This window comes from Gibbsiella dentisursi, from assembly GCF_039539505.1.
GTDB classification, from domain to species: domain Bacteria; phylum Pseudomonadota; class Gammaproteobacteria; order Enterobacterales; family Enterobacteriaceae; genus Gibbsiella; species Gibbsiella quercinecans.
In genome coordinates this window covers 115,343-173,013 of sequence record NZ_BAABDG010000009.1, presented here as the reverse complement: position 1 = coordinate 173,013, position 57,671 = coordinate 115,343, and the positions used below count along the sequence as shown (strand labels likewise).

Sequence of the window (57,671 nt, the reverse complement as noted above, 5' to 3'; positions counted from 1 at the left end):
GCTGTGGGCCAAAATGGACGTCATCTTCGACAACTTCAATTCGGCGACCTCCTACAGCAACCCGGCCTCCATCCGGCTGCTGCGCGCCAGCTGCGGGCAACCTTCGCATACCGATCTGTACCGGCCGGCCGATCCGCAGTGTTATCTGTTCAGCAACCTTGCCAAGCTGGGTTTCAAGGAACAGCTGATGCTGGATCACTCCGGCGAATTCGGCCACTACCTGAAAGAGATCCGCGAACAGGGGGATATGCAGGCGCCGCTGATGTCGCAGGCCGGCATCGGCCACGAGATGACCTCGTTTGACGGCGAGCCGATCCTCAACGATTTGGCGCTGTTAAGAAACTGGCTGGCCCAGCAGAACAAGAACAATGCGCCGCGCAGCGCCACCTTCTTTAACATTATTCCGCTGCATGACGGCAACCGGCTGGTTGGCAGCAATAAAAGCGCCGACTACCAGCCGCGCGCCCAGCAACTGCTGGATCAGTTGAACACCTTCCTTGACGAGTTGGAAAAATCCGGCCGCAAAGTGGTGGTGGTGATCATACCGGAACACGGCGCGGCGTTGGCCGGCGACAAGATTCAGATGTCGGGCCTGCGCGATATTCCCAGCCCGAGCATTACCCATATTCCGGTGGGCATCAAGGTTATCGGTTTGCAGGCCGCGCACGCCGGCAGCCCGTGGCATGTGAAGACGCAGAGCAGTTTCCTGGCGCTGTCGGAGCTGGTTTCACGATTGGTGGACGGCAAGATATTTTCCGCACCGAGCGTTGACTGGCAAACCCTGACGCAGGGGCTGCCGCAAACCGCGGTGGTGTCTGAAAACGAAAACGCGATCATGATGCAGTATCAAGATAAAAATTATATTCGCCTGAAGGGCGGCGACTGGGTGCCGTATCCGTTGTAATCCTCTGGTTCCGGCAGAACGCTATCGGCCACGGGTGGCCGATAGCGGCGAGACCAACAGGGCGGCTTGCCTTCGCCGCCCCTTCACCGAAGCGTTGATTTATGCCTCCTGCACGGCCGCTTCATCCTGATCGACGGCAAAACAGGCCACCTGCTGATCGCCATACGCCCGCAGTTGCGGCTGCTGTTGCGTACAGGCGCCAAAAGCCCGGCGGCAGCGGGCATTGAACGCACAACCCGGCGGTGGGTTCAGCGGGCTGGGCAGCTCACCGGTCAGTTTGATGCGCTCACGGCGCAACGCCGGGTTCAGCCGCGGCGTAGCAGACAGCAACGCCTGCGTATACGGGTGGCGCGGGTTGCTGAAAATCGCCTCTTTGCTGCCTTTCTCGACGCAACGGCCCAGGTACATCACCATCACCTCGTCCGCAATGTGCTCCACCACCGACAGATCGTGTGAAATGAACACATAAGACAGCCCCAGTTCCTGCTGCAAATCCATCATCAGGTTCAGCACCTGCGCCCGCACCGAAACGTCGAGCGCGGAAACCGGCTCATCGGCGATCACCACGTCCGGGTTCAGCATCAGCCCACGCGCAATCGCGATACGCTGGCGCTGGCCGCCGGAAAACATGTGCGGATAGCGATCGTAGTGCTCCGTTTTCAGGCCCACTTTCGCCATCATCGCCAGCGCCTTTTCGCGCCGCGCCGCCGCACTCTGCGAGGTGTTGATCAGCAGCGGCTCCTCAAGGATCTGGCCGATTTTCTTGCGTGGGTTAAGCGATCCATAAGGATTCTGGAACACGATCTGGATCTTCTGGCGCCGCAGCTTCTCCGCCGTGATATCCGGCTTCAATAAATCCTGCCCCTGATAGTACAGCTCCCCGCCGGTCGGGGTTTCAATCATGGTCAGCAAACGGCCGAGCGTGGATTTGCCGCAGCCGGATTCCCCCACCACCGCCAGCGTTTTACCGCGCTCCAGGGTAAAGGAAATCCCGTCCAGCGCTTTTACCAGCCGCTCGGGGGCAAACAGCCCCGTCTTCACCGGGTAGTGTTTCTTCAGGTCTATCGCCTGCAATAAAGGGTGATGTTGGCTCATAGCGTTGGCCTCCCCGCATCATCAAGCGGTGTGTGACATTTAACCAGACGGCCAGCAATGCTGCGCAGTTCCGGCTCTTCAACACGGCAGCGCGCGTTGGCATACGGGCAGCGCGGGTTGAGCAGACAGCCGCCTGGCCGGTCGTATTTGCCCGGCACCACGCCCGGCAGCGAGGCCAGGCGCGCCTTGTCGGCGGCGAACTCGGGCAACGCGCGCAACAGCGCCTGCGTGTAGGGGTGGCGCGGCGCGCTGAAGATATCCGCAGCGCTGCCGGATTCCACCACCTGCCCGGCGTACATCACGATAATGTGGTGCGCCGCTTCGGAAACCAGCGCCAAATCGTGGGTAATCAGCAGCAGCGCCATATTCTCACGCTGTTGCAGCTCCAGCAGCAGTTCAATAATTTGCGCCTGGATGGTCACATCGAGCGCCGTGGTCGGCTCATCCGCGATCAACAGCTTCGGCCGGCAGGCAATCGCCATAGCGATCATTACGCGCTGGCTCATGCCGCCGGAAAGCTGATGCGGATACACATCCAGCCGCGAGGCGGGATCGGGAATGCCGACCTGGGTCAGCAGATCGATCGCGCGGCTGCGCCGGGTGCGGCGATTGCCGCCCTGGTGCACCTTAAGCGCCTCCATGATCTGGTAGCCCACGGTATAGCACGGATTCAGGCTGGTCATCGGATCCTGAAAAATCATCGCCACTTCCGAACCCACCAACTGGCGCCGCTCTTTTTCAGAGATCTTGCGTAAATCCTGGCCGTCAAACTCCAGCTTGTCGGCCATGACTTTACCGGGATAATCAATCAGCCCCATGATCGCCAGCGAACTGACGGATTTACCGGAGCCGGATTCACCGACGATGCCGACCACCTGCCCGCGATCCACGCTGTAGCTGATGCGGTCTACCGCTCGAAACGGCGTGCCTTCATCACCGAAGTGCACCGACAGCTTGTCTATATTCAATAACGCCATGTTCCGTTCCTCGGTTACTGCTTGAGTTTGGGGTCGAGAGCATCGCGCAGGCCGTCCCCCATCAGGTTAAATGCCAGTACCGTCAGCAAAATAGCCACGCCGGGGAAGGTCACCACCCACCAGGCGCTTTGCGCAAACTGCAGCACATCGGAAAGCATGGTGCCCCACTCCGGCGTCGGCGGCTGGGCGCCCATACCCAGGAAGCCCAGCGCGGCCATATCCAGAATCGCGTTAGAGAACCCCAGAGAAGCCTGAACGATCAGCGGCGCCAGGCAGTTCGGCAGGATATTGACAAACATCTGGCGCAACGCGCCGGCGCCGGCCACCCGCGAAGCGGTAACATAGTCGCGATTCACCTCAACCAGCACCGCCGAACGCGTCAAACGCACATAGTGCGGCAGGGCGACAAAGGTCAGCGCCAGCGACGCATTGACTATCGACGGGCCGAAGATCGCCACCAGCACCAACGCCAACAGCAAGCTGGGCAACGCCAGCATGATATCGACCACGCGCATGATCGCGGCATCCACCACGCCGCCGTAATAACCGGCCAACAGGCCGAAGATCACGCCCAGAATCAGCGAGAGCACCACCACCAGGCAGCCCACCAGCAGCGACAGGCGCGCACCGAACATCAGCCGCGAAAGCACGTCGCGGCCCACGTCGTCCGTGCCCAGAATGTAGCTCCAGCTACCGCCTTCTTGCCAGGCCGGCGGTTTGAGTAATGCATCGCGGAACTGCTCCGCCGGCGCATGCGGCGCCAGCACCCCGGCGCCGATGGCAATCACCAGCATCAGGACGATATAGACCAGGCCGACCACGGCCCCTTTATTGCGTTTGAAATAGTGCCAAAACTCCTGCAGCGGGGTCATCGGCGTTGGCGCAGCGTTAACCGCCGGCTCAGTGATTTGAGTCATCGTGGCGCCCCTTATTTTCTATGCCGAATACGCGGGTTAATCACGCCGTAGAGCACGTCTACCAGCAAGTTAACCAGGATAATCATACAGGCGACCAACAAGACGCCCCCCTGCACCACCGGATAGTCGCGGCGCTGCAACGCATCAATCAGCCAGCGCCCTAACCCGGGCCAGGAGAAAATGGTTTCGGTCAGAATGGCGCCCGCCAACAGCGTGCCCACCTGCAGGCCGATCACCGTGACCACCGGCAGCAACGCATTGCGCAGCGCGTGCACCACGATCACCCGCATGCGGCTCACGCCCTTGGCGCGGGCGGTACGGATATAGTCTTCCCCCAGCACTTCCAGCATGGATGAACGGGTCATCCGCACGATCACCGCCAGCGGAATGGTGCCCAGCACTATCGCCGGCAGGATCATGTGCATCACCGCGTCCAGAAAATCCCCCGGCTCGCCCCAGAACAGCGTGTCGATCAGCATAAAGCCAGTGAGCGGGTAGCTGTCGTCCAGGAACACGGTATCGCTGATGCGCCCCGACACCGGCGTCAGGTTTAGGTGCACCGACACCAGCATGACCAGCATGATGCCCCACCAGAAGATCGGCATTGAATAGCCGGTCAGTGAAATACCGACCGCGGTATGATCGAAGATCGAACCGCGTTTTACCGCCGCCAACACCCCGACCGGAATACCGACCAGCATGGCGAAAAGCATCGCACAGATGCCCAGTTCCAGCGTGGCCTTAAAGCGCGGCACGAACTCTTCCCACACGGCGATGCGGCTTCTAAGCGAGGTGCCCAGATCGCCTTGCAGCACATGGGAGACGTAGGTGAAATATTGTTGATAAAGCGGCTTGTCCAGCCCCATTTCCGCCATCACCTGGGCGTGGCGTTCGGCGGATATCCCGCGCTCGCCGGCCATAATGGTGACCGGATCGCCGGGGATCATGTGGACAAAGGCAAAGGTCAGCAACGTAATGCCGATAAACGTTGGGATGACTAACCCCAAACGTCGGAGTATGAACTGCAGCATATTCCGGGTTCTCTGTATAAAATGCCCGGCGGCTCATAGTCCGCCGGGCTTATTAATGCTCACACGCGTTGAAACGCTTCTCACGGGAAAAGGCCGCCGGCATGCAGGATGCCGTGGCCATCCCCGGTGCGCCGGGTGCTTTCCCGTAGCAAACCTGGCGGTTAATCCAACGAAACGTTCTCAAAGTGATGCTTACCAAGCGGATCCACCACGTAGCCCTTCACTTCTTTACGCACAGGCTCGTAAACGGTCGAGTGTGCGACAAGCAGCGCCGGCGCCTGATCGTGCATCACTACCTGCGCCTGTTGGTACAGCGCTACGCGTTTGTCATGGTTGGCTTCGGCGCGGGCCGGTTGAATCAGATCTTCAAACGGTTTGTAGCACCAGCGGGAATAGTTGGAGCCATCTTTTGCCGCCGCGCAGCTAAACAGGGTGGCGAAGAAGTTATCCGGATCCCCATTGTCGCCGGTCCAGCCCATCATCACAGTCTGATGTTCGCCGTCTTTGGCTCGCTTGAGGTATTCACCCCACTCATAGGAGACGATTTTGGCTTGTACGCCAATTTTCGCCCAGTCGGACTGGATCATTTCCGCCATGCGGCGAGCGTTCGGGTTGTACGGCCGCTGCACCGGCATCGCCCACAAATCGATGGAGAAGCCATCCGGCAAGCCGGCTTCCTTCAGCAGTTCTTTGGCTTTGGCCGGATCGTAGGTGTAATCCTGCACCGCGTTGTTATAGCTCCACATGGTCGGCGGGATCAGGTTCTTGGCCGGCTGGCCTGCCCCCTGGTATACCGCTTCGATAATCGCCTGCTTGTTGACCGCCAGGGTCAGCGCCTGACGCACCTTCACATTATCCAGCGGTTTTTTCTCGACGTTGAACGCCACGTAGCCCACGTTCAGGCCGGGTTTTTCCAGCACGGTGATCGATTTATCCTGTTTCATGCGCGCCAGATCGGCCGGGTTCGGGAACGGCATCACCTGGCATTCGTTTTTCTGCAGTTTGGCGTAGCGCACGGAGGCATCCGGCGTGATAGAGAACACCAGGCGATCGATTTTCGGTTTGCTGCCCCAGTAGCCGTCAAACGCCTTGTAGAGGATGCGCGAGTCTTTCTGGTACTGCAGCAGTTGGAACGGGCCGGTGCCGATTGGGTTAAGATCGACCTTTTCCGGCGTGCCGGCTTTCAGCATGTTGTCGGCATATTCCGCCGACAGGACAGAGGCGAAGTCCATCCCCAGATCGGCCAGGAACGGTGATTCCGTCCGGTTCAGGCTAAATCGCACAGTGTACTCGTCCACTTTCTCAATCTTGGCGATCAGATCCTGCATACCCATGCCGAGGAAGTATTCATAGTTGCCGCCGGACACCTTATGGTAAGGGTGCTGCGGATCCAACTGACGCTCGAAGGTATACAATACGTCGTCGGCATTGAAGTCGCGGGTCGGCTTGAAGTCTTTGTTGGATTGCCACTTCACTCCTTTACGCAGGTGGAAAGTATAGGTTTTCCCGTCTTCGCTCACCTCCCAGCTTTCCGCCAGCCCAGGCTCCACTTCCGTGGTGCCCAGTTTGAATTCCAGCAGGCGGTTATAGATCGGCACCGAGCTGGCATCATAGGTGGTACTGGTGGTAAACAGCTGCGGGTTAAACCCTTCCGGTGAGCCTTCCGAGCAGAAGACCAACGTTTTTGCCTGCACGCCGGCGGCAACGGCCAACGCAACCAACCCGATACCGAATTTCAAAATTCCCAATTTACCCAAGGAACGTGTCATCGTTAGTGCTCCATTCGTGTGATGTGTGTGTAGCCGGGAGTTCCGCTCCCACTGCAGCAGCGGCGAAAACTCACGGCTAATTACCGCCCAGCCTTATATTTTTTATTACACGGCCAGTACGATGGTCGCCTGAAAGCAAAGAAAGGGAGATATCGCACATGCGCACCGGCAGGCACGCATCGCAATAGGAAATTTACGCATCGGGAACTCACAACCGCATGCGCCCAACTCACCCCTGAGGCTATCAAATTGCCAACTGTTTGGGGTGGCGTCAATATAACCTGTAGGGTTTTACGCGGTTTGTGAGAAACAACAAACAAACATAAAAGACACCAGTTATTAACATAATTGGTATTTAAATAAGGAATTAAAGCCGTTAAGCAGAATTATTCTCCGGTAAATTATTTAAACACCACATTTACAACCGATAAAAAACAAAAAAACACCTCGATTAAGTGATGAATATTTACTCGATAAATTTCAAAATAGTTGCTAAAAACAGGATGAAATACTGTAGCACCGGTTAACGGCATTGGCGGGTGACGGTTATTTGAACAGCTAAACACAACAATCTGTGCGGCGTGAAAAAACTTTCCACTGTAAAAAGATCGCCAGCGGCAGGTTATACTGCGATAACGTGCTACAAAAGTGGATCCCACGAAGGCAGATGCCCCTGATAATTGTGCGCCTATCCTACTGAAAAATAACCTTCTATTAGCCATAGATAGATGGCAGCCGTTGAATACGTTCATGCGGCGCACCAATGCCAGAAAGGACTATCACTCGCCTGGGATTTGCAACAGTGCTGCATAACCACTGCAGCACTGTCGTGAGAATGACCGGTAGGACTGAAAATGATCCGGCGAAAATCCGCCGCTTATACTCTCTGCATGGCCGTCAGGGCATACGTCAGCCGGAATAGGTCAATTCGCGCAGACAACGCCCCACTACGCTGGCGTAGGACGGCCTGATTGTCACTGCACAGTGCTCTCCATGTCTGGCCGTTTATTCGCCCATGCTCCCCAGAGAGGTTTCGAAAAAATAGCCAGCACAGCGATGAGACAGATTTCAATCGACACGGACCAGCAAATATGACCGATAAGCTCGCTCCAGAACTCATAACCATTGAGGTCCCAAAGCCATCCTGTTTTACCGTGAAGATATACAGGATTCCGGAAGCCGAGGGCTGGAATGAGCAGACCATGCATGACAAGCGTGATAACAATGCCGTAGGCAGCGCCATACCAGAGTCTTATTTTAGGGGTAACAGCTGCAAAGAGGACATACAAGAAAGCAAACCCAAAACTGAAAAGCCAGTGATAAAGCATCACCGCGCCAGGGATGGTTACGCCCTGATAAATATAGTCCAGCGAATGAGAGTTAATTCCTAATCCGCCAAGCCAGGCATCTATATTAAGAGCCGGGGGGGAGATCTCTCCAGTAACTCTAGGCGGCATATTAACCTCAGTACCCGATTTCACCAGTGAACTGATGGCTCCGCCAATGAGCGTAGCCCAAACAATTATGCCAATATTGATTTTATTCCAGATTTTCACAGATATATCTTCCTTAATAAGAGTTATGCAGGGGTTTGGGGAACAATGGAACAGCAAACGCCTTTACGCGGTCATTTTAAGTAACTACTTTACTTAAAATCAATATATCGCTTTGTTCTGGATATGGGCACGATTGTCAACATGCGAGTAAACGAGCCTTCCGCCTATGACGAAGCTCTATATTTCCATAAACAGCTCACCAAACGCCCCACACCCAGAGGATGGCCAAAGGGAAATGGCTTGCCATGATGACATTTGATAGTGTCGTTATGGTATTTGATTCGCCTGTGTATCACATCCGGCGGACATTTCCTTTCACCTTTCAGCAGTGACAGTGCCGGATTTTATTATGTAACAACTCCACCGCAACGCCGGAAGAAACCGCCTTCGGCGGCACGGTTTTCCCAAACTGCAGACGAAAAAAAACCTGCTTATGAAAGCAGGTTTCTCGAATGTGGTCGGCGAGAGAGGATTCGAACCTCCGACCCACTGGTCCCAAACCAGTTGCGCTACCAAGCTGCGCTACTCGCCGATGCGGGGTAAATCGTTGTAATCTTGATCGGCAGTAGCCAACATAAGGGATTGGTCGGCGAGAGAGGATTTGAACCTCCGACCCACACGTCCCGAACGTGTTGCGCTACCAGGCTGCGCTACTCGCCGATGCGGGGCGCATCTTACTGCTGGCGATAATAGGCGTCAATCACTTTTTGCCGCTGGCCATTTAGCTGGCGACAAAATCAGCGCATTAGCCAAAAAACGCGCTACGCGGCTGCAGCGCAGCGCATTTCGCGTTATGTCTGCGGTGCCAATTTTGGTGACTGCGCGCGCAAGAACGGCAGTAGGAATAGAGCAGACAGGCAGGCAGCGATGGAAATCACCACAAAGAAGCCATTCCAGTGCCACACTTCCATCACCCGGGCGATCGGGTAGCCGGACAGCGCCGCGCCCAGGTAGGCAAACAGACCGACAAAACCGGTGGCAGCGCCCGCCGCATCTTTATGCGAGCATTCAGCGGCCGCCATGCCAATCAGCATCTGCGGGCCAAAGATAAAGAAGCCAATGGCGAAGAAACAGGCCGCCTGCAGCAGGTAGGTTACACCCGGCATCAACCACAGTGCGGCGACCGACAGGAAAATACCTATAGCGAAGATCAGGTTCATCGGGCCGCGGTTGCCGCGAAACAGCTTATCGGAACCCCAGCCGGCGACCAGCGAGCCGATGAAGCCGCCCACTTCAAACAGCGAGATCGCCGAGTTGGCGGTCATCAGCGAGTAGCCTTTCTCCTGCGTCAGGTACAGGTTGCCCCAGTCATTGATCGCCGTACGCACGATGTACACCAGCACATAAGACACCGCCAACAGCCAGATGTATTTGTTGGTCAGTACGTAACGCTTGATGATTTCACGGCTGCTCAACCCTTGCCCTTCGGATTCCTGCACCAGCTCCATGGCATCGTTACGCCATTTCCCTACGGTCGGCAGGCCCATGCTGCCCGGCTTGTCGCGCAGGCGCCAGCACATCAGCAGCCCCAGCATCACGCCGATAATTCCGGGGATAATCATGCCGTAGCGCCAGTTGAAATGCAGTGAAATAACGCCGACCAACAGCGGAATCAGCGCCCCGCCAAAGTTATGCGAGGTATTCCACATCGCCCACCAACCACCGCGTTCGGAGCGGGAGTACCAGTTAGTGAGAATTTTCGAACACGGTGGCCAGCCCCAGCCCTGGAAGAATGCGTTGAGGATCCACAGCGTGCTCAACATCAACAGTGACGAACTCAAGCCAAAGAAGATGTTCAACACACCGGTCATGATCAGGCCCAGCCCCATGAAATAACGCGGGTTGGAACGGTCACTGATCATCCCGGAGATAAATTTCGAGCAGCCGTAAGTGATATAAAACAGCGTGCCGAGGATGCCGACGTCAGACATCGTCAGGCCAAGGTCGCTCAGCATCGCCGGCATGATGAAGTTGAAACTTTTGCGCGTGAAGTAAAACGCCGCATAGCCGATGTACATCGTCCACATCAGCTGAATACGCCAGTATTTGTAGGTTGAATCGATCTGTTTTTGATCGGTTATTTTCGGCGCATCCGGGCTGCTTTTAAGAAAGAACCACATATGGAACCTCAGAGAATAAAAAAGTCGCGCTATCTTGCCGCGCGCGCGCGCAAATGCCTTACGCCGATTTCCCAATCGATCCAGGACTATTTCCTAGTTTTCCCGTTCTTGCGGCGAAATTGCGGGTAATGTCACATTCAGGCAGGTACCGTGGTCCTGCATTAATTGCAAACTGCCGCCCAGCGCGCTGATGCGCTCTTGCATGCCGCGCAGGCCGTAACCCGGCTGGTGGCTGCTCGGATCGATGCCCCGGCCGTTATCGCGAATAGTCAGCCGGATGACGCGCCCGCGCAGGCGATCGTCCTCCAGGCGCGCATCCAGCGCGATCTGGCTGGCGTTGGCGTGGCGGCAGGCATTGGTGATGCCTTCCTGGCATACCCGATATAGGGTGATTTTCAATGTGTCATCCAGCAATGCGTCCGGCACCTGCCACTGCACCACGCTCACCAGTGAATCGTCCTGCGGCAACAAATCGCGCAGCATTGCCGCCACCGCCGCCGACAGCGGCAGGTTGTTCAGCGCCGCGGGCCATAACTGGGCCAGCACGTCATGCACGCCGTCGTACACGCGCAGCGCCTGCGCTTCAATGGTCTCGGCACAGGCGATCAGCGGTGGCTGCGCGGCAAGACGTTTCACAATGCTGGCCTGGGTACGGATAACGGTGATGGTCTGGCCGACTTCATCATGCAGTTCCCGCGCCACTTCGCGCCGGGTGCGCTCTTCAGCCGTCACCAACGCGCGCGCCAGTTGGCGGTTCTCATTCAGGCGCAGCCGCAGTTGCAGGTTGAGTTCGCGCTGGCGCTGAATGCCCGCGCCAAGCAGCAGCCCGGTCAGGCTTTGTGCTAAAAGAGAGAGCAGCAGATCGCGGTGAGCATCCTGGCGCGGCGGCTCATTAGCTACCAGCGCCACGCCGTTGAGCAAGGTGGCCAATAACGCCCCCTTCCAGCCGTAGCGGTAAGCCATAAAGACGATCGGTATCGCCAGGCAAAACGGCGCGAAACGGCGCAACTCCACCGCATTCACCTGCTGTTGCAGCCAGATGCTCAGGGCAAACAGCAGCAGATAGCCCCCCAGCGGCAGCAGGCGCAGCCGCACCGGCTGATGGATAAGCCCGGGTTCCAGCGGCACCCAGATCTGGCGCATCAGGTAATGCCACAGCAGCAGGCAGGTCGGCGCCACGGTAAACCCCCCTGCCAAGCCAAACAGTAGCGCCCGCCCCCCTTCGCCGCTGACTATCTGCCATACGGCGGCCTGCAACAACGCGGCGGCGGCGACCACCGCTCCTTGTTGCAACGGCCAGCGCCACTCGCTGCCGCTTTGCTGACGGCGCAGCAACCACGGCGATATCAGCATACTGAGCAACGTCGTCAGCACCAATACCGCCAGCGACGCCCACAGCGCCGGCCCGTAACCAAACTGATCGGCCAACAGCCACATCAGCATCACGTCCGCCAGCAGAATGCCCGGCCAGAAACGGTATGGGCATTGCAACAAGATGCCCATGCGCAGGCCAAACGGGAACAACAACAGGGCCTGCCAGGGCGGCTCAATCATCGCCGTGCCAATGCCCCACAGGCAAAATGCGCTAGCGGCATAGAAAAAAAACAGCGCCAATTGCGTGATAGCGCGTTGCATCATAGGTTGAGCATCCGCTGCGCCAGCTCGACGTTATTGTTGATGCCCAGCTTGGCGAACAGGTTGGCGCGGTGCGCATGCACGGTTTTGGGCGATAGCCCGAGCACGGCGGCGATCTGGCGCACCTCTTGCCCTTGCGCCAACAGCAGGGCGACTTCACGCTCACGCCGGGTGAGCGGATCGACCTTCACCCGCGCCAGTTGCTGTGCGATTTCCGGCATCAGATAAACCCCACCGCCGGCCACGGTGCGCACGGCGGTGATCAGATCTTCCGGCTTGCAGCGCTTGGAAAGAAAGCCGCTGGCACCGCGCGCCAGCGCCATTTCCACCAGCGCCGGATTATCGTGCATCGACAGCATCACTACATGGATGGCGGAAGGAATATCCGCCAACAAATCCAACCCGCTGCCGTCGGGCATTGAGATATCGCAGATGCAGACATCCACCGCGAGCCCCGGCAAGCCGGCGCGCGCCTGGGCTCCACTGCTGAACTCCCCCACAACCTGAATATCCGTCTCCAGCGAAAGCAACTGTACGAATCCAGAACGGACAATGTCATGATCGTCAATAAACGCCACGCGTAAGGCCATGGATATCTCCGATGTCAGGTAAAGGGCGCAAATTATACCCCCATGCTGGCGCGGGATCGAAGGTAAGTATTGGGCTAAGCGAAAAGCGTCCCCCTGCCGGGCGGCAGGGAGATAGACATTAACGCGAGGAAGCGGCTTTCAACGGCGGTGCACTGCACCAGTTGTTTTTCGCCACGATGCCGCCGTCCGGCGAGCTGTAGCCAAGGCAGCCGAGGATGGTATCGAACAGTTCCACATGGCGGTGCGTTTTGCCGATGCGCTGCTGCGCCTGCAGTTGTTCAAAGGCTTTCCGGTTATGTGAATCGGCCAGGTATTTATCCGAAGCCCACACCAGCATCGGCACCCGGAACTGCTCCGGCGGCGCCATCTCGCGCGGGGTGCCGTGCAAGTGCGAGTTCTCGCCGATCGACTCGCCATGATCGGAAGCGTAAAACACGATGGCCTTTTTATCGCGCACCTGATCAATTACGTTGTCGATAAAGCTGTCGGTGTACAGCACCGAGTTATCATAGGCGTTAATCAACCGCTCCTTGGAGCAGAAATCATCCACCCCCATGCATTCCGGCTGGTAACGGGCGTAGCTGCGCGGGTAACGCTGCGAATACAGGTAGTGCGAGCCCTTGGTATGCAGGATCACCAGGTGCTTCCCTTTCGGATAGCGCTCCAGCGAAGCCTTCATTTCATTCACCAGCAGCATGTCATCCACGGATTTACCGTCGTTGCGCTTTTCAGAGGCGATCATCTCGCGGAATGAATAGCTGTTTGGGTCGGTATTATTGTAAAACCACACTTCGCTCTGCATGGCGAACAGTTCGGAGGTGAAGCCCAGTTCTTTCAACACTGCGAAAATATTCTGCTCTTTCAGCGTGCGCTGCGGGTTATCTTCGGTGCCGCCTTCGCGCACGAACATGCAGCGCAGGGAAAGCTTGGTCGAGGTATCGCAGGATTCACCGCGGAATGCCGCCAGGTTTTTCTCTTTCGACAGCTTCGGCGTAGTATCGCGCCCGTAACCCAGTATCCCCATATGATCCCAGCGCGTGGTTTCGCCGATGATAAACACCACATAAGTGTCATCAATACCCGGTGGCGCCACGTAGGTGAAATGTTTGGACGGATCGAACAGATTGGCCGCGTCCTGGCTTTCGTCATAGCGGGTGTAGGCAAACAGCCCCAGCGCAGAGAGCCAGTTGGACGGCAGATAAGAGTGGGCCACCACCCCGCCGTAGCTGGGCAAATCGATATTGGTGATTTTTTCCTGCGCGCTTTGCGCCTTATCCAGCATCCGCAGCGGCAGCCATACCAGCGCCACCACCGCCAGCAGCACCAACAGCGGGCGGATACGGTGCCCCGGCTGCTTCAACTGTTCGATCAGCGTGTCGCGCAGGTTATTTTTCCAGATCAACAGCAGCGGCAAAGCGCTGACCAGCACCATCCACACCACAAAGTGCAGGCCAATCACCTCTTTGGAGAGATCGATATCGGTAGTCATCACAGAGACGATAATCCCGTAGCCAATCACCACGTTGAAAAACGTCATGTAATAGCTTGCCGCTACCGAGATCAGCACCAGCAATGAGGCGACGATACGGTAGAATAATCGCCCGCCCAGTGAAACCAACCGCATGATAAAAAAGGTAAACAGGACGATGGCGATCACTTCAGTGATCGCCGACACCAGCTTGATCCCTTGCAGGCCATGCGCCAACGAGTCAAAGCGGCGATAGAAAACAGAAATGTTTAAAAAGATGCCGATATAAATCGCTAACAATAACGATAAATTCTGCTGTGATAGCGATTTTACTTTGTTCATGTAACGCGGTGGCTCCAGAGGACATAAAAGATACTGATGTATTCAGACAGTCAATATGTTGGCAGGTTCAGCCAGTCGGCAATAAGCACTGTTTTATCGGTAATAATCAAGAAAACTCTTAGCAGGCGGGGGCTTTTTTGCCGTTTTTTGTGATGGCGATAAAACTATACCCAAAAAAATAATTCGAGCCGCAGGATAAAATGCAAAAACGTGTTAAACAGCGCTGGCGCAGGATGAGGCCCAGAGATCCAAGCCAACACATCCGCAATTTGAAGTATGAAGGGCAGAACAGCGCAAAAGGCGGGGCGCCTTCCCCCACCTTACCGAATAAGCGCCTGCGAACGGTTACTTAACGTTCAGCGTCACATCAATATTGCCGCGGGTGGCGTTGGAGTAAGGGCAAACTTCATGTGCCTTTTTCACCAGCGCTTCCGCCACGCTACGTTCAACGCCGGGCAGCGAGATATCCAGTTGCACTTCAATGCCGAATCCGTTCGGGATTTCACCGATGCCCACGGTTGCTTCGATCGCGGCGTCGGCCGGGATTTTCACTTTTTCTTTGGCGGCGACAAATTTCAAAGCGCCGAGGAAACAAGCGGAATAACCCGCGGCGAACAGCTGTTCTGGGTTGGTCACTGCCCCGCCGGCGCCACCCATTTCTTTCGGCACCCCCAGTTTCACATCCAGTACGCCGTCAGAGGACGTAGCGCGGCCATCACGGCCGCCGGTGGCTTTGGCATGCGCCTGGTAAACGACTTTTTCAATAGACATAACTACCTCTTGTTGCTTGCAGGTTAGCGGGTTTGACGCGTGATTTATCAGGTAAACACGCGCCGACATAACTTAACTTACTATTTAATCGCTCACTATTTATTAATTAAATCTTATATTAAAAACGGGTGCCGATGATTCACAGCTGGTTGATCAGCCTGCCGCGCAGCGATTCAAGCCGCTGCTTGATCTCCAGCATTTCATTAACGCTGCAGTCGGTCGCGCACATCACCGCCTCCGGCACCGTGCGGGCTTTTTCACGCAGCGCACGCCCGGCATCGGTCAGCGCAACGATCACCTGCCGCTCATCCTCGGCGGCCCGGCGGCGCAGCAGCAAGCCCGCGGCCTCCATGCGCTTGAGCAGCGGCGTCAGCGTGGCGGAATCAAGAAACAGGCGTTCACCGATGGCCGATACCGTCAACGCGTCCCGTTCCCACAGCACCAGCATCACCAGATACTGCGGATAGGTCAGATCGAGCTGATTGAGCAGTTTGCGATACACCTTGTGCAACGCCAGGTTGGCGGAATACAGGGCAAAACACAGCTGCTGATCGAGCAGCAGCGTGTTTTCCGCGTTAAGTTGTTCAGGGTTTTTATTTTTCATTATTCGAATATATATAGTGCACTATGTAATCGCAAGCTATTTCTTTTTGAAGCGAATGTGTTATTTTCCTCTATAGGCAACGGGCCATCCGCTGGCGAAAGGAAGGAAAGGATATGACTGCAACATTGGAGGAACGCGCCCGGCGCTACGCCACACAGGCGCATGCGGCCATCGATCAGCGCCGGAAATATACCAACGCGCCTTATATCGTCCACCCGCAGGCGGTGGTGGAACTGGTGCGCAGCGTGCCGCATACCGAAGAGATGCTGGCCGCGGCCTGGCTGCACGACACCGTAGAAGATACCCCAACCACGCTTGCCGACATTGCCAGCCGTTTCGGCCCGCAGGTGGCGCAACTGGTGGATATGTTGACCAACGTCAGCATTCATGGCAGCGGCAGCCGCTTTATCCGCAAAAGCCGCGATCGCCGGCACAGCGCCGGCGCCTCCCCGCAGGCCAAAACCATCAAGCTGGCGGATGTGATCGACAACACCCGCTCGCTGCTGGAGCACGACAGCCAGTTTGCCAAAACCTACCTGCTGGAAAAGCAACTGCTGCTGGAAGTGCTGACCGAAGGCGATCCGGCGCTGTGGCGCCAGGCCAGCCAGATCGTGGAACAGGGGCTGGCGCAATTGATGCTGCCGCCCCACAACGTGCCCGCCAGTTGGTTCGATGCCGCCCGCCAGCGCTACCAGAAAAACGACGCCGCCTAACCGTTAGAACGTCACCACCGTTTTCAGCGCGGTTACCCAGGCATCCTGCGTGTCACTCACACCACCGGGGTGATGCCAATATTGCAGGCCCGGCTGCAACTGCAGCCACGGGGTAACTTCAACGCGATAATACAGCTCCGCCGTGACCGAATGGCCCGGTATCGGGTAGTAGTTTGGATCGCTAGCGCTGCTGGCGTTATTAATTTGGTTCAGATAGCGCAGGTTATCTTTATAGCTGTCGCTCACTTTCACCATGGAAACACCCAACCCCAGCCAGTCGTTTGGCCGCGCGTCAAACATACCGCGATAGCGAACGCTGGCAGAGGTGGTGTAGTGGATATAGTTGGAGCGCTTATCGCCCACGCCCAGGCTGTAAGACACGCTCAGGCCGCGGTTGGCGTCGTCCGCGTGGCGCGTCACCTGCTGATTAAAGCCGGTATACAGGAACCAGGTGCGGTCATGGGTGCGGTAGCCGTCTGGATCGGTCGCGCCCGGCCCGCCGGAGACGCCACGATACAGATCCTGCTGCTCCGCGTTGGTAAACAGCACACCCAGGTTATAAATCCCGGGCAACTGATTAAAGTAATTGGTTTTCAGCTCCAGCTCCACCGGCAGCAGAATGCCTTTGCTACCCTTGGTGGACCAACTCCAGGCATGGCTGCGGCTGGTCGCCTGCGGGTTTTGTTCCAGCACCCCGGTCTTCAGGGTCAGGCCATCGGTAAGCTTGTACTGCAAGGTGGTGCCCCAGTAGTGCACGTTCCAGTTGTACCAGGTGAGCGAACTGGCTGATTTGCCGCCGCACAGGTTCAGGGTTTGGAAATCACACGGGATAATCTGATCGAAATCCTGCACTTTATTCATCAGGCCAATGCGCCAATGCAGGCGGCGATCGTCAAAGCTGCGGCTGAATGTCAGCCAACCCAATCGGGTAATCGACTGGCCGCCGTAGCTTTCCTGCGACAGATCGGTGATGTTGACCCGTTGATCCTGCAACCGATCGCGCGTCAGGCTGTTGTCATGGTTACGATTAACGATATTCCCCTCGATCGCCGCATCCGGGATGCCCGTTAATGCTTCCAGGTCCTGGCTGAAGGTAAATGCGAACTGATCAATATAAGACGCCTGTTTATCATGGTTGTACCCGCCGCCGGCGTTATAGGAGATCTGGCTCAGGTAGCCCAACGTATAGTGGAAGCCGTGATCTTCCAGGATCGGCCTGATCCCCAACATATCCCCCAACAGCCCCGCTTTTGGCGGCTCAAAACCCAATGCAACCCCTTGCCATTCGGGTGTTTCAGCGCGTTCGGCCTGCGCTGCTTGCGCCTCTGCGCTGGTGCAAATCAGCAGGGCGGCGGTAAAGGCCGCCGCGCCGGATAACCGATATTTCATTTTTATTCTCCTTATCGACGCAAATATGCGCATCACTTTCTGTAGGCAACAGCAATCCCTGGGAGGTAATACCCATTGTTGGTAAAAGTTATTTTTCAAGCGGCGGCCGTTGATCGGCCCAGACAATGCCCAGGCGTTGCGCCTGGGCAAATAGCGTGGCGTTTAGCCCTTAACTTTCAGGCTGCCGCCGTTGCTTTGGATCACATCGCGATACCAATAGAAGCTTTTCTTACGGCTACGCGCCAGGCTGCCGTTGCCGGCATCGTCGCGATCGACGTAAATAAAGCCGTAACGCTTGGACATTTCCGCTTTGGACGCGCTGACCAGATCGATCGGCCCCCAGCTGGTATAGCCCATAACTTCAACGCCATCGTCAATCGCCTCGCGCACCTGTACCAGGTGATCGTTAATATAATCAATACGATAGTCATCGTTGATGCTGCCATCCGCCTCAACGCGATCCTTAGCGCCCAGCCCGTTCTCCACGATAAACAACGGCTTCTGGTAACGGTCATACAGTTCGTTGAGCAGGAAGCGCAGGCCGATAGGATCAATCTGCCAGCCCCATTCGGAGCTTTGCAGATGCGGGTTCGGCACCATATTGAGAATATTGGCGCGCGCCGTGTGGTTCAGCGCTTCGTCGGCGGTCACGCAGCCGCTCATGTAGTAGCTGAAAGAGATAAAATCGACGGTTTCGCGCAGCGCCTGTTTGTCTTCTTCGCTGATATCAACTTCAATGCCGTTTTCGCGGAAGAAGCGCTGCATATAGGCCGGGTAGTAGCCGCGCGCCTGCACATCGCCAAAGAACTGCCAGCCGCGGTTCTGGCGCTGGGTTTCCAGCACGTCTTCCGGCCGGCAGCTTAGTGGATACAAAATGCCGCCAAGCAGCATATTGCCGATTTTCCCGCCCGGCACTAACTCATGGCAGGCTTTCACCGCCCTGGCGCTGGCCACCAATTGATGGTGAATGGCCTGGTAGACGTCGCTCTTGCTGCTGCCTTCCGGCAGGCCGACGCCGGTGAACGGCGCGTGCAGCGACATGTTGATCTCATTGAACGTCAGCCAATGCTTCACCTTGTGTTTGTAACGCTCGAACACGGTGCGCGCATAACGTTCAAAGAAGCCGATCACCTGTCGGCTGCTCCAGCCACCGTATTGCTTCACCAGCCCGTAGGGCATTTCATAATGCGACAGGGTAATCAGCGGCGTGATGCCGTATTTAGCCATTTCATCAAACAGCCGATCGTAAAACGCCAACCCGGCTTCGTTCGGGGTTTCTTCATCGCCCTGCGGGAAAATACGCGTCCAGGCGATGGAGGTACGCAGGCATTTGAAGCCCATTTCCGCAAACAGTGCGATGTCTTCCGGGTAACGATGATAGAGATCGATCGCCACATCCTTGATGCCACTGTCGCCAGGGACGCGCGGCGTTACCGGGCCGAACACCCCGGCTGGCTGCAAATCGGAGGTCGACAGCCCTTTGCCATCCTGCTGGTAAGCCCCTTCCACCTGGTTTGCCGCTACGGCGCCACCCCACAGGAAATTGTCTGGAAACTTGCTGGTCATCGTTATCTCCTCTTAGCGTAATAAAGTCAGCAGCGGTGCCTGTTCCTGCACCGGGCCGGGATCGGTGGCCAAAACGTCAATGTAGTCTTCAGTGTTGCTGATGATGATTGGCGTTGTGGTGTCGAAACCCGCGGCGCGGATGGCCGCCAGGTCAAATTCAATCAGTAGGTCGCCTTGCTGAACCCGATCGCCTTCGGCAACGTGGGCGATAAAGTGCTGGCCATCCAGCTTGACGGTGTCGATGCCGATATGGATCAGCACCTGTGCGCCGTCATCAGACTCAATGCCGATGGCATGGCGGGTTTTGAACAGTGAAGCCACCGTACCGTTCACCGGCGAAACCGCCCGCCCCTGCTGCGGCACAATGGCGGCGCCTTTGCCCAGCAGGCCGCTGGCGAAGGTTGGGTCTGCAATCTGATCCAGCGGCAGCACGTCGCCGGCGATCGGGCTGGCAATCAACGTCTTGCGGTTCAGCGGGGTGGCAGACGGTGCGGCCGCCGGGGCCTCTTCTGCTACTTTCGCCGGCTGCGGCGCCAGGCCGAAAAGGTAGCTGGTAATGGCGGCGAAGAGGAACGACAGCAGCGTGCCGGCAATCGCGCCCAGCACGGTGGCGTCAAAGCCGGTAGGCGGAATGATTTGCGCGAAGGAAAACACGCTGGCCAAGCCAAATGAGTAAACCGCACTGTGGAAATAGCCGATTACTGCCCCGCCCAGCGCGCCGCCGATACAGCCGAAGATAAACGGCCGTTTGTTCGGCAAAGTGACGCCATAGACCGCCGGTTCAGTGATGCCGAAGATCCCGGCGGTCACGGCGGAACCGGCCATCACGCGCAGTTTGGCGTCGCGGGTGCGCAACATCACCCCAAGCGTGGCCCCCACCTGCCCCATCACCGCCGGCAGCAGCAGCGGCACCATGGTGTCGCGGCCCAGCACGCTCAGGTTGTTAATCATCAACGGCACCAACCCCCAATGCAGGCCGAAGATCACGCACACCTGCCACAACGCGCCGATCAACGCCCCGGCGATGATCGGATTAAACGCGTGGATCGCCTGGTAGCCGTTGGCCAGCAGGTGGCTAAGCCAGGTGGCTGCCGGGCCGATCAGCAGGAACGTCAGCGGTACGACAATCGCCAGACACAGCAGCGGGCTGAAGAAATTGCGCAGTGCGCTGTGCAGCATGCGGTTAAACAGCGGTTCCAGCTTGCAGGAGAGCCAGGCGGCAAAAATAATCGGGATAACCGACGAGGCATAGTTGATGAACGTGACCGGCATGCCAAGGAAGTATTCCGTCGCCGCGCCCGGCTGCTGCGCGGCGTCGAACGCCGCAATCATCAGCGGATGGGTCAGCGCGGCGCCGATGGTCATGGTGACGAACGGGTTGCCGCCAAATTTTTTCCCGGCGGTGTAACCCAGCATGATCGGCAGGAAGTAGAACAGCGCGTCGCTGGCGGCAAACCAGATACGGTAGGTTCCGCTCTCGGCCTGCAGCCAACCACAGGCCAACGCCAGCGACAGCGCCCCTTTCAGGATCCCCGAAGCCGCCATCACGCCCAGCAACGGGGTAAAAATCCCGGAGACGATATCGATAAAACGGCTGAACAGGTTGTCTTTCTTGCCGCCGTCATCCTGCGCGCCCGATTCGGCTTCCGCCAACCCGGCCGCCTGATTAATCGCGGCATAAACATCGCCGACGTGGTTGCCAATCACCACCTGGAACTGCCCGCCGCTCTCTACCACCATGATCACGCCGGCGTTTTTCTTCAGCGCTTCGGCGTCTGCCTGCTGGTTGTCACGCAGCTTGAAACGCAGCCGGGTGGCGCAGTGCACCAGGCTTTTTATATTGTCGCGGCCACCGACGCCGGCCAAAATCTCACTGGCTAATTGTTCATATTTCATCTTGTCATCCTTAGCTACGTCCCTTGCCGTCTGGCGCCAACCGCGGTGGCCAACCCGCCGTGGGCCAAATTCGGCGCAAAAAAAAACCTAAACCTCATCGCCTCTGGCCCCAATGAGGGCTACAGAAGCACGAGGTTTAGGTTTTGCCTGTGAGAACAGTGACAACCCTAAAATGGCTGAGCCATGACGGTAACACTGCCGTTTTTCTCTGGGCAAGTGCTTGTGCGGCGAAATTTGCAAAGTGTGATCTGGCATACAGATCGCCGCCGCCGCCCCGGCAAACATTAATATAAATAATTCTTATGTTATTAAATTAATGAATTTCAAATCACACCCGCCATTGCCTGCGGAGACCCTGCCGGATTCATTTCGCACAAAATGCGCAAAAAAATACATAACGTCGGTAATAATTAGCTATCCAAACAAATCACTCCAATCAAAACCGCCGTACTGGAGCCTGGACAAAACGGCATATCCCGCCGCCAAATTCGCTGTTTCATTGATGTATATCACACCAAATACATTAACTTATTTTATTGATGTATAGACAAAATGCGCGGGTGGGATTATTACTGTGCGGGAAGGAACGGGATTTGCTTTTAAGGAAAAATGCAGCCATGACATTGCGCAACGAGATGGGGCGGGTGCTGATCACGGGCGCCGCAGGGCGTGTGGCAACGGTATTCCGCAAGGCCATCGGCGATCGCTACCCCCTGCGGTTAGCGGAACGGGATACCGCAATGCTGACGGACATCGGCGCCAACGATCAGGCCATCGCCTGCGATATTACCGATATCGCGGCCTGCCGCCAGGCCTGCGCCAATATCGACACCGTCTTGCATTTGGCGGCCGATACCTCACCCGCTGCCGGTTTTTATCCCTCGCTGATGAACAATAACATCCTGGGCACGGCCAATATTTTCCGCGCGGCTAAAGAAGCGGGCTGCCGGCGCGTGGTGTTCGCCAGCAGTGCCCAGGCGGTTGAGGGCTACCCTCTGGATTACCAGGTGCGGCCAGAAGATACCCCCAGGCCGAAAAACTTCTACGGGCTCAGCAAAGCGCTGGGCGAAAGCATCGCCGCCTATTATGCGCATCAACAACGGCTATCCGCCGTCGCCGTGCGTTTTGCCAATTTCACCACCCTGGCCGCCGATAAACGCCCGAGCGCCCGCGATATGAGCGCTTACCTCAGCCACCGCGACGCCACCGATCTGCTCGATCGCTGCCTGCGGGTGAAAAACGTGCAGTATGCCGTGGTGCACGGCATCTCCAACAATAGCTACAAACGCCTCTCGCTGGAAGAAACCACCCGCCTGCTCGGCTACGTTCCGCAGGATGACGCCTTCAGCATCCTCGGCTTCCTCTAGACGGCCGCTACAGCTTATTGTCGATGCGCTGCAGCAGATACGGGTAGAACGGGTTGGACGCGATACGCATCAGCGTGTCGAGATCCACCACCAGCACGGAGCGCTCGCCCCGTGCGGCAATGGTTCCCAGGCTGATGCCAAACTCATCGCGCCGCTGCGGGTAACGGCCATACAACGAGTCGCTGACCGGGAACGGCAGGGCAACGTGGGAAAGCGAATAAATATCCGGCGGATAATTCATCCCCAGCGTCTGCGTGCTCTCCGCCACCTCGCCCGCCGGCGTAATACGGGCGATCGCTTCGCTGCTCTCCGGTGATGCGTTGGCGATCACCGTGGTCTGGTAGCGGCGCGGCGGCGCAGGCAGCAGTTGATTGACCGCAGAGGCGGCATTGGGCCGCAGTAGTGGGCCGAAGTTCACCGTGCGGTTTACGTCAAACAGCACCAGTTCGCTGCCGTTGGCCGGCAGTTCGTTATACAGCGCGCGGATCACCGCGCGGGTGCTGACGGTAGAATCCATCACCGACTGGAACGTCAACACCGGCGGCAGCTTATCCAGGCGCCCTTCACGCGCCGCCCGGGCGATCTCCTGCTGCAGCGAACGGCTAAGCAGGTAGGACTGGCGCGCGCCGTTGACCGGGAATGAATTGTATTTAAACGGGTTAAACTCCGGCAGCACGCCAAGCCAGGCGGCTTTGGCGAACGCCGGGAACACGGCCGGCCAGCCGGCGATCCCGGCAAAGCGGGCAAAGCTGGTGACGCCGATCATCGGTGAAATCAAAATCAGCCGCTGCGGAGCAACCAGGTGCGGATCGTTCAGCGCGTCCAGCGCGTATTTCATCGCCAGCGCGCCGCCGTTGGAAAAGCCGACGATGTGCAGCGGCTTGTCGGCGCCTATCCGGCTATGCGCCTCGCGCACCGCCAGCCGGGTGGCGGCCAGCCAATCACGCCATTCGATATCGGTCAGCGCGCCGGGCACAGTGCCGTGCGCCGGCAGGCGAATACCCACGACAACATAGCCGTGCTGGCGGTAATTCTCGGCAATATGGCGCAGGCTATAGGGTGAATCCGTCAGGCCGTGCAACAGCACCACCGCGCCGCGCGGCGCCCCCTGCGGCATCAGCTCATAGGAACGGTTCCAGTCCTGGGCGAAATGCCCCGGATAAATCGGGCTACCGGCAAAATAGCGGTTAATCGGGATACGTTCGCTGGGATCAAGCTTGTCAGTAACCTGGGTTTTTACCTCATCAAACACCCGCTGCTCGGCGGCCAGGTAATCGGCCCAGGTAGCTTTGTCCAGCTCTGCGCTGTTCATTTCATGCGGCACAAAAGTGTGCCACGGCTCCAGCGCAGGCCCGCGTTGGCTATCGTAAATGCGCACCGCAAACAGCGTCAGCAATACGGTGGCAATCACCACCACCAGCCGTTTGGTCCACCTGATTATTACCCTGGAAAGCATGCCTGCTCCTGATTAACGCAAAATTCACCGTGATTATAGCGCGCGGAATGCGCAAGAAAGGGTTGTTTAAGAGAGACAGGGCCGGCAACACCGGGGCAAGCCCGGCGCTGACTGGGGAAATCACGGTTTTTCAGCGATTTTCCGCAGGTATTCATTATTTTTAAACGCAATAATGATCATTTCAAAACAGACGCGAGTAAAAATACCGCCGATGATGATCGCAAACAAACCGCGAAAAAACTCACCGTAGAACATCGCGCCGACGCCGCCGAAAACAATGCTCAGCAGGCACAGCCAATACACGGCGGTGATGATTTTCGGGGTGAGCATCGCGTCGAAAAAGAAAATATTCCTCATTGTAATCCTTCCATATAATTCACCATCCCAGAGGCGTAAATGCCCATATGCTGCCAGGCAGCACTGAATAGTAGGAAGTTTTACCCCGGAATATCAAGAATAAACCTCAGGTTATTTCAACTGTCTGCCCTGGCGGCCAGAGTGGCATCAGTCAGCAAACGACGGATCTTCACGCTGCAGCAACAGCTTCATCTCGGCAAAATGCCGCTGGGAAAAATCACGGATCTTCTCCCAGTCACGCGCGGTTTTCTCCGCTACCGCCGCATCCAGAATGCGCAAAGGTTGCCCGGTGGCGTAGGCGTTCACCAGAATTTGGCAGGCGCGCTCCAACGTCCAGATATCATCGAAGGCTTCGCCCACCGTGGGGGCCGTCACCATCACCCCGTGGTTGCCCATCAGCAGGCGGCTATGCCCCTGCAGCAACGCAGCCAGCCGCGCCCCCTCCTCTCGCGTATCAGCCATGCCGCCGTACAGGCTGTCGAGCGCCACCCGGTTGAAATAGCGCGCGGTGTTTTGATCGATTGGCGGAATGGTCGCGTTTTCCAGGCAGGCGATGGTGGTGGCGTAAACCGGGTGCAGGTGCATCACCACCCGCACCTGCGGCAGCCGCTGGTGGATTTGCCCGTGGATCGCCCAGGCGGTAGCGTCGACATCGCTACGCTGCCCGGCGCTTTCATCGTCGGCGTGCAACAGCAGCAGATCGCTGGCGCGGATGCGTGAAAAGTGCATCCATTTCGGGTTGAGTAAAAACTGTTTGCCATCGGCGGAAATCGCGGCGCTGAAGTGGTTAGCCACCGCTTCATGCATTCCCAGCTTAGCGATAATGCGAAACGCCGCCGCCAGATCGATACGCGTTTGCTCTTCAAAAGTGAGTGCCATATTTGTACCTGCTGTGCATCGTTAACCTGCCGGCGTGTGGGCAATGTTGCCCACACCCTGTTCAGCCGCGGCCGTGTGGCCGGCGGCGAGCCGCGGATGATTCTACGGCGTTGGCATCAACGTTTTGATGTCTTCCGCCGTCGGTGCCTGGAAGCGGTATTTTTGCAGCAGGGCGGCGTATTTTTCCGTCTTGCTGAATTTCTCCAACCCCTCAATCAGCGCCTGTTTCACTTCATCATTGCCCTTTTTCACGCCAAAGCCATTCAGCACCGGATAGATCAGTGTGTCGGAGGAAATCACGATGCGGTTACTCAGCTTCTCCACCGCGCCGCGCGCCACCGCCGCATCGGTGATCTGCGCTTCAACTGCGCGGGACAGCAGCGCCTGGGTGGTTTGCGGATCGGTGGTATATTCGCTGATGGCGATCGGCTGCAGGCCGTTTTTCACACAGTACTCCGCCGAGAGTTTATGCAATTGCTGTAGCCAGGAAGTGGCACCCATTGAACCGATTTTGTGGCCGCAAAAATCCTCCGGGCGTTTGGGCTGGTAGTCGCTGCCTTTCAGCGACAGGATCGCCTCGCCGCTTTTCAGGTAGGGGATCATGTCGATCACCTTCATGCGCTCCGCCGTGATGTACATCGACGAGTTAATGATATCGAACCGCCCGCCTTGCAGGCCGGTGATCAGGTTAGGGAAGCGGGTGTCGATATTCTCGGCCTGGCGACCCATCACCTCAGCCAACCCATCGAGAAACTCGATGTCGAAGCCCGCCGGTTTGTTTTTCTCCATGTATTCATAAGGGAAAAAGGTCAAATCCGAGCCGGCAATGATTTTGCCCGGCTGCAGGAACGCCGCACCGGCCCCGTGGGAAGCGAGCAGTAAGGCCCCTGCGGTTAACACGCCAGCGGCCCGGTGAGCAGCCCGAAAACACGTCATTAGTTTCATACAACCTCCACAGCGATCAAGGATTGTCAGGGATAGAGCCACGTGCACATCCCCAGGGTTATAACGACAAGGCGGCTCGCCTCAATTGGCCTCCTGGCCGGCCTGCTGTACAAAGAACGACGCGCCGCGCGGTTTTTGCGGCAGGCGCACCTGGTTCGGCGTGCAACGCACCAGGCCGCTTTCCGTGCCCTGTACCATCTGGCCGCCGTGTTCGCTGGGCAATGGGTTATCGCCAAACGGCAGTGCGTCTTCTGCCGCATAGACGCAGATAAACAGCGTGCGCGGCAGTTCGGTTTCATTCGGGCTGGAAGCATGCAGCAGGCGAGTATGCATAAAGCACACGGAACCGGCCGGGCCAAAACAAGCCACCGGCCGTTGGCAGTGCTGCGCAACCACCTCATCGCTCACCGCGCCGCTGAAACGCTCATGCTGCCAATGCGAGTACAGCGGCCCTTTATGGCTGCCGGGCACCACGTTCAGCGGGCCGTTTTCCGGCGTAACGTCGCCCACCATCAGCAGGGCAGTGATGATGTCGTCGTTGCTGTGCGGGGTGAAAAGAAAGTCCTGGTGCCACTTCACCTGCGTGGCGGTATGCGGCAGTTTGGAATTGACCTTGCTGTGGTGAAAACGTATGCCGCTGCCGCCGATCAGTTGCGCGGCAATCTCCGCCATGCGTGACTGGAACGCCGCCTGGTAATAGGCCGGCGAGATCTCGGTGGGCGAACTGACCCGGCGCAGCGAGGGATGATCCGCCCGGTGGTCGTTTTCCAGATCAAAGCGGGCGCGGCCGTCCTGGGTATGGCCATAGGCGGCGCTGTGCTCGCGGCTTTGCGCCACCCAGCGGTCAAAATCGCCCTGTAGGGCGCTGATCTCTTGTGGTGTTAAAACGTCCTCGACCACCAAATAACCGTCCTGGTGAAACCTGTCGATCTGTGCTTGCGTAATCATGATTCCCCCGATGAAATAACGTTAAACAACGCCCAAGGCGAGGCCGGTATGTATGCCTAAGCCAGCGAAACGTCCTTCAGAAATGCTTCCACTCGCGGGTGGCGGCCGTCACGCAGCGCCTGCGGCGCCTCGTCGCATACCACCCGTCCTTTCTCCATAAACACAATCCGGTCGGAAACCTTGAAGGCGAAGTTCATCTCATGGGTGACAATCACCATGGTGATCCCTTCTTTGGCCAATGTTTCAATCACCTGCAACACTTCATTGACCTTTTCCGGATCAAGCGCCGAGGTGGGTTCGTCGAACAGCATGATTTGCGGGCGCATCATTAACGCCCGGGCGATCGCCACGCGCTGTTGCTGGCCGCCGGAAAGCTGATGCGGGTATTTATAGGCATGCTCGAGCATGCCCACTTTTTGCAGCAGCGCGCAGGCCTGGCGTTGCAGTTCACTTTCCTCTGCCAGCCGGTGGTAGCGCGGCGCCAGCAGCAGGTTGTTGATTACCGTCAGGTGCGGGAACAGGTTAAAGCTTTGAAAAACCATGCCGATATTCAAACGATGCTCGGAGTGCTCAACAAAACGCGGCTTCTGCTGCCCCTGCTGATTCAGGTGAATAAACGGCTGGCCGTTGATCATGATTTCGCCGTTGTCGATCTGCTCCAGGCCGTTCAGCAGGCGAATCAGCGTGGTTTTCCCCGAGCCGGAAGGGCCGATGACAGACACCACTTCACCGGGTTGAATCTGCAGGCTGACGGCACCGAGCACTTCAACATTGTTATAGGCTTTATGCAGCCGCGTAGCCTGCAGGGCCGGGCTGCCGTTGGTCGGCGCCGGGCGCAACACGCCGGCGGCAGGCTGCGCGGCCAGCTCAAACAATGCCGGCTCGACGCTGCGCGCGCTTTTACGCTGGGTAACATCCAGGTACAGCTCCAGACGTTTGAGCAGGAAATCAAACACCGTGACGATCAGCACGTAATAGAACGCGACGGCGGTCATGGTTTCCATCACCAGGAAGTTTTGCGAATAGAGCCGCTGGCCCACCATCAGGATCTCCGTCAGCGAGATCACCGAAACCAGCGAGCTGAGCTTCACGATGGAGATATATTCGTTGGCCAGCGCCGGCAGCGCCACCCGCAGCGCCTGCGGAATGATCACCCGCCACTGGATGCCGGTGAAACGCAGCCCCAATGCCCGCGCCGCCTCGCTCTGCCCTTTCGGGATCGACAGCAGGCCGCCGCGATGGATTTCAGCGATGTAGGCGGCTTCACTCAACACCAGCGCAATCAGGCCGGCATAGAAAGGATCGCCCAGCAGCACCGAAGACGCCGGCAACGCCTGCGGCAGGTTATAGACAAAGATCAGCAGCACCAGCAACGGCATGCTGCGAAACAGCCAGATATAGCCCCTGGCCGACAGATTCAGCAAGGGGTGCCGCGCCTGTTTGCCCAGCGCCAGAATAAACCCCAGCACGATACTGATGGCCCAGGTCAGCAGGCTTAGCTTGATCACCGTCCAGGTGGCCAGCCAGAAGTCTACGTCGCTCAGCAGGCCAAGCATGTAGCTCCAGTCAAAGGTCATAACGCTACTCCCGCAGGTTTATGGCGTTACCAGCAGATAAACAGCAGCGGCGGGAATAGCCGTCCGGGTGTCGTTATGCTGCGGCGCGACCGCCAGGCCGTGTGCCGCAGGGATGCAAATTGGCAGGTATGAATGCATGTCTGGCTTCTCCGGTGCAGGCTCACGATGGTTTTTATTGGTTTCCCTATTTCTTTCACGGCGCGGCCGGGAGTTAAATTCATATTTTCCGACGCAGGCTATAGTCAAAAACTGGCCTTGGCGGCAAAACGCCGCCGCGCAAACGGGCTATGTGGGTATTTTTCCCTGCGTTAAGGTGAAATAACGCGAATTTAACCAGGCCAGTTTTTCTTTAGCGTTCCCGAAGAAAAATCATTATTTATTTTCCGCCGCTCCCGCATGAAGAATGGCGGTTATGCAACGAGGGCGCCCCGGGTAATCAGGCGCCACGATGATCACCAGCCGGCCGGCCTATTAAGGAGTTAATCATGAGTCAACCTACCCATACCCGCATTCGCATGTTCAACACCAAGGACACCTACCCCAACCAAACGCTGAATAACGATCTCTGCCAGGCCGTTCGGGCCGGCAACACCGTGTATGTGCGCGGGCAGGTCGGCACCGATTTCGCGGGCAATCTGATCGGGCTGGGCGATGCGGGCAAACAGGCCGAGCAAGCGATGAAAAACATCAAACAACTGCTGGAAGAGGCGGGCAGCGATCTGCGCCATATCGTCAAGACCACCACCTACATTACCGACCCGCGCTACCGCGAACCGGTTTATCAGGAAGTGGGAAAATGGCTGAAAGGCGTATTCCCGATCTCGACCGGGCTGGTGGTTTCCGGGCTGGCGCAGCCGCAGTGGCTGGTGGAAATCGATGTGATCGCGGTGATCCCCGAGGAGGAAGCATGACCTTTTCGGTAAGCGGATTTTGCCCGCGCAGTGGGCAGTACGGCATTGCGCTCAGTTCGTCCAGCATGGCGGTGGCGGCGCGCTGCCCGTGGCTGATGAGCGGCGTGGGCGCAGTATCCAGCCAGAACGTCACCCTGCCCGCGCTCGGCCCGCAAATCCTGGCGCTGCTGGCGCAGGGGCACACGGCGCAACAGGCGCTGGATACCGCCATGGCGCAAGAGCCCTATGCCGATTATCGCCAGGTCACCGTGCTGGATAACCGCGGCAACCGCGCGGTGTTTGAAGGCGCGCACACGCTGGGCGTGCACCACACCGCCATCGGCGAACACTGCGTGGCGGCGGGCAATATGCTGGCCAACCCCGGCGTGATTGACGCCATGATCGCCGCCTTTACCCGCGCGCCCCACCTGGCGCTGGGCGATCGGCTGATCGCCGCGCTGCAGGCCGGTTTACACGCTGGCGGCGAAGCCGGGCCGATCTACTCCGCCGGAATGAAAATCGTCAGTAATCAGAGCTGGCCATTGACCGATCTGCGCGTTGACTGGCATGAAGACGCCATCAATCAACTGGCTGGCCTGTGGCAACGCTGGCAACCGCAGAGTGAAGATTACCTGGTGCGGGCGGTTAACCCGCTGGAGGCGCCCAGCTACGGCGTGCCAGGTGATGAGTAACCCCAGCACCCGCGCCATTCTGGCCGATCTGATCGCCTTTGACACCGTCAGCCGCAACAGCAACCTGGCGCTGATCGACTACGTGCGCCGCTATCTGGCCGGCTATGGCATCAGCAGCCGGCTGTTTCACGATGCCGGCGGCGACAAAGCCAACCTGCTGGCGGTGATTGGGCCACAGGATCGGCCGGGGATTATGCTCTCCGGCCACACCGACGTGGTGCCGGTGGATGGGCAACGCTGGCAAAGCGATCCTTTTGCCCTGACGGAGCGCGACGGCAAGCTGTACGGGCGCGGCACCGCCGATATGAAAAGCTGGCTGGCGGCGGTGCTGGCGCTGGTGCCGCGCCTGTGTGCCGCACCGCTGCGCCTGCCGGTGTGGCTGGCGTTCAGCTATGACGAAGAGGTGGGCTGCAAAGGGGTGCATAGCCTGCTGGCGGGGCTTGAGCACCTGCCGAGCCGGCCCGCCGCCTGCATCGTTGGCGAACCCACGTCGATGCGGCCCGTGCTAGGCCATAAAGGCAAAATCGCCGTGCGCTGCGAAGTGACCGGGTTTGCCTGCCATTCGGCCTATACGCCCGCCGGAGTTAACGCCATTGAGTACGCGGTGCGCATCATGCAGCGGTTGATGGCTCTGGCGCAGACGCTGCATCAGCAGCAAAACCTGGCGTTCGATCCGCCGTTTTCTACCCTGCAAACAGGGGTGATTGCCGGCGGCAAGGCGCTGAACATCGTCCCGGCGCACTGCCAGTTTGATTTTGAAATCCGCACGCTGCCGGGCGTGGACGCCCAACGGCTGGTGGACGACATCACCCGTTGGGCGCAGCGCAGCCTGCTGCCGGAGATGCGGGCGGTGGCGCCAGAGTGCGACATCACCTTCACCACGCTCAGCCGTTATCCGGCGTTGGAAACCCAGCCTGCCGCCGCGCTCGATGCTATCCTGGCCATGCTGCCCCCGCCCGCCGCGCTGCAAACCGTCGCATTCGGCACCGAGGGTGGTCTGTTCCAACAGCATGGCGTGCCGACGCTGGTGTGCGGCCCCGGCGCGATGGATCAAGGCCATAAGCCAGACGAATTCATCACCCTTGAGCAATTGCAGGCTTGCGATGCCTTTATGCTGCGCCTGTGCCGCTGGCTGCAGGCCACACCCGGCGGCTAGACGGCATCAGCCGTTCTCGGCGACCGCCCTCAACCAATCGCTGAAAGCCGCGATTTTCGGCCACCGGCGCTCCGACGGGGTGGCGATGTAGTAGCGCTGGGCGCACGGCATCGCCATACCCGGAAACGGCGCCACCAGTTCGCCGCTGGCGAGCCATGCGCTGACCAGCCGCTGCCGCCCCATGGCGACGCCGCCGTGATTGATCGCGGCGATCACCGCCAGATCCGAACGATCAAACCCCATTCCCGGCTGGGCGGTATCCAGCACCATGCCGAAATGCGCCGCCCAGGCGTGCCATTCGCCGCTGCCCGAATCATCGCTCCACGCCTGGCGATCGTGCAGCAAAGCGGCACCGGCCAGCTTTTCCGGCCGGCCAGTCAGGCCAAAGCGCCGGGCATAGTCGGGGCTGCAAACCGGCAAGATGGATTCCGCCATCAGCGGCACACAGGCCAGATTTTCCGGCGGTTGGTCGTCAAAGTAGATGGCCAGATCGACCCCGGCGCCGCTAAAGTTTACCCGCTCGTTGCCGGTCAGAATATTCAGGCTGATGGCCGGATAACGGCGGGCGAAATCGGCCAGCCTGGGCACCAGCCAGCACTGGGCGATCGACGGGCGGCAATAGACGGTCAGTACACCGGAAAGCGCCTGGCTTTTAATGTCGAGAATTTCCTGATTGATGTTGTCGAGCGAGGCCCTCAGGCGCCAGAACACCCGTTCACCTTCCAATGTCAAAGCGATGCGGCGGTGAAAGCGCTGGAATAACCGAAAGCCCAGCGCCGCCTCCAGTTGGTTGATGCGGTGGCTGACCGCACTGGGGGTAATGGCCAGCTCATCGGCGGCCTGCGCAAACGAGCCCAGGCGCGCGGCCGCCTCAAAGGTGTGCAGCCGTGAAAGCTGGTGGCTGGTCAGCGGCGTTTTAGGCGGCAATAAACGGTGCGGTGCGTTGGTCATGATTCCCTTGCTCCAGGCGGCTCTACAATGCGGCGCGCCCCGGCAGGCAGCAACCGCCACCGCCCGGGGCAAGTGATTTTATATCACCGGCGGGCGAAAAAATCCCCACGGCGCGGGCCGGCCTGGCTCAATGGCCGTTAATTTCCCCGCGCGCCAGCGCGGCGACGTTATTGCCGTTGGCGTCGGTAGCGCGCATATCGGCGCCTTTGGCCTTGAGCTGTTCCAACAGCGCATGCCGCTGGAACAACGCGGCATACATGGCCGCCGTTTGCCCGGCATTGTTGCGCGTATCCGGATTGCATTTGGCGGCGATCAGCCGGCGGGCGATTTTCACCTCGCCTTTGAAAATCGCCCCCATCAGCGCGGTATTGCCGCGCCTATCGCGCAGGCAAGGGTCGGCCCCGGCATTCAACAGGTTTTCCACCGCCGCCTGATGGCCGTGGTAGGCGGCCAGGATCACCGCGGTATAGCCGTGTTCATCCTGCACGTTAAGATTGTATTTGGCGGCGATAAAGCTATCGATCACGCCGCCATCGCCCGCCCGCGCCGCATCCCACAGGTAGTTGTTCAGCTGTTGCTTGATCTGTTGCTCGTTGGCGGCATTCGGCGCCTGAACGGCCGACACCGGCGCGGCCAACAGGCAAAACAGTAGATAAAGCGCTTTCATCGCGTTTTCCTCATCAGCATGCCAGGCAGCCCACACCGTGGTGCGGGCGCCTACTCTTTACATCAGTCGGAAAGCTTATCCGCCAATTTTTGTACCGTGGCCAAATCCCCTTTTGCCACGCCGGTCAGGCGCGTGCCGTAGTCCTTATCCGCCTTGTAGAAATAGGACAGCATGATGTTCTTGCTTTCCGTATCGGTGCCGGCCAGCGATGTACCCAGGCTGTTCACCAGATCGTCCTGTTCTTTCTTGCTGTACGCGCGGTACAGTTCGCCGGTCTGCTTGAAGTTCTGTTCGCGCTGGATTTTGCTTTGCTGCGTGGTGCCTTCCAGCGGCGTGTGGCTGTAGCGGGCGGAAGCCAGCTCTTCGCGCGGGTAGAGGCGGCTTGGCTGGTAATTCACCCCTTTATCCTGCGTGTGGCCGCCGTTGAGGCTGCCGTCCTGGTTGCCGTTGTTAACCGGGCTATGCGGCCGGTTAATCGGCAGGCTCAGCCCGTTGGCCCCGATGCGATAGATCTGCGTATCGGCATAGGCGAACAGGCGCCCCTGCAGCAGTTTATCCTCCGAAGGTTCAATCCCCGGTACCAGGTTGGAAGGCGCCATCGCCACCTGTTCGGTTTCCTGGAATACGTTGTCCGGGTTTTTATTCAGCACCATCTGGCCGATTTTGCGCTCCGGCACGTTGGGCCAAATCTTGGTGGCGTCCAGCGGATCAAAATCAAACGTCTTCAGATCTTCCGGCTTCAGCACCTGGATGTAGAGATCCCATTTTGGGTAGTCGCCACGGTTGATCGCCGCCACCAGATCGTGCGTCATGTGGCTGTAGTCTTTGCCCTGCACCTGCTCAACCTGCTGTGGATCCAGGTTTTTTATCCCCTGCAGCGTCTTCCAGTGGAACTTGACGTAATGTACTTCGCCCTTGGCGTTCACCAGCTTATAGGCATGAACCCCGTTGCCGTCCATATTGCGATAGGAAGCCGGCGTCCCTTCATTGGAGTAGAGCAGCGTCAGGGTGCGGATCGATTCCGGCACGTGGGAAAAGAAATCGAAGCGGCGTGAATCGTCATCCAGGTTGGTGCGGGGATCCGGCTTGAACGCGTGCACCATATCCGGGAACTTGATGGCATCGCGAATAAAGAACGTGGGGAAGTTATTGCCGACCAGATCCCAGTTGCCTTCGGTGGTATAGAACTTGGTGGCGAACCCGCGCGGATCGCGCAGCGTTTCCGGCGAGTGGTTGCCGTGCACCACGCTAGAGAAACGAACAAACACCGGCGTTTTGCTGCCTGCGGTAAACACTTTCGCCATGGTCAGATCGGAAATATCCGCCGTGGCGGTGAACTCACCGTGCGCCCCGGTGCCGCGCGCGTGCACCACGCGCTCGGGGATACGCTCGCGATCAAACCGCTGGAGCTTTTGCAGCAGTTGCACATCCTGCAACAGCACCGGGCCGCCGGCGCCGGCCGTTTGCGAATTCTGGTTATCACCCACCGGCGCGCCGTTATCGCGGGTTAAGGTCTCTGCCAGCGTCATCGGGCTGATGGCCAACGAAGTTAAAACAACCAGCAGCTTTTTCCGGGTGATGAAGCCGCCGGTGATACGGTTATTGCTCATAACGCTATCCTCATCGGTTATTGTGGTAAAACGCATTCCCGCGCTGGCGCTAGCGCCCACAGCCTGTTTTTTTTTACGGCGCAAAGGCAGAGGATAAGGAAAGCCGTCCGTTGGCTCGTGCTTCGCCGCCGACCGGCGCCATCTGCTAAAAAAACGCAAAGGGCATCCCTGCGTAACGGCGACGTGGAATCACCGAACACATTCAGCACACTTATTGTTTCTGTCAGGTCTGGCCTATCGGCCGTTTTGTTTATCCGGGCTCGCTGTTCCCCACCTTGATCTGCGCGTTGCCGCCGCCTTGGCTTTTCCTGCGTCGGGTGATACAGGCTATCTGCCTGAAATCACGCTCACTCTACATGGCATTACACGGATTAGTGAGCCAACGGCCACTATCGAATTAATAGGCTGAACGTTACTTCCGCGCGGAAAAGGGGGAAGATGCCCGAGAGGAAAAGGGAAAAACCAATTAGCAAGCCGAACGAATAAAGGCTGCTTTTTTGAGAGGCGTCACAGTTTAACATTTTGCCCTGGCGGGCACGGGGAGAGCCGGGCTTAATCAAGCCCCCTGCCGGGGGCTTGATTACCATTGCCGATTACGGCTGCAGCAAGCCCTTCGCCTCTAACAAAATAAACTCGTTGTCATCCGCCACGTTGGGCAGGCGGCTGGAGGAGAATGGGAAGTTGTTGTCATTACCAACGATGATATGGCTGCCGTCCACCACGTCGACGTTCTCAATGGTAAAGAACGGGAAGGTGAACACACCGTTGTTCAGCGGCTTACGCGCCACGGCGTTAGGGTCTTTAATCTTGAGCAGATCGATATAGGCCTGTTTGTCCACCGGCTTGCCGACGTTGGCATCGGAAAACGCGATGCGGTACACGCGCTTGAATTTCGCCACGTCGCTAAAACAGTTGGCGGTCGCCGCACCGTTGGCGCAGGCCTTGTCTTCGGTGCCTTCACCGTTATCACGCTCAATGACCAACCCGTGCGTAGCGTCAATCATGTTGAAATCGCCAATCGCGTTCTGGTTGTCTTCCAGCACATACCGCCAGCTGCGGCCGGTCCACTGCTGCTGTTTGACGTCAAATTCCAGCACGCGCAGATAGCGCTTGCCGTCAACGTTTTCAAACTGCTCGCCATCCCACAGCGCGCCTTCCAACAGCGGATACAGCTTGCTGCCGTCCGGCGAGGCGGCCATGCCTTCAAAGCCTTTGGAGCGCGACACCTGGAAGTTCAGCTTGCTATTCGGCGTACCCGGCAGGGTCAGCGTCGGGTTGTCGGGGGATTTCACGATCTTGCCGTCGACCAGGGTGTCGAACACCGCCAGTATCTTGCCGTCAAGATCGGCCTTAATCAGATACGGACCGAACTCATCGCCGATCCACAGCGCGCCACCGGCAAACTGGAAGCTTTCCGGATCAAAATCACTGCCGGTCAGATAGCGTTTTTCCGTGCTCTCGTTGACGATATGGAACGGCACCTTTTTATCCGGATCGTGCAGGAACACGGTCTTCAGCGGCGTAACGGTGCCGGCCTTGAAATCGATGTTGTAATGGTTGAGATACAGCATAGCGTCCGGCGAGTTGGCCTTGCTGCCGAAGCCGTTGTCGGTCAGCACCCAGTAAGTGCCGTCCGGCATATGTTTGATGCCGGAATGCCCTTGCAGCGGCTGGCCATTAATCGGCAACCCGATGCCGGTTAAGCGATCGGCGGATTTCCCCGGCACGCTGCCCAGTTCCGTCACCCGTTGGCCGCTGGTGTACTTGCCGCTCTGCTGCAGATCCACCGGCGCATCGGCGGGCGTGGCTACGGTGGATTTCACCGGCAGCAGGGCATGCCCGGCCAGCTCGGCGGAAACTTCTTGCTGTGCCCACAGCGGCTGGCTGCACATCATACAGGCGGCCAACAGCGCCAGGCGTGTTTTTGTTATATGCATCTTTCAGGCTCCCTGATTGTTATCTGTACACAAAGGTAAAAGCAACGCCACTATAGGGAGCCGTAATGACAGAAATATGATTTATACCCTTCATCCTTCAAGTTGCCGATGCATCGGCGGGATGATGCGGCCCATCCCTGGGCCGCCATTAGTACCCCACTTCGCCAAACCGCGCCCGATACTCCCTGGGCGTGGTGCCGTAGCCCTTTTTGAACACCGAATAGAAATATTGCAACGACGGGTAGCCGCACATTTGCGAAATCTCGTTAATCGCCAACGAGGTGGCCGTCAACAGGTTGCGGGCGCGCTCAAGCTTTTCCTGATAGATCATGTTGTGGATGGTCTGGCCCGTTTCGTCTTTGAAGCGCTTTTCCAGATTGGAACGCGACATGCCCACCGCATCCAGCACCTGCTCCACCTTGATGCCTTTGCAGGCGTGGTGGCGAATGTAGTGCATCGCCTGAATCACCGCCGGATCGCGCAGCGAACGGAAATCGGTGGAGCGGCGTTCAATCACCTTCACCGGCGGCACCAGAATGCGCTGCAGCGGCGGCCGTTGCCCATTGAGCAACTGATGTAGCAGTTTGGCGGCGCGGTAGCCCATCTGGCGCGTTCCCTGCGCCACCGAGGAGAGCGCCACCCGCGACAGGTAGCGCGTCAGCTCTTCGTTATCGATACCGATCACACACAGCTTTTCCGGCACCGCAATGTCCAGATGCTCGCACACCTGCAGCAGATGGCGCGCACGGGCGTCGGTCACGGCGATAATGCCGGTTTGCAGCGGCAGCGTTTGCACCCAGTCCGCCAGGCGGTTCTGGGCGTATTGCCAGTTTTCCGGCGCGGTGGCCATGCCCTGGTACACCACCCCCTGATATTGCTCGGCCGCCACCCGTTGGCGGAAGGCATGCTCACGCTCCTGCGCCCAACGTTTACCGCCCTCGATCGGCAAACCGTAAAAAGCAAAGCGGTTCAGCCCCTTTTCCTTCAGGTGCATAAAGGCTGCTTCGACCAGCGCGGCGTTATCGGTGGCGATATAATGCACCGGCGGGTAATCCTCGCGGCGGTGATAAGAGCCGCCGACGCCGACGATCGGCACATTCACGTTCGCCAACAGGCGTTCAATTTCGCGATCGTCGTAATCGGCGATCACCCCATCCCCCAACCACTCCCTGATGTTATCGATACGGCAACGAAAGTCCTCTTCGATAAAAATGTCCCAGTCACACTGCGATGCCTGCAAATACTCGCCGACGCCTTCCACAACCTGGCGGTCATATACTTTGTTGGCGTTGAACAGTAACGTGATGCGGTAGCGCTTCTCGAACATGGTGTACACTCCTGGAAAACACGCGGGCAAAGCCCGCGAGAGCCGGCAGTGAGTAGCCATTTATAAAGACATCAAGGCGCGAGCCGTGCAGTTTGGCCGGCCCCAATTAAACGGCGAGCAACGCAGAAGCGCGGCCCAATGGCCGCCAGCGGCTCTCACGCACGATGGCGGGACACAGCCCGGCTATCTGGATAGCACACGCCGGCCAGCGAGCTGGAATAATTGCACGATAACTGTGAGCCAGCGCGCTTTTTACACCCGCCGTTTGGTTGCGGAATCCATCCACACCGCCAGCAGCAAGATGCTGCCTTTCACGATGTACTGCCAGAAAGTGGGGACATCCAGCATGCTCATGCCGTTGTCGAGCGACGCCATGATAAACGCCCCCATCACCGCCCCCGCCACGCTGCCGATGCCGCCGGCCAGGCTGGTGCCGCCGATCACGCAGGCGGCGATGGCGTCCAGTTCGGCAATGTTGCCGGCGGAAGGCGAACCGGCGCCCAGGCGTGAGCTGAGGATCAGCCCGGCAATCGCCACCATCAGGCCGTTGATGGCGAACACCGCCAGCTTGGTGCGCTCAACGTTCACCCCCGACAGGCGCGCGGCGTCGATATTGCCGCCGATGGCGTAAATCCGCCGGCCAAAGGCGGTGCGGGTGGCCATGAACATCCCGGCCAGCATCAGGGCAGTGAGGATCAGCACCGGCGTCGGCACGCCGCGGTAGTCGTTCAGCAGATAAACGGCGCCCAGCACAATCACCGCCAGGATGCTCTGGCGGGCCACGTCGCCGCGTGCCGCGACCACCGGCAGGCCAAGCTGCGCGCGCCGGCTGCGCTGCCGCCACTGCCAGGCCACAAACAGCATCAGGCCAATCGCACCAATGCCAAAGCCCACGCCGCCCGGCAGATAGCTCTGGCCGATCTGCGACATCGCGCTGCTGGTCGGCGATACCGTGGTGCCGTTGGTGATGCCGATCAGGATGCCGCGGAATGCCAGCATCCCGGCCAGGGTGACGATAAACGAGGGCACCTTGCGATAAGCAACCCACCAGCCGTTCCATGCCCCCAGTAGCAGCCCCGCCACCAGCGTCACCACGATGGTCAACGGCAGCGGCCAGCCAAACCAAACGTCGAAGATCGCCGCCGCGCCCCCCAACAACCCCATCATCGATCCCACCGACAGATCGATCTCCGCCGAAATAATTACGAACACCATGCCCACCGCCAGGATGCCGGTGATCGCCGTCTGGCGCAGCAGGTTGGAAATATTGCGCGCGCTCAGGTAGGCGCCGTCGGTGGTAAAGGTAAAGAACAGCATAATGACGACGATCGCCGCCAACATCACGAACACCTGCAGGTTAATCGGGCTGCGTTTAAGCAACGGTTGCTTCTCTGCCGCTGCCGACAGGCTTGCTTCAGACTCTGTGCTTTTCAACATGTGTTTCACTCCGCAAAGCCGCTTCCATCACCTGTTCCTGAGTGAGGCCGCGGTTAGTCAGGGAAGCCTTAATCTGCCCCTGGTGCATCACCAACACCCTATCGCTTAGCCCCAGCACTTCCGGCAGTTCGGAAGACACGACGATCACCGCGATACCTTGCTGCACCAATTGATTGATTAGCTTGTAGATTTCTTGTTTCGCACCGATATCGATGCCGCGCGTCGGCTCATCCAGAATCAGGATTTTCGGGTTCAGCAACAGGCATTTCGCCAGGATGGCCTTTTGCTGATTGCCGCCGCTTAGCCGGGCGATCGCCAGCTCCGGCGAAGAGGTTTTCACCCGCAGCCGCGCCAGCGACTGCTGAATGGTGGCCTGCTCACGCGCGTCGTCCAGCGTGGTGAGCCTGCCGCTGAAATCCCCCAGCGCGGCCAGCGTCATATTGGCACCCACCCCCATCACCGGCACGATGCCATCGCGTTTGCGATCTTCTGGCACCATGGCGATGCCGTATTCCATCGCCTGGCGGCAGTTGTTGATGGTGGCTGGCTGCCCGTCGATGGTGATACGCCCTTGCCAGCGGCCGGGATAAGCGCCGAACAGGCACTGCATGGTCTCGGTGCGGCCGGAGCCGACCAGCCCGGCCACGCCGAGGATTTCGCCGCGCCGCAGGGTAAAGGAAACATCGTCAACCCGGCGCACATGGCGGTTCACAGGGTGCCAGGCGCTGAGGTTTTCCACCTGCAGGATCACCTCGCCGATATCATGCGGCTCCTGGGGATACAGTTCGGTCAGCTCGCGCCCGACCATCATGGCGATGATGTCATCTTCGCTCATGCTGGCCGCCGCGCGGGTGCCGATGTGCTTGCCGTCGCGGATCACACAGATCAGATCCGAGATCGCTTTTACCTCATTGAGCTTGTGCGAAATATAAATGCAGGCAATGCCGTGATCGCGCAGATCGCGGATGATCGCCAGCAGCGTGGCGGTTTCGTTTTCCGTCAGCGATGCGGTCGGTTCATCCAGCACCAATAAACGCACCTGTTTGTTCAGCGCCTTGGCGATCTCCACCAGTTGCTGCTGCCCCAGCCCCAGCTCGCCGACGCGGGTGTGGGGATCCACCGCCAGCTTGACCTGCGCCAGCATGCGCTGGCAGCGCAAGAACATCGCGTCATAATCCATTAACCCGAAACGGCCCCACTCGCTGCCGAGAAACATGTTTTCCAGCACCGTCATTTGTTTCACCAGCGCCAGCTCCTGGTGAATAATGGCGATACCCTTTTGTTCAGTATCGCGAATAGTTTTTGCGGTTAATAAATCCCCGGAAAAATAAATCTCCCCCTGGTAATTGCCGTGCGGATATATTCCGCACAGCACTTTCATTAAAGTGGATTTACCCGATCCATTTTCACCACATAAGGATAATACCTGCCCCGCGTCTAATTGCAGACTGACGTTATCCACGGCTTTTACCACGCCGAACTGTTTAGTGATATTTTTCATTTCCAACAGGCAGGGCATTATTCCCTCCGCATTACTGCGTCAAATGAAAATTAATGAATATCGGATTTTTTATGGAAGCCATCGGCAATAACGGTGCTGTCGATATTTGATTTATCCACCGCGATCGGCGTCAACAACCAGGCGGGAACGTCGCGGCTGCCGTTATTCAATACGCTATTGGATTTCGGCTGTTCGCCCTTGCCCAGCTGCACGGCGATATCCGCCGCTTCATCCGCCAGTTTGCTGATCGGTTTATACACCGTCATGGTCTGGGTGCCGGCCACGATGCGTTTGATCGCCGCCAGATCGGCATCCTGGCCGGAAATGGCCACCTTACCGGCCAACCCCTGCGCCGCCAGCGCCTGGATAGCGCCGCCCGCCGTGGCATCGTTGGAGGCCACCACCGCATCGATATGGTTGTTGTTGGCGGTCAGGGCGTTTTCCATAATCTTCAGCGCGTTCTCCGCCAGCCAGGCGTCAACCCACTGATCGCCCACTATCTTGATCTTGCCGCTGTCGATCAGCGGTTGCAGCACGTTCATCTGCCCCTTGCGGAACAGCTTGGCGTTGTTATCCACCGGCGAGCCGCCCATCAGGAAGTAGTTGCCCTGCGGCACACGTTCGACCAGGCTTTGCGCCTGCATTTCGCCCACCTTTTCGTTGTCGAACGAGATATAGAAATCAATGTCGGCGTTATTGATCATGCGATCGTAAGCCAGCACTTTGATGCCTTCGCGCTTCGCCTCGGCGATCACGTTGCTCAGCACCTGGCCGTTGTAAGGGATGATCACCAGCACATCGACGCCACGGTTGATCATGTTCTCAACCTGCGCCATCTGGGTTTCTTCATTGCCGTTGGCGGACTGAACAAACACGTCGGCACCCAGCGAGGTGGCTTTTTTCACAAAAATGTCGCGATCTTTTTGCCAGCGTTCCAGGCGCAAATCATCGATCGCCATACCGATTTTTATTTCTTTACCGAACCCCGGCTGGCAGGCCAGCACCAGGAGAGCGCAGGCAGAGAGGAAAATGTGCTTGAATTTCATCTTATATACCTTTGTTATTGAATGTGTAGGGGTAATAATTGAAACAGGCTTTTTGATAACGTCCTGCGAATTGTTGACGCTTATTTCGAATTCAGCAATTACTGATTTTTACCCACCAATTATGTTTTTTGGTTTAATGTTGTTTTTATGGTGGCGATCACGTTTTCACCCAGAGACTTTCACGCTGCTAAATAGAAACATCCCGTCTGTCTCTTTCCGGCTACGTTTTATCGTCGTTATGGGATCTTGCGCACATTTAATAATTCTGTGCGTTTAAGTGTGAAATAACGTAATTGAGCAGCCGGCAATGAACTCCGAAGATGAGGCAGTATCCCGTACGCAGGGTTCTGTCAATTAAGGAGTCAAGAATGCAATCCTATTTTGAAAAGCTCGAACACGTCCGCTATGAAGGCACCGGCAGCACCAACCCGCTGGCATTCCGCCATTACAACCCGGATGAGATCATCCTTGGCAAAACCATGGCCGATCATCTGCGCTTTGCCGCCTGCTATTGGCATACCTTCTGCTGGACCGGCGCGGATATGTTCGGCGTGGGTGCGTTCGATCGCCCGTGGCAACAGCCGGGCGATGCGCTATCGCTGGCTAAATTAAAGGCCGATGTGGCGTTCGAGTTCTTCCACAAGCTCAACGTGCCTTATTACTGTTTCCACGACGTTGACGTGTCGCCGGAAGGCGCATCGCTGAAAGAATACCTGAACAACTTTGCGGTGATGAGCGACGTGCTGGCCGAGAAGCAGCAGAGCAGCGGCGTTAAGCTGCTGTGGGGCACCGCCAACTGCTTCACCCACCCGCGCTACGGCGCCGGCGCGGCGACCAACCCGGATCCGGACGTGTTCTGCTGGGCCGCCACCCAGGTGTTTACCGCCATGAACGCCACGAAAAAGCTCGGCGGCGAAAACTACGTGCTGTGGGGCGGGCGCGAAGGGTATGAAACCCTGCTGAACACCGATCTGCGCCAGGAACGCGAACAGATCGGCCGCTTTATGCAGATGGTGGTGGAGCACAAACACAAAATCGGCTTCCAGGGCACGCTGCTGATCGAACCCAAACCGCAGGAGCCGACCAAGCACCAATACGACTACGACGTCGCCACCGTGTACGGCTTCCTTAAGCAGTTCGGGCTGGAAAAAGAGATTAAACTCAATATTGAAGCCAACCACGCTACCCTGGCCGGCCACTCGTTCCATCATGAAATCGCCACCGCCATCGCACTGGGTATTTTTGGCTCGGTTGACGCCAACCGCGGCGATCCGCAGCTTGGCTGGGACACCGATCAGTTCCCGAACAGCGTGGAGGAAAATGCGCTGGTGATGTTCGAAATCCTCAAGGCGGGCGGCTTCACCACCGGCGGCCTGAACTTCGACGCCAAGGTGCGCCGCCAGAGCACTGACAAATACGATCTGTTCTACGGCCACATCGGCGCAATGGACACCATGGCGCTGGCGCTGAAAGTGGCGGCGAAGATGGTCGAAGACGGCCAGTTGCATCAGCAGGTCGCCAAGCGCTACGCCGGCTGGAACAGTGAACTGGGCCAGCAAATTTTGCAGGGAAAACTGTCGCTTGATGCGCTGGCGAAGTACGCTGAACAACAGGCTTTGGCGCCGCAGCACCAAAGCGGCCACCAGGAAAAACTGGAAAACCTGGTCAACCGCTATCTGTTCGGTTAGCCCCATCCGGCGGCGTTGCCCGCCGTTGTGTTAAACCCCCGAGGGCCACGGCAAGGTGCTGGCGTGCCTTGCCGCCCGGCGGCCCCACGCTTTGAAGGATACGCGCTCATGTACATTGGCATCGATCTTGGCACCTCTGGCGTGAAAGCCATTCTGCTCGACGAACAGGGGCAACTGCTGGCCAGCCAAAGCGAACCCTTGCCGATCTCACGCCCTCATCCGCTGTGGTCGGAGCAATCGCCGCAGGACTGGTGGAAAGCCACCGACCGCGCCATGCTGGCGCTGGCGAAACAGCATAATCTGCAGGCGGTCAAGGCTATCGGCCTGACCGGCCAAATGCACGGCGCCACGCTGCTGGACAAACAACAGCGGGTGCTGCGGCCGGCCATTTTATGGAACGATGGCCGCAGCGCGGCCGAGTGCCAGGCGCTGGAACAGGCGGTGCCGAACGCGCGCGCCATCACCGGCAACCTGATGATGCCGGGCTTTACCGCACCGAAGTTGCTGTGGGTCAAACAGCATGAGCCGCAGATATTTAGCCAGATCGACAAAGTCTTGCTGCCGAAAGACTACCTGCGCTGGTGCATCACCGGCGAATTCGCCAGCGATATGTCCGACGCCGCCGGCACCCTGTGGCTCAATGTGGCGCAGCGCGCCTGGAGCGATGAACTGCTCGCCGCCTGCGGGCTGACGCGCGATCAGATGCCGGCGTTGTTTGAAGGCAACCAGATTACCGGCCAGGTGCATACGGAACTGGCCAAACGCTGGGGGATACAGCCGGTGCCGGTGGTGGCCGGCGGCGGCGATAATGCCGCCGGGGCGGTGGGCGTGGGCCTATACCAGGCCGGCCAGGCGATGCTGTCGCTCGGCACTTCCGGGGTCTATTTCGCCGTCAGCGACGGCTTCCTTAGCAACCCGGCCAGCGCCGTGCACAGCTTCTGCCACGCGCTGCCCGCCACCTGGCACCTGATGTCGGTGATGCTGAGCGCCGCTTCCTGCCTGGACTGGGTATGCAAATTAACCCAGGTGGCAGACGTAGCCACCCTGCTGCGCAACGTCGAGCAGGCCGAACCGGCAGAGGTGCCCCTGTGGTTCCTGCCCTACCTTTCCGGCGAGCGCACGCCGCACAACAACCCTAACGCCAAGGGCGCCTTTTGGGGCCTGACTCATCAGCATGGCCCGAACGATCTGGCGCGCGCCGTGTTGGAAGGCGTGGGCTTTGCGCTGGCCGACGGGATGGATGTGTTGCACGCCAGCGGCCTGCAGCCCACCAGCATCCGGCTGATCGGCGGCGGCGCGCGCAGCCCGTACTGGCGCCAAATGCTGGCGGACATCAGCGGCCAGCGGCTGGAATACCGCACCGGCGGCGACGTCGGCCCGGCGCTGGGCGCGGCGCGGCTGGCGCAGATTGCCCTCAACCCGCAGCGCCCCTTGAGCGAACTGCTACCGGAACTGCCGCTGGAACACGTTCACCAACCGGATAGCGAGCGCCATGCGCGTTATGCCGAACAGCGCGCGACCTTCCGCGAGCTGTATCGCTGCCTGCTGCCGTTAACCAAGGGTCCGTTGGTGTCATCATGATGGCCGTTTTTGGCCTTCTTCCGTTGTGGAAAGCCGCGCATGATAGGCTTAATCCCACACGGCGGAGGGCCGAAAATGCCACACAGCGCACTGTTAATCATTGATGTTCAACACTCCTTCCTGCACCGGCCATTCTGGCAGGAAGACGATCTGCCATTATTCACCGCCAACCTGCAGCGGCTCATCGCCGGTTGCCAACAGCAGGGCGTGGCGCTGGTCGATGTGTTCCACGTTGCGCCGCAGGGGCCCTTTTCCCTGGCGTCCGGGTTGGTGCAGCGCTTGCCGTTCCTGCAGCATCAGGCGAATGTGACGGTACACAAACGGGTTCACAACGCCCTGACCGATTCCGGCCTGGACGCCTGGCTGCGGGAGCGCGGCGTCAGGCACCTGATCATCGCCGGTTTGCGCACCGAACAGTGCTGCGAAACCACCGCCCGGGTGGCGTCCGATCTGGGCTACCGGGTGACCTTCGTCACCGAGGCTACGCTCACCTTCCCCATGCAGCACCCGGACGGCGCGAGCTTTACCACGGCGCAGCTAAAGCGGCATACTGAAACGGTGCTGGCCGGCCGTTTCGCCCAGCTCGCCAGCGTCGACCAGGCACTGGCGGATCTGCGCCAGGAACCCTGATGACCCAAACCGTTTATTTTTTACTGCTGCCCAACGTGCTGTCGCTGGACGTCAGCGGCCCGGCGGAAACCCTGCGCCTAAGCGGGCAGTTTGCCTTGCGCTATATCAGCCCGTGCCCGCAGATCACCTGTTCCATCGGTATGACGCTGGGCCAGCTCCAGCCGTTGCCGCCACGGTTGGCGGACGGCGATATTCTGGTGCTGCCCGGCGTAACCGACTCCAGCGCCTTTTTCGCCAATGAGGAAGCCGCGCTGGCGCGCCAGTGGCTACAGCAACTTCTGCCGGCGCTGCGCGAACAACGCATCACGCTGGTATGTATCTGTTCCGGCGCGCTGCTGGCGGCGCAGGCCGGGTTGCTCGACGGCTACCAGTGCACCACGCATCATGAGGTGATCGCTCGCCTGCGCCAGCAGGCGCCGGAGGCGCTGGTAAAAGAAAACCGTATTTTTGTCGAAGATCGCAGCATATATACCAGCGCGGGCATTACCGCAGGCATCGATCTGGCTTTGCATCTGATCGGCCGCCACTGTGGCGCCACAGCAGCGCTGGCGGTGGCACGAGAAATGGTGGTGTATTTCCGCCGTTCCGGGGACGATCCGCAGTTATCGCCCTGGCTGCGCTACCGTAATCACCTGCACCCGGCAGTGCACCGCGCGCAGGACGTGATGGCCGCCGAGCCGGAAGCCGAATGGTCGGTCGCCCAGATTGCAGACAGGGCTCACGTCAGCAGCCGCCACCTGGCGCGGCTGTTCCGCCGCCACATTGGCATCAGCGTGCGTGAATACCATGAGCAACTGCGGCTGGCGGTAGCGCAGCAACGCCTGCAGCAGGGCTACGGGCTGGAAAAGGCCGCCCTCGCCGCCGGATTCTCTTCCGGCCGGCAGTTACGCCGAGCCCAGCAGCGCTGGCCGCAGACGGCATAGGCTTCAGGAAACCAGCCGCCGTTTATCGATGCGTTGCAAGCCGGCGGAAAGCAGCAGGCTCAGCCCCAACGCCGCGCCGAATACCCAAAAGATATCCAGCACCGGATAGGCGCTCAGCGTCAGATGGCCGCTGCGCAACGCATTGACGATAATGGCGTGGAAACCGTAGATCGCCAGTGAATGGCGGGAAAATAGCCCCAGCCAACCGATCGGCTCCGGCAGGCAGTTTTTACACCACACCAGCAGCGCAACGGCGGCAATAAACACCAACGGGCCGCTGTAAATGTAAAAGGTATCGGCAAAGTTGCGGTTGATAAACAGCTGGCGCTTGGTGCCGGCGATGATCAACACTACGCACACCACAAACGCCAACGCCGCCAGCAGGCTGGCGCCACGCCGCTGGGTATCCATCATGCCAATCGCCCGCCCGGCCAACGCATACAGCAGGTAATAGAACGTATCGCCGTTGATATACAGATTCACCGGCAATAACGATGCGTGGCCGGCGTTTAACGCCGGGGTATTGGGATTGGCAATCACCGCCAGCACGGCAAGCGCCGCCGCCAGATAGCCCCCGGCCACCGGCTTGACGCAAATCAGCGGCGAGAGCAGGTAAATCACCGCGATGGCGTAGAAAAACCACAGGTGATAGAACACCGGCTTTTCCACTATACCGCGCAGCGAGGGCCAGAAACCGATGCGGGTAAACAGCGCGATATAGATCAGCGCCACGGCGCTATAAAACGCAATGCAGCAGGCGATGCGGCTAAAGTGGCGGCGGCTGGCGCTGCGTTCGCCGAAAAACAGGTAGCCGGAAATCATAAAGAACAGCGGCACGGCAACGCGCGACAACGCATTCAACGCATTGGCCACATCCCAGGGCGTCTCGCCCACTGCCATGCCGTGAGTCACGTAATAGGTGGTGGCATGAATCATCACCACCATCAGGCACGCCAAGGCGCGCAGGTTATCTATCCAGCCGATTTTATTGCTCATCAACGCCCTTTGCCGCTGGCCTCGTCGTAGGTTCCAAACACCAAAGGGTATAGAGCGGCGCTGCCGGCGACAAGCCAAACGCGCTATTGCGGCGCTGCCGCCAACAAAATGGCCCCTGCCAACGGCAGGGGCCATGCAAGCAAAACATGGGGTGCGGCGGTTAGAACAAACCGAGCGTTTTTTCCGAGTAGCTGACCAACAGGCATTTGGTCTGCTGGTAGTGATCCAGCATCATCTTGTGGGTTTCTCGCCCAATCCCCGACTGTTTGTAGCCGCCGAACGCCGCGTGCGCCGGGTAGGCGTGATAGCAGTTGGTCCACACGCGCCCGGCCTGGATGTTACGCCCCATATGGTAGGCCACGTTGCCGTTGCGGCTCCACACCCCGGCGCCCAGGCCATAATCGGTATCGTTGGCCAGCGCCAGCGCTTCATCCATATCCTTGAAGGTGGTCACCGCCAGCACCGGGCCGAAGATCTCTTCCTGGAACACCCGCATGCTGTTTTTGCCGAACAGGATGGTAGGCTCCAGGTAGTAGCCGCCGTCCAGCCCGCCTTCCAACGCCTTGCGCCGGCCGCCGGTCAGCACCCGGGCGCCTTCCTGCTTGCCAATATCGATATAGTTGAGGATGGTATCCAACTGCCCTTGCGACACCTGCGCGCCCATCTGGGTATGATTGTCCAGCGGGTTGCCGCTGCGGATACTTTCAACCCGTTTGATCGCGCGCTCCATAAAGCGTTCGTAGATCGATTCCTGCACCAGCGCGCGGCTCGGGCAGGTGCAAACTTCCCCTTGGTTGAAGGCAAACAGCGCAAACCCTTCCAGCGCCTTATCAAAGAACGCGTCTTCTTTATCCATCACGTCGGCAAAGAAGATGTTTGGCGATTTGCCGCCCAGCTCCAGCGTAACCGGGATGATGTTCTGCGTGGCGTAGCTCATGATTTGGCGGCCCACTTCGGTGGAACCGGTAAACGCCACCTTGGCGATGCGCTTCGAGGTGGCCAGATATTCACCGATCTCGCCGCCGGCGCCGTTGACCACGTTGATCACCCCCGGCGGCAGCAAATCCTGCACCAACTCCATCAGCACCAGCACCGATAGCGGGGTCAGCTTGGCGGGCTTGAGCACGATACAGTTGCCCGCCGCCAGCGCCGGCGCCATTTTCCAGCAGGCCATCAGCAGCGGGAAGTTCCACGGGATAATTTGCCCCACCACCCCCAGCGGTTCATGGAAGTGATAAGCGACGGTTTCCGAATCAATTTCGCTGATGCCGCCCTCCTGCGCCCGCACGCAGGCGGCGAAGTAGCGGAAATGGTCAATGGCCAGCGGCACGTCGGCGTTACGGGTTTCGCGGATCGGTTTACCGTTGTCCCAGGTTTCCGCCGCCGCCAGCAGCTCGATGTTTTCCTCCATGCGGTCTGCCACGCGGTTGAGCAGGTTGGCGCGATCCTGTACCGACATTTTTCCCCAGGCGGCTTTGGCGCGGTGCGCCGCATCCAGCGCCAGATCGACATCGTGCGAGCTGGAACTGGCCACCTCGCAGAGCGCCTGGCCGGTAACCGGGGTCAGGTTGGTGAAATATTCCCCCTGAACCGGCGGCACCCATTCACCGCCAATAAAGTTGTCGTAACGTTTTTTCAGCTTGAGCGGAAAACCGGTGTTTTCGGGCGTGATCTGGGTTGCAGTGGTATGGGTTGCCATGTTCTGTCTCCTTTTACGCAGCATCATGATTACCGCCCGCAGGCAGTAAGCAGTATCGCGGGGCGGCCGCTAATACAGTGGTATATGAAGTTGCAAGAATCAGAATCTGGGAAAAATCTCTATAGCAAGCTTAGGCAGGAAGCGCCCATCAGGCAGAAATAATGATCAACTCTTGGAAGGGGGTCACAGTTTTACCCCGTGGGCAGCTAAACCGGCACGGTTTTGCCTGATGGTTGGCAGCGGTATCACCGCCCTGCCGATCAGGGCGGCAGGGTGCGGGCAAAGCTTTCGCGGCTGAACAGCCGCTCGGCCAGCTTGATCAGCGCCGGGCGGGAAACGCACCAGTTCGGCACGATACGGCGAAAATTCAGGTAGCCCAGCGCACAGCCGGTGGCGATATCCGCCAGCGTGAGCTGTTCGGCGTTGAGCAGCGTTTTTTGCTGCGCCAACACTTCCAGCGCATCCAGCCCCTGCGTGAGCTTTTGGCGCTGGCGCAGCATCCCGTTTTCATCCTGTTTCTCCGGCGCGCGCTTGCTTTCGCGAAACAGCATGGCGGCGGCTTCGGTCACGCCATCCGCCAGCGCCTCGACCCGGCGGATACGCAGCGCCGCCAGGCGATCGGCCGGCAGGAACGCCGGCGCTGCCTGCTGCAGCTCAAGGTATTCGGCAATCACGCGGGAATCAAAAAACAGCTCGCCGTCGTCGGCCACCAGCACCGGCACTTTCCCCAGCGGGTTGAAGGCCGCAACCTGGCTACCTGCGTCGTACGGCGGATCGTTGACGAATTCAAACACCAGCCCTTTTTCCAGCAGCAGCACGGAAATCTTGCGCACAAACGGGCTGGTATAACTGCCGATCAGCTTCATCAGTCGCTCCTCGATCCGGGGATAGCTTTACTATCCGGGTTATTTGACCACCATGGTTTCAATAATCCGCTGCACCAGTGCCTGATGCGCCTTCGGCGTTTTGGCCGGCGACAGGATCTGTAACGTGACCACGCGCTGGTTGAATACCGTCACCACAATGGTGGATACCACCTGCTGGCCGCTGACGTTCTGTTCGCTATCCAGGCGGCGAAAGCGCTGTTTGCCGACGCTAAAGCTCTCTTCCCGGGTCTTCTTGATATTCTGATAACGATCCGCCAGCTCGGTGATCATGCTCTGCATCAGTTCTTTCAGCATCGCATCGCTGCTGCTGAGCTTCATCCCTTCCGGCGGGATCACCTCGGAAGAGACGGTGCGCTGGCGCGATTTGCTGTCCAGGAACAGCTGAATCGTGGATTTGCTATCGTTGATAATACCGCTGTACTTGGTCTGATCGCTAAAGCCCGGCGGCAATTCAAAGGTGATGCGCCCTTGCTGCAGGGAAACCGGCAGGCCGGCCTGCTGCACGCTCTCGGCCACCGGCGCAACCGGCGGCGCGGCGGGCTGAGTCACGATGGGTTTAGGCTCCGGCTTCGGGATTTCCGGCTTTTTGCTGTCCGGGTTGTCGCAGGCAACCAGAGCGCCGGCCAGCCAGACCACCGTGACGAATTTTACGCATGTTGTTAACATCGTCCCTTTCCTTTGCTACCACACATCTATGCCTAACCGTAGCAAGTCACCCTGGCGTTTGCCAGAGATGCGGCCCGATTTGCCACATGGCAACCGCATAAAGGGATAGCCGCTTATTCGCCGGGAAACAGGAAAGGATTGATGCTGCTGCGGGCGAACCCTTCGTCTTCCATTTTGGCATCCAGGATCAGCGTGGCGAGATCGTCGGCCACCGCTTCAACCTGCGGATCTTTCTCCTGATAAAGAATTTTCAGGTAGGTGCCGCAATCGCCGCAGCTTTCCGCCTTCACCGCCGCCTGCTCGCTGCCCAGCGACCAGTAATTGATATCGCGCGTCTGCTCGCAGTTGCTGCACTTGACCCGCACCACGTGCCATTCGCTTTCACACAGGTTGCAGTGCAGGTAACGCAGGCCGTTCGCCGTGCCCATGTGCACTACGCTGGAAACCGGAATACTGCCGCACACCGGGCAGAACTGGCGGTGCTCGCCGTCTTCGGCATGGGCGTTGCCTGGGATCAGGCTGGCCATCTGCGCCCAGTACAGCGAAAGCGCCGCCCAAATGAAAGGCGCCTTATCGCTGCCGATTTGGCTAAATTCGCGGTTGAGCAAGCCATCGGCCAGCAGTTCCAGCTCCGTGACAGACGCTTTTTCCAGATTATCCAGCACCGCCAGAATATGTTCCGGCGCCTGCGGGCGCAGTTCGGCGATCAGCGAAGCCAGCAGCGTGCGCCAATGGCCACTGCGCGCAAACACGCTGATGTCCAGCGGCGGTTTGCCGCTGCGCGCGCCTTGCGCCAGGGCTTCGCTCAGATCCAACTGCAGCGGGTTATCGTGCAGGGCATTATGCTGCGCTTCGGCCAGGGTCGCGGCAAACTCCAGGTAATCCCCCAGCGGATGATTTTCCGCCAGCGTGCGCAGGCGTTCCGCCCGGCGGCGATAGAGACTTTTCAGGTTAGCGAACAGCAACGGCGGAATAGCGTGCGCCGCCGTAAACTTGGCGCTCGGTGCCTCTGACGGCGTTTTAGGAACGATACGAATGCTCATCAGCGTTTATTTTCCTGTTGGCTCATGCCGGCGCAGTGCCCTGTGCGCCAAGCAATAATCACATTGTGCATAAGCCTTTATCGGGTTACAGCGCTAAGATAAAGGCAGAGACATTATTTGACGCCACATTACCACAGGGTAGGTATGGGTGTTATGCCGAGGTGCCAAGTCAGTGAATAATATAGACGCAGAACCCACAACCAGCGCGCCCGGGCTCGCCGGCGCCATCCAGCGCCAGGTATTTCAACGCGATGACCTGGCGGCGGCCGGGCAAGACTGGCTGGCGGAAGAAGTGCCGGTGGCGCTGGTCTACAACGGCATTTCTCACGTGGTGATGATGTGCACACCCAAGGATCTGGAGGCCTTCGCCGTTGGCTTTTCCCTGTCTGAAGGAATTATCGCTTCGCCAAACGAGATTTACGGCATGGATATCGCCGCCACCTGCCACGGCCTGGAAGTGAACATTGAGCTTTCCAGCCGCCGCTTCGCCGGCCTGAAAGAACGCCGCCGGGCTATGGCCGGGCGCACCGGCTGCGGCGTCTGCGGCATTGAGCAATTGGCCGATATCTTCCGCCCGCTGGCGCCGCTGCCATTTAGCCAAACCTTCACGCTCAGCCGGCTCGACGGCGCATTGGCCCAACTACAGGACGTGCAGCAGGTCGGCCAACTGACCGGCTGCACCCATGCCGCCGGTTGGATTACACCACAGGGCGAGCTGCTGGGCGGCTGCGAAGACGTTGGCCGCCACGTGGCGCTGGATAAGCTGCTGGGCGTGCGCGCCAAACAGGGCTGGCAACAAGGGGCGATTTTGGTTTCCAGCCGCGCCAGCTATGAAATGGTGCAAAAAACCGCCATGTGCGGCGCCGAGATCCTGTTCGCCGTGTCTGCCGCCACCTCACTGGCGGTAGAGATTGCCGAACGCTGTAACCTGACGCTGGTGGGCTTCAGCCGGCCTGGCCGGGCGAGCGTCTATACCCATCCGCAGCGGCTGGTTTAAGAACCGGTGAAAAGGAAACGGCATTGCGCGCAGGGTAAGGCAGGAGAAACCGGCGGCCACCTCGCCGCCGGTGGCGATCAGGCAGCGGTTTCGGCGGCGAACACAGCTTCCATTTTCTGCCAGGCTTCAGCCACATCATCAGCCAGGCTGAACAGGCCGGAGGTGCCGACGATAAACACATCCACGCCCGAGGCCGCAATTTGCCGGAAGGTGCGTGCGTTGCACGAACCGTCGATCTCGGTCAGATAGTGATAGCCGTGCTCTTCACGCAGGCGAATCAGTTGCCGAATTTTATCCAGCGTCTCCGGTATAAATTTCTGGCCGGCAAAACCGGGATCAACCGACATCACCGTCACTTTGTCCAGCAAATGCGCATATTCACGAATGCTGTCAGCCGGCGTTGCTGGGTTTAATACCACGCCGCAGCGGCGCCCGGCGTCTTTAATCTGATTCAACAAGCGAAATATTTTATTATTCGCCGTTTCCGGATGAAAACTAATAATATCCGCGCCGGCATCAATACACATCGGAATAATATCTTCCGGGTGGTTAACCATGAGGTGCACGTCGATCGGCACTTCGGTAATTTTGCGCAGATTTTCGATAAAGAACGGCGACAGGGTAATATTTTTTACATAGCTGCCATCCATAATATCGACGTGATAAAACGCCGCCGTGCTGTTCATCGCCTCAATTTGTTCGCGAAAGCGGGTTAAATCCATGCACATCAGCGAAGGGGAAAATTTCGCGTTCATTAGGTAATCCTCATTACATGAGCAGCCATCGGCTGCTCATGACATCAATGGAAGAATGCAACGATATGGCCGAGAATAATGCCGATAATACCGAAGTCGGCATCACCGAAGGTGGTTGACGCAAAGCCCAGATCGCCCATCAGCGGCAGCAGAATCGCCGGCAGGAAAGAGATCAGCAACCCCTGAACAAAGGCGCCGATGATAGCGCCGCGGCGCCCGCCGGTGATGTTGCCGTACACACCCGCGGTCGCACCGCAGAAGAAGTGCGGCACCAGGCCCGGCACGATAACGCTCAACCCAAACAGCGGGCAGAGGAACATGCTGATCAGGCCGGCGGCGAAGCTGCTCAGGAAGCCGATGATCACCGCGTTAGGCGCAAACGGGAACACCGTCGGGCAATCGAGCGCCGGTTTGGCATTCGGCACTAACTTGTCGGCGATACCTTTAAACGCCGGGACAATTTCGGCAATGATCATGCGCACCCCGGCAAGGATGATGTAAACGCCCGCCGCAAAGGTGATCGACTGGATAATGGCGAACACGATGAAATTCTGGCCGCCGCTCACCTGGCTTTCGGTAAACGTTTTGCCTGCCACCAGCACCAGTGCGATGAACAGAATCATCATGGTGAGCGAGATCGCCACCGATGAATCACGCAGGAAGTTGAGGGTTTTCGGCACCTTCAGCTCTTCAATCGACGGGCTGCCTTTGCCAACCAACTTGCCAACCAACGCCGAGAGCAGATAACCGGTGGAGCCAAAGTGGCCGAGCGCCAGATCGTCCGAATTGGTGATTTTGCGGGTAAAAGGCTGCAAAATCGCCGGGCTGACCACCATCATGGTGCCGAGAATCAGCGCACCAATCAGCACCAGCCAAAAGCCACTCACGCCGCCCACCGACAGGATCACCGCCAACATCGCCGCCATATATAACGTGTGATGGCCAGTGAGGAAGATGTACTTCAGCGGCGTAATGCGCGCCAGCAGAATATTCACCAGCATACCGAACACCATGATCATCGCGGTTTCAGTACCGTAATTCCGCTGCGCCAACGCCGCCATCGCATCGGTATTTGGCACCACGCCCTGAATCGAGAACGAGTGTTCAAACAGCTGGCTGAAAATAGTCAGCGTCGCGGCGATCAGATTGGCACCGGCGATCAGAATAACAAAACCCATAACGGTTTTTAGCGTGCCGGAAATAACATCGGAGATCGGTTTCTTTTGCAGTAATAACCCGATCAGAGAAAACAGGCCGACAAGTATTGCGGGTGTTCCAAGAACATCCTTAATGATGAACTGCAGCATAATTTACTCCATGCAATCGGGAATAATTACAGGTGCTCTGCCAGAATTTCTTTAATCCGTGCGTTATCCAGCAAATTACTTAAGCCAAATACCTGCGCACTGTGGCCGGCTAATTGATCGGCGATATCTTTGGCGCTAATAATCAGGTCGGCTTTTTCCGATTTGGCGGAAGTTAAATCGGTATGGCCGACTTCCGCTTCTTTTCCTAATTCCGCCACTATCTTTTTCACGTTCATTTCGACAATAAAGCTGCTGCCTAAACCGTTTCCACACACAATCAGTACTTTTTTCATCATCGTCATCTCTGGTGATTACTGGCTAATGGCCGCCTGAATGGCGGGTAGGGTATCTGCCGTCAACAATTGTTGCAGGCGTGCTTCATCGCTGAATAATTCAGCTAACTGGGTGATCATCTGGATGTGCTCATCACCGGACACGGCGCACAGCATGATCACCACGTACACCGGATCGTTTTCCCCGGCATCAAAATTAACGCCGTTTTTGATATGCAGCAGCGACAGGCCATTTTCGTGCGCACCCTGTTCGGGGCGGGCATGCGGCATCGCCAGGCCAGGCGCCAGCACATAGAAAGGGCCGATTTCAGCGTGCGCGGTGAAAATCGCCTCGAGATACGCAGGCGTAATGGCACCCCGCGCCAGCAGCGGTGCGGCGGACTTGCGCACCGCATCCTGCCAGTCGATAACCTCGTCCACGATGTTGATAGCGTCGGCGGTGAGCCACTGAGTAAGCATGCTAATTTCCCGTCGGTTGGTGAATGATCTGCATTCTGGTGATTTAGTGAACGCCATTCTGTGATACTAGTCGCAAAAGTTAGCGGTAACACAGTTATTGTTAAAAAATGAGTTACCGCTAACATTTTTCGCATTTACGGTTGCGTGGTTTGCACCGTGGCAAGTAGGTTGGCATGTTCTGAAGCGCAGCGCAGGTTTGTGCGATGACCAAAAAGTGTGGTTTTTAACATAGCGCGCAAACGCATTTGGTCTTAAGCTGCGTCCAGTTAAAAATAGGCCAGTCAGGAGAACGCCATGGCAGAAAAACGACGGCGCAATACCGGCAAAAGCACCCTCGCCGATGTCGCCCGTTTAGTGGGTGTCAGTACGATGACCGCATCGCGCGCGCTGCGCGTACCGGAAAAAGTCTCTCCTGAAATCCGCGAAAAGATCGATGCGGCGGTGATTGAGCTGGGATATGTGCCGAACGTGCAAGCACGTAATCTGGCTTCGGCCTCATCGCGCCTGATTACCATGGTGGTGCCCTCTTTCGCCACGCCCGGCTGTGCGGCGGTGTCGGAAGCCCTGCAAAGCGTGCTGCGCCCGCAGGGCTATAACATGATGCTGGCGGAAGCCAACCATTCGGCGTCTGAAGAGAAAGACCTGATCGAAATGTTGCTCTCTTACAACCCGGCGGCGATGGTGCATTTTAATTTCGATAACGCCACCGACGCGCACCGTCTGCTGAGCAACTCCGGTTTACCGGTGATGGACATTGGCGGCGTGCGCCACGATGCCCCCGGCATCAGCATCGGCGTCGATTACGCCAAAGCCATTCGCCAGTTGGTGCAAAAGCTGGTTGAAAACGGCTACCGTAATCTCGGCCTGCTCTGCACCCAAACCAACAGCACCATTTTCAGGCAGTTGCTTAATGGCTGGCATAGCGGCATGTTGGCGATGAATCAGGCGCCGCATCGCGTAGTCACCTCGCCGCAACAGCCGACTTTCGCCACCGGGCATGGGCTGCTGGCGGAGATCCGCCTGACGTGGCCTGAACTGGATGTGCTGATTTGCACCGCGGAGGAGGTCGCCTGCGGCGCGATCATGGCCTGCCACGCCGCGGGCATCGCCATTCCCAGCCAGTTGGCGATTGCCAGCATCGGCGGCGGCCATCTCTCTGCGGTTTGCTCCCCGCCGCTGACCACCGTCGCGCTGCCGTATGAGGAGATGGGGCGAGTGGCCGGCAAGCGCCTGCTTGCCGCGTTAAACGGCGACGAACCGTCGGCATTCAATGAGCTGCCGGCAACGCTTAAAATGCGCGCCAGCACCGGCAAGGTATAAAAACAACGTGTTGCTTTTGCCAGATTGCACAAATCCTTATACTTAATAGGGCATTGATAATCATTTTCAATACCAATTAATTAACTATAATGATCCAACTGCTTACGCGGTGCTCACATATTGCGCCGCCCAAAAACCACTGGAGATGATGATCATGAGTTATTCACTGCCATCCCTGCCTTACGCCTATGACGCACTGGAACCGCACTTCGACAAGCAGACGATGGAAATCCATCACACCAAACACCACCAAACCTACGTCAACAACGCCAACGCGGCGCTGGAAAGCCTGCCGGAACTGGCCAAACTGTCTGTTGAAGAGCTGATCGCCAACCTGGATA

General features: G+C 58.3%; 51 protein-coding genes and 2 tRNA genes (2 of these 53 running past the window's edge). 13 read left to right on the top strand and 40 right to left on the bottom strand.

Annotated features, from left to right (window positions below):
- A protein-coding gene (gene bcsG / locus ABFX35_RS19730) for a cellulose biosynthesis protein BcsG (RefSeq protein WP_279023668.1) crosses the window boundary here: on the top strand, positions 1–904 show its 3' portion. It extends 746 nt beyond the left edge of the window; the window shows 904 of its 1,650 coding nt (coding positions 747–1,650); its start codon lies off the left edge, out of view; the stop codon is at positions 902–904.
- Positions 905–1,003: 99 nt separating this feature from the next.
- On the opposite strand, the gene dppF is transcribed toward bcsG, so the two are convergent.
- The 14 genes from dppF to ABFX35_RS19660 all read right to left on the bottom strand — a co-directional run bounded on the left by dppF (position 1,004) and on the right by ABFX35_RS19660 (position 15,779).
- Entirely contained in the window at positions 1,004–1,999 is a 996-nt protein-coding gene (gene dppF / locus ABFX35_RS19725) for a dipeptide ABC transporter ATP-binding subunit DppF (protein WP_346082572.1), read from the bottom strand.
- Complete coding sequence (dppD, locus tag ABFX35_RS19720; protein ID WP_346082570.1) at positions 1,996–2,976, bottom strand: dipeptide ABC transporter ATP-binding protein; 981 nt, start codon at positions 2,974–2,976, stop codon at positions 1,996–1,998. The genes dppF and dppD overlap by 4 nt, the downstream gene beginning before the upstream one ends.
- Positions 2,977–2,990: 14 nt before the next feature.
- Entirely contained in the window at positions 2,991–3,893 is a 903-nt protein-coding gene (gene dppC / locus ABFX35_RS19715) for a dipeptide ABC transporter permease DppC (protein ID WP_095846401.1), read from the bottom strand.
- A gap of 11 nt (positions 3,894–3,904) precedes the next feature.
- Positions 3,905–4,924: a dipeptide ABC transporter permease DppB gene (dppB, locus tag ABFX35_RS19710; protein WP_279023663.1), complete on the bottom strand. Its 1,020-nt coding sequence runs from the start codon at positions 4,922–4,924 to the stop codon at positions 3,905–3,907.
- 161 nt (positions 4,925–5,085) lie between these two features.
- Positions 5,086–6,693 (bottom strand): dipeptide ABC transporter periplasmic-binding protein DppA, encoded by a 1,608-nt coding sequence (gene dppA, locus ABFX35_RS19705; RefSeq protein ID WP_346082569.1) that lies wholly within the window; start codon positions 6,691–6,693, stop codon positions 5,086–5,088.
- A 974-nt stretch (positions 6,694–7,667) separates the two neighbouring features.
- The gene (locus tag ABFX35_RS19700) at positions 7,668–8,249 is read right to left on the bottom strand and encodes a YagU family protein (protein ID WP_183096474.1); all 582 of its coding nucleotides are present in this window, start codon (positions 8,247–8,249) and stop codon (positions 7,668–7,670) included.
- A gap of 455 nt (positions 8,250–8,704) precedes the next feature.
- Positions 8,705–8,781: transfer RNA gene (locus ABFX35_RS19695), tRNA-Pro, on the bottom strand.
- 51 nt (positions 8,782–8,832) lie between these two features.
- Positions 8,833–8,909 (bottom strand) — tRNA-Pro (locus ABFX35_RS19690).
- Between the two features lie 131 nt (positions 8,910–9,040).
- Positions 9,041–10,369 (bottom strand): MFS transporter, encoded by a 1,329-nt coding sequence (gene uhpC / locus ABFX35_RS19685; RefSeq protein ID WP_095846404.1) that lies wholly within the window; start codon positions 10,367–10,369, stop codon positions 9,041–9,043.
- 93 nt (positions 10,370–10,462) lie between these two features.
- On the bottom strand, positions 10,463–12,004 hold the full coding sequence (gene uhpB, locus ABFX35_RS19680) for a signal transduction histidine-protein kinase/phosphatase UhpB (protein WP_279023687.1): 1,542 nt from the start codon (positions 12,002–12,004) through the stop codon (positions 10,463–10,465).
- Positions 12,004–12,594, bottom strand: coding sequence for a response regulator transcription factor UhpA (gene uhpA / locus ABFX35_RS19675; RefSeq protein ID WP_095846405.1), 591 nt, complete (start codon positions 12,592–12,594; stop codon positions 12,004–12,006). Before uhpA ends, uhpB begins: the two co-directional genes overlap by 1 nt.
- Positions 12,595–12,712: 118 nt before the next feature.
- Positions 12,713–14,404, bottom strand: a complete 1,692-nt coding sequence (gene eptB, locus ABFX35_RS19670) for a kdo(2)-lipid A phosphoethanolamine 7''-transferase (RefSeq protein ID WP_095846406.1) — start codon at positions 14,402–14,404, stop codon at positions 12,713–12,715.
- Between the two features lie 345 nt (positions 14,405–14,749).
- Positions 14,750–15,175, bottom strand: a complete 426-nt coding sequence (locus tag ABFX35_RS19665) for an organic hydroperoxide resistance protein (protein ID WP_346082566.1) — start codon at positions 15,173–15,175, stop codon at positions 14,750–14,752.
- Between the two features lie 139 nt (positions 15,176–15,314).
- Entirely contained in the window at positions 15,315–15,779 is a 465-nt protein-coding gene (locus ABFX35_RS19660) for a MarR family winged helix-turn-helix transcriptional regulator (RefSeq protein ID WP_095846408.1), read from the bottom strand.
- Positions 15,780–15,892: 113 nt separating this feature from the next.
- Between ABFX35_RS19660 and ABFX35_RS19655 the strand changes: the two genes are divergently transcribed.
- Entirely contained in the window at positions 15,893–16,492 is a 600-nt protein-coding gene (locus ABFX35_RS19655; protein WP_346082564.1) for an HD domain-containing protein, read from the top strand.
- 3 nt (positions 16,493–16,495) lie between these two features.
- Here the strand turns inward: ABFX35_RS19655 and ABFX35_RS19650 are convergent, their stop codons facing one another.
- The 3 genes from ABFX35_RS19650 to bglF form a co-directional block, all read right to left on the bottom strand.
- On the bottom strand, positions 16,496–17,881 hold the full coding sequence (locus ABFX35_RS19650) for a carbohydrate porin (protein ID WP_346082562.1): 1,386 nt from the start codon (positions 17,879–17,881) through the stop codon (positions 16,496–16,498).
- A 162-nt stretch (positions 17,882–18,043) separates the two neighbouring features.
- Positions 18,044–19,447 carry a glycoside hydrolase family 1 protein gene (locus tag ABFX35_RS19645; protein WP_095846411.1) on the bottom strand — a complete coding sequence of 468 codons (1,404 nt, stop codon included), beginning with the start codon at positions 19,445–19,447 and terminating at the stop codon, positions 18,044–18,046.
- 12 nt (positions 19,448–19,459) lie between these two features.
- Positions 19,460–21,343 (bottom strand): PTS beta-glucoside transporter subunit IIABC, encoded by a 1,884-nt coding sequence (gene bglF, locus ABFX35_RS19640; RefSeq protein WP_279023643.1) that lies wholly within the window; start codon positions 21,341–21,343, stop codon positions 19,460–19,462.
- Positions 21,344–21,960: 617 nt separating this feature from the next.
- On the opposite strand from bglF, the gene ABFX35_RS19635 reads away from it, so the two are divergent.
- Positions 21,961–22,710 (top strand): NAD-dependent epimerase/dehydratase family protein, encoded by a 750-nt coding sequence (locus ABFX35_RS19635; RefSeq protein WP_095846413.1) that lies wholly within the window; start codon positions 21,961–21,963, stop codon positions 22,708–22,710.
- 7 nt (positions 22,711–22,717) lie between these two features.
- Here the strand turns inward: ABFX35_RS19635 and ABFX35_RS19630 are convergent, their stop codons facing one another.
- The 6 genes from ABFX35_RS19630 to ABFX35_RS19605 all read right to left on the bottom strand — a co-directional run bounded on the left by ABFX35_RS19630 (position 22,718) and on the right by ABFX35_RS19605 (position 28,872).
- Positions 22,718–24,166 (bottom strand): alpha/beta hydrolase, encoded by a 1,449-nt coding sequence (locus ABFX35_RS19630; RefSeq protein WP_279023640.1) that lies wholly within the window; start codon positions 24,164–24,166, stop codon positions 22,718–22,720.
- A gap of 120 nt (positions 24,167–24,286) precedes the next feature.
- Positions 24,287–24,523 carry a DUF4282 domain-containing protein gene (locus ABFX35_RS19625; protein WP_095846415.1) on the bottom strand — a complete coding sequence of 79 codons (237 nt, stop codon included), beginning with the start codon at positions 24,521–24,523 and terminating at the stop codon, positions 24,287–24,289.
- 147 nt (positions 24,524–24,670) lie between these two features.
- Positions 24,671–25,402: a class II aldolase and adducin N-terminal domain-containing protein gene (locus ABFX35_RS19620; protein WP_346082560.1), complete on the bottom strand. Its 732-nt coding sequence runs from the start codon at positions 25,400–25,402 to the stop codon at positions 24,671–24,673.
- Between the two features lie 102 nt (positions 25,403–25,504).
- Complete coding sequence (locus ABFX35_RS19615) at positions 25,505–26,338, bottom strand: ABC transporter substrate-binding protein (protein ID WP_428832222.1); 834 nt, start codon at positions 26,336–26,338, stop codon at positions 25,505–25,507.
- A 90-nt stretch (positions 26,339–26,428) separates the two neighbouring features.
- Entirely contained in the window at positions 26,429–27,295 is an 867-nt protein-coding gene (locus ABFX35_RS19610) for a phytanoyl-CoA dioxygenase family protein (RefSeq protein ID WP_346082557.1), read from the bottom strand.
- A 56-nt stretch (positions 27,296–27,351) separates the two neighbouring features.
- The gene (locus ABFX35_RS19605; RefSeq protein WP_346082556.1) at positions 27,352–28,872 is read right to left on the bottom strand and encodes an amino acid ABC transporter permease/ATP-binding protein; all 1,521 of its coding nucleotides are present in this window, start codon (positions 28,870–28,872) and stop codon (positions 27,352–27,354) included.
- Positions 28,873–29,357: 485 nt separating this feature from the next.
- Here ABFX35_RS19605 and ABFX35_RS19600 point away from each other — a divergent pair, with 485 nt between their 5' ends.
- From ABFX35_RS19600 to argE, 3 genes are read left to right on the top strand one after another with little or no spacing between them, the layout of a single operon-like run.
- Entirely contained in the window at positions 29,358–29,783 is a 426-nt protein-coding gene (locus ABFX35_RS19600; protein ID WP_095846419.1) for a RidA family protein, read from the top strand.
- Positions 29,780–30,454 carry a DUF1028 domain-containing protein gene (locus ABFX35_RS19595; protein ID WP_121552822.1) on the top strand — a complete coding sequence of 225 codons (675 nt, stop codon included), beginning with the start codon at positions 29,780–29,782 and terminating at the stop codon, positions 30,452–30,454. Before ABFX35_RS19600 ends, ABFX35_RS19595 begins: the two co-directional genes overlap by 4 nt.
- A complete protein-coding gene (gene argE, locus ABFX35_RS19590; protein ID WP_346082554.1) occupies positions 30,447–31,610 on the top strand; it encodes an acetylornithine deacetylase in 1,164 nt (387 codons plus the stop codon). The genes ABFX35_RS19595 and argE overlap by 8 nt, the downstream gene beginning before the upstream one ends.
- A gap of 6 nt (positions 31,611–31,616) precedes the next feature.
- Here the strand turns inward: argE and dsdC are convergent, their stop codons facing one another.
- From dsdC to xylF, 8 genes are all read right to left on the bottom strand, one after another.
- Positions 31,617–32,561, bottom strand: coding sequence for a DNA-binding transcriptional regulator DsdC (gene dsdC, locus ABFX35_RS19585; RefSeq protein ID WP_346082553.1), 945 nt, complete (start codon positions 32,559–32,561; stop codon positions 31,617–31,619).
- Positions 32,562–32,688: 127 nt separating this feature from the next.
- Positions 32,689–33,228 carry an ankyrin repeat domain-containing protein gene (locus tag ABFX35_RS19580; protein WP_279023615.1) on the bottom strand — a complete coding sequence of 180 codons (540 nt, stop codon included), beginning with the start codon at positions 33,226–33,228 and terminating at the stop codon, positions 32,689–32,691.
- Between the two features lie 62 nt (positions 33,229–33,290).
- Entirely contained in the window at positions 33,291–34,757 is a 1,467-nt protein-coding gene (gene katB, locus ABFX35_RS19575) for a catalase KatB (protein WP_279023685.1), read from the bottom strand.
- Positions 34,758–35,431: 674 nt separating this feature from the next.
- Positions 35,432–36,775, bottom strand: a complete 1,344-nt coding sequence (locus ABFX35_RS19570) for an esterase-like activity of phytase family protein (RefSeq protein ID WP_346082552.1) — start codon at positions 36,773–36,775, stop codon at positions 35,432–35,434.
- Between the two features lie 148 nt (positions 36,776–36,923).
- Positions 36,924–38,102 (bottom strand): D-xylose utilization transcriptional activator XylR, encoded by a 1,179-nt coding sequence (xylR, locus tag ABFX35_RS19565; protein WP_346082551.1) that lies wholly within the window; start codon positions 38,100–38,102, stop codon positions 36,924–36,926.
- 252 nt (positions 38,103–38,354) lie between these two features.
- Positions 38,355–39,539, bottom strand: coding sequence for a xylose ABC transporter permease XylH (gene xylH, locus ABFX35_RS19560; RefSeq protein WP_279023608.1), 1,185 nt, complete (start codon positions 39,537–39,539; stop codon positions 38,355–38,357).
- The gene (locus tag ABFX35_RS19555; RefSeq protein WP_346082549.1) at positions 39,517–41,058 is read right to left on the bottom strand and encodes a xylose ABC transporter ATP-binding protein; all 1,542 of its coding nucleotides are present in this window, start codon (positions 41,056–41,058) and stop codon (positions 39,517–39,519) included. Before ABFX35_RS19555 ends, xylH begins: the two co-directional genes overlap by 23 nt.
- Before the next feature lie 32 nt (positions 41,059–41,090).
- Positions 41,091–42,086, bottom strand: coding sequence for a D-xylose ABC transporter substrate-binding protein (gene xylF, locus ABFX35_RS19550; protein WP_279023603.1), 996 nt, complete (start codon positions 42,084–42,086; stop codon positions 41,091–41,093).
- Between the two features lie 368 nt (positions 42,087–42,454).
- On the opposite strand from xylF, the gene xylA reads away from it, so the two are divergent.
- The 4 genes from xylA (at position 42,455) to ABFX35_RS19530 (ending at position 46,908) form a co-directional block, all read left to right on the top strand.
- On the top strand, positions 42,455–43,774 hold the full coding sequence (gene xylA / locus ABFX35_RS19545; protein WP_095846428.1) for a xylose isomerase: 1,320 nt from the start codon (positions 42,455–42,457) through the stop codon (positions 43,772–43,774).
- Between the two features lie 108 nt (positions 43,775–43,882).
- A complete protein-coding gene (xylB, locus tag ABFX35_RS19540) occupies positions 43,883–45,355 on the top strand; it encodes a xylulokinase (RefSeq protein ID WP_346082547.1) in 1,473 nt (490 codons plus the stop codon).
- Positions 45,356–45,430: 75 nt separating this feature from the next.
- Positions 45,431–45,985, top strand: a complete 555-nt coding sequence (locus ABFX35_RS19535) for a cysteine hydrolase family protein (protein WP_346082545.1) — start codon at positions 45,431–45,433, stop codon at positions 45,983–45,985.
- Complete coding sequence (locus ABFX35_RS19530; RefSeq protein ID WP_346082543.1) at positions 45,985–46,908, top strand: GlxA family transcriptional regulator; 924 nt, start codon at positions 45,985–45,987, stop codon at positions 46,906–46,908. Before ABFX35_RS19535 ends, ABFX35_RS19530 begins: the two co-directional genes overlap by 1 nt.
- A gap of 3 nt (positions 46,909–46,911) precedes the next feature.
- Here the strand turns inward: ABFX35_RS19530 and ABFX35_RS19525 are convergent, their stop codons facing one another.
- From ABFX35_RS19525 to fdhE, 5 genes are all read right to left on the bottom strand, one after another.
- Positions 46,912–47,904, bottom strand: coding sequence for an acyltransferase (locus ABFX35_RS19525; RefSeq protein WP_279023592.1), 993 nt, complete (start codon positions 47,902–47,904; stop codon positions 46,912–46,914).
- 160 nt (positions 47,905–48,064) lie between these two features.
- The gene (exaC, locus tag ABFX35_RS19520; protein ID WP_095846433.1) at positions 48,065–49,603 is read right to left on the bottom strand and encodes an acetaldehyde dehydrogenase ExaC; all 1,539 of its coding nucleotides are present in this window, start codon (positions 49,601–49,603) and stop codon (positions 48,065–48,067) included.
- 260 nt (positions 49,604–49,863) lie between these two features.
- Positions 49,864–50,469: a glutathione S-transferase gene (locus ABFX35_RS19515; RefSeq protein WP_346082542.1), complete on the bottom strand. Its 606-nt coding sequence runs from the start codon at positions 50,467–50,469 to the stop codon at positions 49,864–49,866.
- A 39-nt stretch (positions 50,470–50,508) separates the two neighbouring features.
- Positions 50,509–51,156, bottom strand: a complete 648-nt coding sequence (locus tag ABFX35_RS19510) for a DcrB-related protein (protein ID WP_346082541.1) — start codon at positions 51,154–51,156, stop codon at positions 50,509–50,511.
- Between the two features lie 113 nt (positions 51,157–51,269).
- Positions 51,270–52,199 carry a formate dehydrogenase accessory protein FdhE gene (gene fdhE, locus ABFX35_RS19505; RefSeq protein WP_279023583.1) on the bottom strand — a complete coding sequence of 310 codons (930 nt, stop codon included), beginning with the start codon at positions 52,197–52,199 and terminating at the stop codon, positions 51,270–51,272.
- Positions 52,200–52,380: 181 nt separating this feature from the next.
- Between fdhE and fdhD the strand changes: the two genes are divergently transcribed.
- Positions 52,381–53,196 carry a formate dehydrogenase accessory sulfurtransferase FdhD gene (gene fdhD / locus ABFX35_RS19500; RefSeq protein WP_428832221.1) on the top strand — a complete coding sequence of 272 codons (816 nt, stop codon included), beginning with the start codon at positions 52,381–52,383 and terminating at the stop codon, positions 53,194–53,196.
- A gap of 77 nt (positions 53,197–53,273) precedes the next feature.
- Here fdhD and alsE read toward each other — a convergent pair whose 3' ends face one another.
- From alsE to ABFX35_RS19480, 4 genes are read right to left on the bottom strand one after another with little or no spacing between them, the layout of a single operon-like run.
- Positions 53,274–53,951, bottom strand: coding sequence for a D-allulose 6-phosphate 3-epimerase (gene alsE, locus ABFX35_RS19495; RefSeq protein WP_121552834.1), 678 nt, complete (start codon positions 53,949–53,951; stop codon positions 53,274–53,276).
- A 44-nt stretch (positions 53,952–53,995) separates the two neighbouring features.
- Positions 53,996–55,258, bottom strand: coding sequence for a PTS ascorbate transporter subunit IIC (gene ulaA / locus ABFX35_RS19490; RefSeq protein ID WP_279029696.1), 1,263 nt, complete (start codon positions 55,256–55,258; stop codon positions 53,996–53,998).
- Positions 55,259–55,284: 26 nt separating this feature from the next.
- Positions 55,285–55,551 (bottom strand): PTS sugar transporter subunit IIB, encoded by a 267-nt coding sequence (locus tag ABFX35_RS19485; protein WP_279029700.1) that lies wholly within the window; start codon positions 55,549–55,551, stop codon positions 55,285–55,287.
- A gap of 18 nt (positions 55,552–55,569) precedes the next feature.
- A complete protein-coding gene (locus ABFX35_RS19480) occupies positions 55,570–56,010 on the bottom strand; it encodes a PTS sugar transporter subunit IIA (RefSeq protein ID WP_346082539.1) in 441 nt (146 codons plus the stop codon).
- Positions 56,011–56,304: 294 nt separating this feature from the next.
- Between ABFX35_RS19480 and ABFX35_RS19475 the strand changes: the two genes are divergently transcribed.
- Complete coding sequence (locus ABFX35_RS19475) at positions 56,305–57,330, top strand: LacI family DNA-binding transcriptional regulator (RefSeq protein WP_346082537.1); 1,026 nt, start codon at positions 56,305–56,307, stop codon at positions 57,328–57,330.
- A 154-nt stretch (positions 57,331–57,484) separates the two neighbouring features.
- A protein-coding gene (gene sodA, locus ABFX35_RS19470) for a superoxide dismutase [Mn] (protein ID WP_346082535.1) crosses the window boundary here: on the top strand, positions 57,485–57,671 show its 5' portion. 437 nt of this gene lie beyond the right edge of the window; 187 of the gene's 624 nt are visible here — the first part of the coding sequence; the start codon lies at positions 57,485–57,487; its stop codon lies beyond the right edge, outside the window.

Bases quoted from the DNA above. Each gene is read 5' to 3' on its own strand.
- ABFX35_RS19605 (WP_346082556.1), bottom strand. From the start codon at position 28,872: ATGACCTTTGACTGGAGCTACATGCTTGGCCTGCTGAGCGACGTAGAC.
- ABFX35_RS19580 (WP_279023615.1), bottom strand. From the start codon at position 33,228: ATGAAAGCGCTTTATCTACTGTTTTGCCTGTTGGCCGCGCCGGTGTCG.
- ABFX35_RS19535 (WP_346082545.1), top strand. From the start codon at position 45,431: ATGCCACACAGCGCACTGTTAATCATTGATGTTCAACACTCCTTCCTG.
- ABFX35_RS19655 (WP_346082564.1), top strand. From the start codon at position 15,893: ATGACTGCAACATTGGAGGAACGCGCCCGGCGCTACGCCACACAGGCG.
- uhpB (WP_279023687.1), bottom strand. From the start codon at position 12,004: ATGCAACGCGCTATCACGCAATTGGCGCTGTTTTTTTTCTATGCCGCT.
- ABFX35_RS19530 (WP_346082543.1), top strand. From the start codon at position 45,985: ATGACCCAAACCGTTTATTTTTTACTGCTGCCCAACGTGCTGTCGCTG.
- dppF (WP_346082572.1), bottom strand. From the start codon at position 1,999: ATGAGCCAACATCACCCTTTATTGCAGGCGATAGACCTGAAGAAACAC.
- ABFX35_RS19650 (WP_346082562.1), bottom strand. From the start codon at position 17,881: ATGAAATATCGGTTATCCGGCGCGGCGGCCTTTACCGCCGCCCTGCTG.
- xylF (WP_279023603.1), bottom strand. From the start codon at position 42,086: ATGAAATTCAAGCACATTTTCCTCTCTGCCTGCGCTCTCCTGGTGCTG.
- dppB (WP_279023663.1), bottom strand. From the start codon at position 4,924: ATGCTGCAGTTCATACTCCGACGTTTGGGGTTAGTCATCCCAACGTTT.
- ABFX35_RS19595 (WP_121552822.1), top strand. From the start codon at position 29,780: ATGACCTTTTCGGTAAGCGGATTTTGCCCGCGCAGTGGGCAGTACGGC.
- ABFX35_RS19570 (WP_346082552.1), bottom strand. From the start codon at position 36,775: ATGCATATAACAAAAACACGCCTGGCGCTGTTGGCCGCCTGTATGATG.
- ABFX35_RS19630 (WP_279023640.1), bottom strand. From the start codon at position 24,166: ATGCTTTCCAGGGTAATAATCAGGTGGACCAAACGGCTGGTGGTGGTG.
- ABFX35_RS19515 (WP_346082542.1), bottom strand. From the start codon at position 50,469: ATGAAGCTGATCGGCAGTTATACCAGCCCGTTTGTGCGCAAGATTTCC.
- xylH (WP_279023608.1), bottom strand. From the start codon at position 39,539: ATGTTGAAAAGCACAGAGTCTGAAGCAAGCCTGTCGGCAGCGGCAGAG.
- ABFX35_RS19510 (WP_346082541.1), bottom strand. From the start codon at position 51,156: ATGTTAACAACATGCGTAAAATTCGTCACGGTGGTCTGGCTGGCCGGC.
- eptB (WP_095846406.1), bottom strand. From the start codon at position 14,404: ATGAACAAAGTAAAATCGCTATCACAGCAGAATTTATCGTTATTGTTA.
- ABFX35_RS19615 (WP_428832222.1), bottom strand. From the start codon at position 26,338: ATGACGTGTTTTCGGGCTGCTCACCGGGCCGCTGGCGTGTTAACCGCA.
- ABFX35_RS19645 (WP_095846411.1), bottom strand. From the start codon at position 19,447: ATGACCAGCAAGTTTCCAGACAATTTCCTGTGGGGTGGCGCCGTAGCG.
- ABFX35_RS19480 (WP_346082539.1), bottom strand. From the start codon at position 56,010: ATGCTTACTCAGTGGCTCACCGCCGACGCTATCAACATCGTGGACGAG.
- ABFX35_RS19485 (WP_279029700.1), bottom strand. From the start codon at position 55,551: ATGAAAAAAGTACTGATTGTGTGTGGAAACGGTTTAGGCAGCAGCTTT.
- uhpA (WP_095846405.1), bottom strand. From the start codon at position 12,594: ATGGCCTTACGCGTGGCGTTTATTGACGATCATGACATTGTCCGTTCT.
- uhpC (WP_095846404.1), bottom strand. From the start codon at position 10,369: ATGTGGTTCTTTCTTAAAAGCAGCCCGGATGCGCCGAAAATAACCGAT.
- dppD (WP_346082570.1), bottom strand. From the start codon at position 2,976: ATGGCGTTATTGAATATAGACAAGCTGTCGGTGCACTTCGGTGATGAA.
- katB (WP_279023685.1), bottom strand. From the start codon at position 34,757: ATGACGCTGGCAGAGACCTTAACCCGCGATAACGGCGCGCCGGTGGGT.
- xylB (WP_346082547.1), top strand. From the start codon at position 43,883: ATGTACATTGGCATCGATCTTGGCACCTCTGGCGTGAAAGCCATTCTG.
- ABFX35_RS19600 (WP_095846419.1), top strand. From the start codon at position 29,358: ATGAGTCAACCTACCCATACCCGCATTCGCATGTTCAACACCAAGGAC.
- dsdC (WP_346082553.1), bottom strand. From the start codon at position 32,561: ATGACCAACGCACCGCACCGTTTATTGCCGCCTAAAACGCCGCTGACC.
- ABFX35_RS19665 (WP_346082566.1), bottom strand. From the start codon at position 15,175: ATGTCTATTGAAAAAGTCGTTTACCAGGCGCATGCCAAAGCCACCGGC.
- ABFX35_RS19475 (WP_346082537.1), top strand. From the start codon at position 56,305: ATGGCAGAAAAACGACGGCGCAATACCGGCAAAAGCACCCTCGCCGAT.
- fdhE (WP_279023583.1), bottom strand. From the start codon at position 52,199: ATGAGCATTCGTATCGTTCCTAAAACGCCGTCAGAGGCACCGAGCGCC.
- ABFX35_RS19610 (WP_346082557.1), bottom strand. From the start codon at position 27,295: ATGATTACGCAAGCACAGATCGACAGGTTTCACCAGGACGGTTATTTG.
- exaC (WP_095846433.1), bottom strand. From the start codon at position 49,603: ATGGCAACCCATACCACTGCAACCCAGATCACGCCCGAAAACACCGGT.
- ABFX35_RS19620 (WP_346082560.1), bottom strand. From the start codon at position 25,402: ATGGCACTCACTTTTGAAGAGCAAACGCGTATCGATCTGGCGGCGGCG.
- ABFX35_RS19660 (WP_095846408.1), bottom strand. From the start codon at position 15,779: ATGAAAAATAAAAACCCTGAACAACTTAACGCGGAAAACACGCTGCTG.
- ABFX35_RS19555 (WP_346082549.1), bottom strand. From the start codon at position 41,058: ATGCCCTGCCTGTTGGAAATGAAAAATATCACTAAACAGTTCGGCGTG.
- dppA (WP_346082569.1), bottom strand. From the start codon at position 6,693: ATGACACGTTCCTTGGGTAAATTGGGAATTTTGAAATTCGGTATCGGG.
- xylA (WP_095846428.1), top strand. From the start codon at position 42,455: ATGCAATCCTATTTTGAAAAGCTCGAACACGTCCGCTATGAAGGCACC.
- ABFX35_RS19625 (WP_095846415.1), bottom strand. From the start codon at position 24,523: ATGAGGAATATTTTCTTTTTCGACGCGATGCTCACCCCGAAAATCATC.
- ABFX35_RS19525 (WP_279023592.1), bottom strand. From the start codon at position 47,904: ATGAGCAATAAAATCGGCTGGATAGATAACCTGCGCGCCTTGGCGTGC.
- ulaA (WP_279029696.1), bottom strand. From the start codon at position 55,258: ATGCTGCAGTTCATCATTAAGGATGTTCTTGGAACACCCGCAATACTT.
- bglF (WP_279023643.1), bottom strand. From the start codon at position 21,343: ATGAAATATGAACAATTAGCCAGTGAGATTTTGGCCGGCGTCGGTGGC.
- alsE (WP_121552834.1), bottom strand. From the start codon at position 53,951: ATGAACGCGAAATTTTCCCCTTCGCTGATGTGCATGGATTTAACCCGC.
- dppC (WP_095846401.1), bottom strand. From the start codon at position 3,893: ATGACTCAAATCACTGAGCCGGCGGTTAACGCTGCGCCAACGCCGATG.
- ABFX35_RS19635 (WP_095846413.1), top strand. From the start codon at position 21,961: ATGACATTGCGCAACGAGATGGGGCGGGTGCTGATCACGGGCGCCGCA.
- argE (WP_346082554.1), top strand. From the start codon at position 30,447: ATGAGTAACCCCAGCACCCGCGCCATTCTGGCCGATCTGATCGCCTTT.
- xylR (WP_346082551.1), bottom strand. From the start codon at position 38,102: ATGTTCGAGAAGCGCTACCGCATCACGTTACTGTTCAACGCCAACAAA.